48 protein-coding genes and 1 tRNA gene (1 of these 49 running past the window's edge) are annotated in these 57,671 nt (G+C 37.3%); 30 read left to right on the top strand and 19 right to left on the bottom strand.

All coding sequences use genetic code 11. The features are described from left to right. The 4 genes from B8967_RS03440 to B8967_RS03425 form a co-directional block, all read left to right on the top strand. On the top strand, positions 1–29 hold the 3' portion of the coding sequence (locus B8967_RS03440) for a transcriptional regulator (RefSeq protein WP_047495947.1). The gene continues 427 nt to the left of window position 1, outside the view; only the last 29 of its 456 coding nucleotides appear in the window; its start codon lies beyond the left edge, outside the window; its stop codon occupies positions 27–29. 1 nt (position 30) lies between these two features. After that, positions 31–1,215: an efflux RND transporter periplasmic adaptor subunit gene (locus tag B8967_RS03435; protein ID WP_047495945.1), complete on the top strand. Its 1,185-nt coding sequence runs from the start codon at positions 31–33 to the stop codon at positions 1,213–1,215. Beyond that, on the top strand, positions 1,215–4,361 hold the full coding sequence (locus B8967_RS03430; RefSeq protein WP_047495942.1) for an efflux RND transporter permease subunit: 3,147 nt from the start codon (positions 1,215–1,217) through the stop codon (positions 4,359–4,361). Before B8967_RS03435 ends, B8967_RS03430 begins: the two co-directional genes overlap by 1 nt. A gap of 91 nt (positions 4,362–4,452) precedes the next feature. Continuing rightward, positions 4,453–5,868 (top strand): TolC family protein, encoded by a 1,416-nt coding sequence (locus tag B8967_RS03425; RefSeq protein WP_052188800.1) that lies wholly within the window; start codon positions 4,453–4,455, stop codon positions 5,866–5,868. 67 nt (positions 5,869–5,935) lie between these two features. Here the strand turns inward: B8967_RS03425 and B8967_RS03420 are convergent, their stop codons facing one another. Further along, a complete protein-coding gene (locus B8967_RS03420; RefSeq protein ID WP_084084429.1) occupies positions 5,936–6,505 on the bottom strand; it encodes a disulfide bond formation protein B in 570 nt (189 codons plus the stop codon). Positions 6,506–6,516: 11 nt separating this feature from the next. Beyond that, positions 6,517–6,669, bottom strand: a complete 153-nt coding sequence (locus B8967_RS22745; RefSeq protein WP_373866355.1) for a DUF5993 family protein — start codon at positions 6,667–6,669, stop codon at positions 6,517–6,519. A 96-nt stretch (positions 6,670–6,765) separates the two neighbouring features. On the opposite strand from B8967_RS22745, the gene B8967_RS03415 reads away from it, so the two are divergent. Together B8967_RS03415 and B8967_RS03410 are read left to right on the top strand one after the other, a co-directional pair. Then, positions 6,766–7,257: a GNAT family N-acetyltransferase gene (locus tag B8967_RS03415; RefSeq protein WP_084084427.1), complete on the top strand. Its 492-nt coding sequence runs from the start codon at positions 6,766–6,768 to the stop codon at positions 7,255–7,257. Continuing rightward, positions 7,254–7,733 carry a MarR family winged helix-turn-helix transcriptional regulator gene (locus B8967_RS03410; RefSeq protein ID WP_047493004.1) on the top strand — a complete coding sequence of 160 codons (480 nt, stop codon included), beginning with the start codon at positions 7,254–7,256 and terminating at the stop codon, positions 7,731–7,733. Before B8967_RS03415 ends, B8967_RS03410 begins: the two co-directional genes overlap by 4 nt. A gap of 124 nt (positions 7,734–7,857) precedes the next feature. Here B8967_RS03410 and B8967_RS03405 read toward each other — a convergent pair whose 3' ends face one another. Further along, positions 7,858–10,467: a TonB-dependent receptor gene (locus B8967_RS03405; protein WP_084084425.1), complete on the bottom strand. Its 2,610-nt coding sequence runs from the start codon at positions 10,465–10,467 to the stop codon at positions 7,858–7,860. Positions 10,468–10,947: 480 nt separating this feature from the next. Between B8967_RS03405 and B8967_RS03400 the strand changes: the two genes are divergently transcribed. The 7 genes from B8967_RS03400 (at position 10,948) to B8967_RS03370 (ending at position 20,694) form a co-directional block, all read left to right on the top strand. After that, complete coding sequence (locus B8967_RS03400) at positions 10,948–11,943, top strand: alpha/beta hydrolase (protein ID WP_084084423.1); 996 nt, start codon at positions 10,948–10,950, stop codon at positions 11,941–11,943. Positions 11,944–12,128: 185 nt separating this feature from the next. Continuing rightward, a complete protein-coding gene (locus B8967_RS03395) occupies positions 12,129–13,259 on the top strand; it encodes an alpha/beta hydrolase-fold protein (protein ID WP_084084421.1) in 1,131 nt (376 codons plus the stop codon). Between the two features lie 63 nt (positions 13,260–13,322). After that, positions 13,323–14,198 (top strand): helix-turn-helix transcriptional regulator, encoded by an 876-nt coding sequence (locus B8967_RS03390; protein ID WP_179140023.1) that lies wholly within the window; start codon positions 13,323–13,325, stop codon positions 14,196–14,198. A gap of 229 nt (positions 14,199–14,427) precedes the next feature. Then, positions 14,428–15,951 carry a long-chain-fatty-acid--CoA ligase gene (locus B8967_RS03385; RefSeq protein WP_084084938.1) on the top strand — a complete coding sequence of 508 codons (1,524 nt, stop codon included), beginning with the start codon at positions 14,428–14,430 and terminating at the stop codon, positions 15,949–15,951. Between the two features lie 5 nt (positions 15,952–15,956). Then, entirely contained in the window at positions 15,957–16,835 is an 879-nt protein-coding gene (locus tag B8967_RS03380; RefSeq protein ID WP_084084417.1) for an alpha/beta hydrolase, read from the top strand. A gap of 12 nt (positions 16,836–16,847) precedes the next feature. After that, positions 16,848–19,508 (top strand): TonB-dependent receptor domain-containing protein, encoded by a 2,661-nt coding sequence (locus tag B8967_RS03375; RefSeq protein WP_084084415.1) that lies wholly within the window; start codon positions 16,848–16,850, stop codon positions 19,506–19,508. 4 nt (positions 19,509–19,512) lie between these two features. Next, positions 19,513–20,694: an alpha/beta hydrolase gene (locus B8967_RS03370; protein ID WP_084084413.1), complete on the top strand. Its 1,182-nt coding sequence runs from the start codon at positions 19,513–19,515 to the stop codon at positions 20,692–20,694. A 326-nt stretch (positions 20,695–21,020) separates the two neighbouring features. Here B8967_RS03370 and B8967_RS03365 read toward each other — a convergent pair whose 3' ends face one another. The 4 genes from B8967_RS03365 to B8967_RS03350 all read right to left on the bottom strand — a co-directional run bounded on the left by B8967_RS03365 (position 21,021) and on the right by B8967_RS03350 (position 27,117). Then, a complete protein-coding gene (locus B8967_RS03365) occupies positions 21,021–21,947 on the bottom strand; it encodes a hypothetical protein (protein WP_084084411.1) in 927 nt (308 codons plus the stop codon). A gap of 161 nt (positions 21,948–22,108) precedes the next feature. Further along, positions 22,109–23,233 carry a hypothetical protein gene (locus tag B8967_RS03360; protein WP_084084409.1) on the bottom strand — a complete coding sequence of 375 codons (1,125 nt, stop codon included), beginning with the start codon at positions 23,231–23,233 and terminating at the stop codon, positions 22,109–22,111. A 265-nt stretch (positions 23,234–23,498) separates the two neighbouring features. Further along, entirely contained in the window at positions 23,499–24,113 is a 615-nt protein-coding gene (locus B8967_RS03355) for a response regulator transcription factor (protein WP_084084407.1), read from the bottom strand. After that, a complete protein-coding gene (locus tag B8967_RS03350) occupies positions 24,106–27,117 on the bottom strand; it encodes a sensor histidine kinase (RefSeq protein ID WP_084084937.1) in 3,012 nt (1,003 codons plus the stop codon). Before B8967_RS03350 ends, B8967_RS03355 begins: the two co-directional genes overlap by 8 nt. 262 nt (positions 27,118–27,379) lie before the next feature. Between B8967_RS03350 and B8967_RS03340 the strand changes: the two genes are divergently transcribed. From B8967_RS03340 to B8967_RS03325, 4 genes are all read left to right on the top strand, one after another. Then, positions 27,380–27,453 (top strand) — tRNA-Ala (locus B8967_RS03340). Positions 27,454–27,519: 66 nt separating this feature from the next. Then, positions 27,520–28,149, top strand: coding sequence for a hypothetical protein (locus B8967_RS03335; RefSeq protein WP_084084403.1), 630 nt, complete (start codon positions 27,520–27,522; stop codon positions 28,147–28,149). Positions 28,150–28,210: 61 nt separating this feature from the next. Next, positions 28,211–28,447, top strand: coding sequence for a hypothetical protein (locus B8967_RS03330; protein ID WP_084084401.1), 237 nt, complete (start codon positions 28,211–28,213; stop codon positions 28,445–28,447). Positions 28,448–28,516: 69 nt separating this feature from the next. Beyond that, the gene (locus tag B8967_RS03325) at positions 28,517–28,876 is read left to right on the top strand and encodes a hypothetical protein (protein ID WP_084084399.1); all 360 of its coding nucleotides are present in this window, start codon (positions 28,517–28,519) and stop codon (positions 28,874–28,876) included. Between the two features lie 325 nt (positions 28,877–29,201). Here B8967_RS03325 and B8967_RS03320 read toward each other — a convergent pair whose 3' ends face one another. Continuing rightward, positions 29,202–29,600 (bottom strand): hypothetical protein, encoded by a 399-nt coding sequence (locus B8967_RS03320; protein ID WP_084084397.1) that lies wholly within the window; start codon positions 29,598–29,600, stop codon positions 29,202–29,204. Between the two features lie 184 nt (positions 29,601–29,784). On the opposite strand from B8967_RS03320, the gene B8967_RS03315 reads away from it, so the two are divergent. After that, positions 29,785–30,006 (top strand): hypothetical protein, encoded by a 222-nt coding sequence (locus tag B8967_RS03315; protein WP_084084395.1) that lies wholly within the window; start codon positions 29,785–29,787, stop codon positions 30,004–30,006. 378 nt (positions 30,007–30,384) lie between these two features. Further along, the gene (locus tag B8967_RS03310) at positions 30,385–30,528 is read left to right on the top strand and encodes a DUF1737 domain-containing protein (RefSeq protein ID WP_084084393.1); all 144 of its coding nucleotides are present in this window, start codon (positions 30,385–30,387) and stop codon (positions 30,526–30,528) included. Positions 30,529–31,011: 483 nt separating this feature from the next. Here B8967_RS03310 and B8967_RS03305 read toward each other — a convergent pair whose 3' ends face one another. Both B8967_RS03305 and B8967_RS03300 read right to left on the bottom strand, forming a co-directional pair. Further along, on the bottom strand, positions 31,012–31,470 hold the full coding sequence (locus B8967_RS03305; protein ID WP_317043854.1) for a YdeI/OmpD-associated family protein: 459 nt from the start codon (positions 31,468–31,470) through the stop codon (positions 31,012–31,014). 115 nt (positions 31,471–31,585) lie between these two features. Next, positions 31,586–32,551, bottom strand: coding sequence for an alpha/beta fold hydrolase (locus B8967_RS03300; RefSeq protein ID WP_084084390.1), 966 nt, complete (start codon positions 32,549–32,551; stop codon positions 31,586–31,588). Positions 32,552–32,971: 420 nt separating this feature from the next. Between B8967_RS03300 and B8967_RS03295 the strand changes: the two genes are divergently transcribed. From B8967_RS03295 to B8967_RS03265, 7 genes are all read left to right on the top strand, one after another. Further along, positions 32,972–33,862, top strand: coding sequence for a lipocalin-like domain-containing protein (locus B8967_RS03295; protein ID WP_143330452.1), 891 nt, complete (start codon positions 32,972–32,974; stop codon positions 33,860–33,862). A 1,028-nt stretch (positions 33,863–34,890) separates the two neighbouring features. Then, the gene (locus B8967_RS03290) at positions 34,891–37,038 is read left to right on the top strand and encodes a type VI secretion system Vgr family protein (protein ID WP_084084936.1); all 2,148 of its coding nucleotides are present in this window, start codon (positions 34,891–34,893) and stop codon (positions 37,036–37,038) included. A 2-nt stretch (positions 37,039–37,040) separates the two neighbouring features. Beyond that, entirely contained in the window at positions 37,041–37,862 is an 822-nt protein-coding gene (locus B8967_RS03285; RefSeq protein WP_084084380.1) for a hypothetical protein, read from the top strand. Beyond that, entirely contained in the window at positions 37,859–38,140 is a 282-nt protein-coding gene (locus tag B8967_RS03280; RefSeq protein ID WP_084084378.1) for a hypothetical protein, read from the top strand. Before B8967_RS03285 ends, B8967_RS03280 begins: the two co-directional genes overlap by 4 nt. Before the next feature lie 22 nt (positions 38,141–38,162). Beyond that, positions 38,163–39,641, top strand: a complete 1,479-nt coding sequence (locus B8967_RS03275) for a DUF4280 domain-containing protein (RefSeq protein WP_179140022.1) — start codon at positions 38,163–38,165, stop codon at positions 39,639–39,641. A 35-nt stretch (positions 39,642–39,676) separates the two neighbouring features. Further along, positions 39,677–39,946, top strand: a complete 270-nt coding sequence (locus tag B8967_RS03270; RefSeq protein WP_084084374.1) for a hypothetical protein — start codon at positions 39,677–39,679, stop codon at positions 39,944–39,946. Further along, on the top strand, positions 39,928–40,572 hold the full coding sequence (locus B8967_RS03265; RefSeq protein WP_084084372.1) for a hypothetical protein: 645 nt from the start codon (positions 39,928–39,930) through the stop codon (positions 40,570–40,572). Before B8967_RS03270 ends, B8967_RS03265 begins: the two co-directional genes overlap by 19 nt. A 166-nt stretch (positions 40,573–40,738) precedes the next feature. Here the strand turns inward: B8967_RS03265 and B8967_RS03260 are convergent, their stop codons facing one another. After that, the gene (locus B8967_RS03260; RefSeq protein WP_143330451.1) at positions 40,739–41,038 is read right to left on the bottom strand and encodes a hypothetical protein; all 300 of its coding nucleotides are present in this window, start codon (positions 41,036–41,038) and stop codon (positions 40,739–40,741) included. 428 nt (positions 41,039–41,466) lie between these two features. Here B8967_RS03260 and B8967_RS03255 point away from each other — a divergent pair, with 428 nt between their 5' ends. Continuing rightward, positions 41,467–43,827, top strand: a complete 2,361-nt coding sequence (locus B8967_RS03255; RefSeq protein ID WP_084084368.1) for a TonB-dependent receptor — start codon at positions 41,467–41,469, stop codon at positions 43,825–43,827. Positions 43,828–43,833: 6 nt separating this feature from the next. After that, entirely contained in the window at positions 43,834–45,036 is a 1,203-nt protein-coding gene (locus B8967_RS03250) for a hypothetical protein (protein ID WP_084084365.1), read from the top strand. Positions 45,037–45,236: 200 nt separating this feature from the next. Here the strand turns inward: B8967_RS03250 and B8967_RS03245 are convergent, their stop codons facing one another. The 6 genes from B8967_RS03245 to gcvH form a co-directional block, all read right to left on the bottom strand. Further along, positions 45,237–47,360 (bottom strand): outer membrane beta-barrel family protein, encoded by a 2,124-nt coding sequence (locus tag B8967_RS03245; RefSeq protein WP_084084363.1) that lies wholly within the window; start codon positions 47,358–47,360, stop codon positions 45,237–45,239. 10 nt (positions 47,361–47,370) lie between these two features. Further along, a complete protein-coding gene (locus B8967_RS03240; RefSeq protein ID WP_084084361.1) occupies positions 47,371–48,579 on the bottom strand; it encodes a PepSY-associated TM helix domain-containing protein in 1,209 nt (402 codons plus the stop codon). Between the two features lie 496 nt (positions 48,580–49,075). Further along, entirely contained in the window at positions 49,076–49,801 is a 726-nt protein-coding gene (locus B8967_RS03235) for a YoaK family protein (protein WP_084084359.1), read from the bottom strand. 282 nt (positions 49,802–50,083) lie between these two features. After that, on the bottom strand, positions 50,084–50,680 hold the full coding sequence (locus tag B8967_RS03230; protein WP_047492931.1) for a class I SAM-dependent methyltransferase: 597 nt from the start codon (positions 50,678–50,680) through the stop codon (positions 50,084–50,086). After that, positions 50,677–51,048 carry a glycine cleavage system protein H gene (locus tag B8967_RS03225; RefSeq protein ID WP_084084357.1) on the bottom strand — a complete coding sequence of 124 codons (372 nt, stop codon included), beginning with the start codon at positions 51,046–51,048 and terminating at the stop codon, positions 50,677–50,679. Before B8967_RS03225 ends, B8967_RS03230 begins: the two co-directional genes overlap by 4 nt. 53 nt (positions 51,049–51,101) lie before the next feature. Next, entirely contained in the window at positions 51,102–51,482 is a 381-nt protein-coding gene (gene gcvH, locus B8967_RS03220; RefSeq protein WP_084084355.1) for a glycine cleavage system protein GcvH, read from the bottom strand. 231 nt (positions 51,483–51,713) lie between these two features. On the opposite strand from gcvH, the gene B8967_RS03215 reads away from it, so the two are divergent. Both B8967_RS03215 and B8967_RS03210 read left to right on the top strand, forming a co-directional pair. Next, positions 51,714–52,397: a Crp/Fnr family transcriptional regulator gene (locus tag B8967_RS03215; protein ID WP_084084353.1), complete on the top strand. Its 684-nt coding sequence runs from the start codon at positions 51,714–51,716 to the stop codon at positions 52,395–52,397. A gap of 582 nt (positions 52,398–52,979) precedes the next feature. Continuing rightward, positions 52,980–54,464 carry a DUF11 domain-containing protein gene (locus B8967_RS03210; RefSeq protein ID WP_084084351.1) on the top strand — a complete coding sequence of 495 codons (1,485 nt, stop codon included), beginning with the start codon at positions 52,980–52,982 and terminating at the stop codon, positions 54,462–54,464. Positions 54,465–54,598: 134 nt separating this feature from the next. On the opposite strand, the gene B8967_RS03205 is transcribed toward B8967_RS03210, so the two are convergent. Both B8967_RS03205 and B8967_RS03200 read right to left on the bottom strand, forming a co-directional pair. Then, positions 54,599–55,729, bottom strand: coding sequence for a hypothetical protein (locus B8967_RS03205; RefSeq protein ID WP_084084349.1), 1,131 nt, complete (start codon positions 55,727–55,729; stop codon positions 54,599–54,601). Beyond that, entirely contained in the window at positions 55,726–57,366 is a 1,641-nt protein-coding gene (locus tag B8967_RS03200; protein WP_084084347.1) for a helix-turn-helix domain-containing protein, read from the bottom strand. Before B8967_RS03200 ends, B8967_RS03205 begins: the two co-directional genes overlap by 4 nt. Positions 57,367–57,671: the final 305 nt, after the last annotated feature.

Here is a 57,671-nt window from a genome sequence, read left to right as displayed (position 1 = left end):
ATATTCAGGAATCTCTTAATAAACTATAAAATGAATAATAAGCTAGTTATACTTTCCATTGCAGCGTTTTCACTGACTGCCTGCAAAAAAGAAGCTCCGAAACAGGATGGTGCCAAGCCTTATCCTGTTATTTCTGTGGAGGCAAAAAATATAGTAGGTTATCAGACGTTTCCGGCTACCATTCAGGGTAGGGTAAACAATGATGTGCGTGCAAAAATACAGGGTTATATCACCCAGCTATTGGTAGATGAAGGACAATATGTTACTAAGGGACAGCCTTTGTTTCGTCTGGAAACCAATATTCTGACTGAAAATGCAGCAGCATCCAAAGCAGGAATTGGTGCTGCAGAATCTACTATTGCAGCGGCTCAGGCTTCAGTAAATGCAGCTCAGCTTGAAGTCAACAAGCTAAAGCCATTGGTTCAGAAAAATATCATCAGTAACATTCAACTGCAGACAGCTCAGGCCAACCTGGCTCAGGCTCAGGCACAGCTGCAGCAGGCCAATGCGGCAAAAAGACAGGCTGTGGCCAATTACAAAGGGGTAGAGGCTAACATCGACTATTCTATCATCCGTGCGCCTATTTCAGGGGTTATCGGTAAACTTCCATTGAAAGTCGGGAGCTTGGTAGGACCGTCTGATCAGACTCCTCTGACTACTATTTCTGATACCTCTCAGATCTTTGCCTACTTTGCCATGAATGAAAAAGAATATTTTGATTTCCTTGAAAAATCTCCAGGAGCTTCCATGCCTGAGAAAATTAAAAACTTACCCATGGTTGAGCTTCAGCTAGCCAATGGAAGTCTTTATCCTGAAAAAGGAAAAATTGAAGCCATTACCGGTCAGATTGATCCTACAACAGGAACCATTCAGTTCAGGGTTGCTTTTTCTAATGCTCAGAAACTTTTAAGTAATGGTAACAGTGGAACCATCAGATTCCCACAACGATATGATAACGTATTGGTTGTTCCTGAAAGTGCTACCTACGAACAACAAGGTATTGTTTACGTATATAAAGTAGAAAAAGATACCGCTAAAAATGTTGTGATTAATGTGATTGACAGAATCGACAATATGGCTCTTATAAAATCAGGAGTTAATAAAGGAGAAGTCATAGTAGCTGCTGGTATCGGAGGTCTTAAACCGGGAACTGCCGTGAAGCCGAAACCAATCAAAATGGATAGTCTTGTTCAATCAATAAAACCGAAATTCTAATGATAAAAAACTTTATTAACAGACCGGTTTTATCTACCGTAATCTCAATTTTGATTGTGATTCTCGGTATTTTAGGACTTGTCTCGTTACCGGTTACACAGTATCCGGATATTGCACCACCTACGGTGAGTGTTTCCGCCAACTATACGGGAGCCAATGCTGAGACGGTGATGAAAAGTGTAGTGGTACCTTTGGAAGAGCAGATCAACGGGGTGGAAGGTATGGATTATATCACTTCCAGTGCTGGAAACGACGGTTCTGCCCAGATCCAGGTTTTCTTCAAACAAGGAATAGACCCGGATATTGCGGCAGTAAACGTACAGAATCGTGTGGCCAGAGCAACACCTTTATTACCTTCTGAAGTAACACGTTCAGGGGTTGTAACGCAAAAGCAGCAAACCAGTGCCTTGATGTATATGTCTTTCTATTCCGAAAATAAGGATCTGGATGACGTTTACCTTCAGAACTTTTTGAATATTAACATTATTCCAAACCTGAAAAGGGTAAATGGTGTAGGAGATGCCAACGTTTTCGGAGGTAAAAACTACTCGATGAGAATCTGGTTGGATCCTGCAAAAATGGCTGCCTACAGTGTAACACCTACAGATGTTACCAATGCGATCAACGAGCAGAGTAGAGAAGCTGCAGCGGGTTCTATTGGCCAGAACAGCGGAAGCTCTTTCGAGTATATCATCAAGTATGTAGGTAAATTCAACGATAAAGAACAGTATGATAATATCATCATAAAATCTCTTGCAAACGGACAAAACCTAATGTTGAAGGATGTAGCCAAAGTAGAGCTGGCAGGTCAGTCATACACAGGAATCGGGGAGAATGGAAATTCACCTTCCATCAGTATGGGGATCTTCCAGACGCCAGGTTCCAATGCCCAGGAGATTATTAAAAATATCAAAACGTATCTGAAATCAGCTGAGGGAACTTTTCCAAAGGGGGTAAAGTATACTTTTAACTTTGATACCAACGAATTCCTTGAAGCTTCTATTGAAAAGGTAGTACATACCCTGATCGAAGCTTTCATTCTGGTATTTATTGTAGTGTATATTTTCCTTCAGGACTTCAGATCTACACTGATTCCGGCCATCGCGGTTCCGGTATCTATTGTAGGGGCGTTCTTCTTCCTGAATCTTTTCGGATATTCACTAAACCTGTTAACCCTTTTTGCCTTGGTACTGGCTATCGGTATTGTGGTAGATGATGCCATCGTCGTCGTCGAGGCCGTTCATGCCAAGATGGAACATGGTATTTCCGATGCTAAAAAAGCGACGGTAGAAGCAATGGATGAGATTACAGGGGCTATTATTTCTATTACTTTGGTAATGGCAGCGGTATTTATTCCGGTGACGTTTATTACTGGACCTACAGGGGTATTCTACCAACAGTTTGGTATTACGCTGATTATAGCCATTATCATTTCAGCTATTAACGCATTAACCCTGAGTCCGGTTTTATGTTCATTATTCTTAAAACCTCACGCAGAGCATCATGCAGAGTACAAAAACTTAAACCTGTTACAGAAGTTCTTCTATAAGTTTAATATTGCTTTTAAAACAACTACTGAACGTTACGGAAGAGGGTTTGTGTTTCTGTTAAGACATAAATGGGTAACCCTGATTATTTTTGCTGTTACCGGAGGGATCTTATTCTGGGCAAGCAGCAGTATGAAAAAAGGGTTTGTACCTACAGAGGACAGAGGGATTATCTTTACAGATGTTCAGCTTCCTCCGGGAGCTTCTATGGAAAGAACTTATAACGCATTGAAAACACTTCAGGCTAAAGCATTAAAAGTTCCGGGAGTACAAAATGTAACGATTTCTACAGGACGAGGATTCTTATCCGGAAACGGAAGTAACAATGGTCTTGCCTTTGTTAAACTAAAACCATTTGAAGAAAGAAAAAAAGACGGACAGACTTCTGAGGATATTACTAAGAAATTATTTGGAATTGTAGGATCTGTTCCTGATGCCAAAGTTGTATTCTTTCAACCGCCAAGTGTACCAGGATTTGGTAACAGTGCAGGTTTTGAAATGGTATTGCTGGACAAATCAGGTGGAGAATATGCTGATCTGGATGATAAAACCAATGAATTTATCGGTAAGCTGATGCAGAGACCGGAAATTCAATTTGCTCAGACTTCATTCAATACAAAATATCCTCAGTATCAAATGGACATCAATGTTCCGTTAGCAAAACAGCTTGGGGTTTCCGTAAGTGATATCCTGGCTACTATGCAGGGGTATATTGGAGGTGTCTATACTGCTGACTTTACAAAATACGGAAAACAGTTCAGAGTAATGGTTCAGGCTCTTCCGGATAATAGAAAAAGTATTGATAACCTGAACGAGCTGTATGTTAAAACAGGTTCTGGGGTAATGTCTCCGATCTCACAGTTTGTTACGCTTACAAAAGCATACGGACCACAGTCGGTAAGCCGTTATAACCTGTTTACCTCAGTGAAGGTAACGGGGGCAAACTCTGAAGGATATAGTTCCGGAGATGCCATTACCGCTGTACAGCAGGTAGCCAATGAAACCCTGAATCAAAACTACGCAGTAGAATTTACCGGGTTGACCAGAGAAGAATTGAATTCAGGATCTCAGACGCTTCTTATTTTTGGGCTTAGTTTGATCTTCGTTTACTTTATCCTTTCTGCGCAGTATGAAAGCTATATTCTTCCGCTGATTGTTATTATTTCTCTTCCTCTTGGGGTAATGGGAGCTTACTTCGGACAGAAGATTATGGGCTTGGAAAATAATATTTATTTCCAGATTGCCCTGATCATGCTCGTGGGACTACTGGCGAAAAACGCGATTCTTATTGTCGAATTTGCTGTTCAGAGAAGACATCATGGTGAAACGATTGTCATGTCTGCCATCAATGCAGCTAAAGCCAGAGTAAGACCTATTCTAATGACATCTTTTGCCTTTATCTTCGGTTTACTGCCGTTAGTTCTTGCAAGTGGAATCGGGGCAGTGGGTAACAGATCAATTGCAACAGGAGCCGCTATTGGACTATTGATAGGAACTATTTTAGGATTATTTGTAATTCCTGTTCTGTATGTGATCTTTGAAACACTGCAGGAAAAAATTAAACCTCTCAAAAAAGAAGATATCAATTTAGCAGAATAAAAATAATGATTTAGAAAAGAGAAGTTAGACACTGGCTATCCGGCTAAAAACTAACTTCTCATTTCTGGATTCTAACTTCTAATTTTAAATAATGAAGAGTTTATTAAACATCATAAAAGGAATAACTTTTTCAGTTTTCATACTGGGAGCCATTACATCCTGTATGGCCAGAAAAGATTATGAAAGGCCGAAGAACGTTGTGGACGAAAAGCTTTTCCGTACAGATATGCTTCCTGCTGACAGTACCAATATTGCAGATATTTCGTGGAAGGAAATCTTTACAGATCCGGTACTTCAGGGACATATCTCTAAAGCTTTAGAGAATAACCTGGATATCAGGATTGCTTTACAAAGCATCAGTTCTGCGGAAGCTTACCTGAAACAAAGTAAAGCTGCTTATCAGCCTACCGTTTCTATTGGTCCTAACTATACTTTCCAGACTCAGTCTATCAACACGCAGTTTGGACAGATCATTGGAGACCGAAGATATGTTAATCAGTTTGATATTACAGCAAGTATTGGCTGGGAAGCAGATATTTGGGGTAAGCTGAAAGCTCAGGAAAAAGCACAGCTGGCTACTTATTTAGGCACAGTTGCTGCACATAAAGCAGTAAAAAGCAGCCTTGTTGCTTCTATTGCTTCTGCGTACTATCAGCTGTTGACTTTCGATGCTCAGAAAAAGATCATTACAGAAACTATTGACGTACGTGAGAAAAACTTAGAAACAACAAAAGCTTTGAAAATTTCTGGAACTGTTACAGAAGTGGCGGTACAGCAAAGTGAAGCCCTTGTTTTTAATGCAAAATCTCTATTGATTGATATCGATACACAGATCCAATCCCTTGAAAATACAATGAGTCTTCTCATGGGGGAACCTTCTCACGCTATTGCAAGATCTACACTGGAAAACCAGAATCTTCCTATTGACTTAAGATTAGGATATCCGACTCAGCTACTGGCTAACCGCCCGGATGTTATGAGAGCAGAGTATAATCTGATGAATGCTTTTGAATTGACCAATTCAGCTAAAGCTCAGTTTTATCCTACTTTAAAGATCACCGGAAGCGGAGGGCTTCAGTCTGTAGATATCGACCACCTGTTCAGTGTAAACTCATTGTTTGCCAATGTGGTGGCAGGGTTGGCTCAGCCTATTTTAAATAAGAGACAGATCAAGACAAACTATGATGTGAGTCTTGCCAATCAGGAAACGGCTTATTTAAACTTTAGAAAAACTGTGCTTACTGCAGGAAAAGAAGTTTCTGATGCCATCAGGGTATATTCTGTACAGGATTCTTTTATTGAATTAAAACAAAAAGAATTGGATGCCTACAAAAAATCAGTTGATTATTCTCAGGAATTGGTAAACTACGGTATGGCAAACTATCTTGAAGTTTTAAATGCAAGTGTGAATTCACTGAATGCGGAGCTTAATATCTCCAATGCACGATACAATAAAATGAAAGCTGGCGTAGAGCTTTATCAGGCTTTAGGCGGAGGCTGGAAATAATTTATATATCCTTTGAAAAAAAAGAGTTGTAGTTTTCCTGCAACTCTTTTTTTTGTTCACATCCCGATTACCACCATTCTCCGTTAAAGAGCATGTAGGAATCCGGATCATCCGGGCAAAAGCCGATACCACATTCAAAAAAAGTAGCCAGGCCGTTCGTTAAGGCCAGTAAAAAACAGATTCCAAAAGCCAGATTAGCTAATACCTTGAAACCAGGAGTAAGCTGATGATTTTCTTTTTTTTCAAATTGACCTGAAGACAGAAGCAAAAGCGCAATAGCCAGTATGCCGGAGAGAAAGGCAACAAGCGCCCAGCTATAAAGATGCATCCCCAATACAGGAGTTCCAAAACCATGGTCAGTGGGGCTTGGGCATACGTGAAGTAATATCTGTCGATAAGAAATTCCAGCTCCCAGCAATGCACTCAGGATAGACAACCCATAGTGTGCTGAACTAAATCCAAATCTGAGGTTTAAAAAGAGCCCAAACATAAGTCCAAAGAAACATAGCCGTTGTAATAAACATAAAGGACATGGATATTCATGCATTACAAACTGAAAATAATAAGCACCTGATAAAATAGCGGAAACGATTATTATTCCCAGGAAATTGATGTAGGCAATATTTTGATTATTCATAATAGTGTTTTTTAAAATTGAAGATTCAGTTCATTTGTTATATGATACTTTGCTGCTACAATAACAAGTAAAATACTTACTACGAATAAAATTATTGCCGGTTTTCTGCGATTTTTCCAGCCTAACCAGAATGCTAGCGCGAATGTTAAAAAAGGTAATGTCATCATAATGTGAATTTTTATTTGTTAAATATAAAAGAAAAATTTAATTTGCATATATGTATTTAACTACGTAGTTTTGTACTTTAAAATTCAAACACTATGAAATTGCAAATACATCCTATAGGAAATTCTTATTCGGAACAGGCTATTGATCTCATTCTTACGATTCAGCAAAAAGAATTTAATGTTCCGCTTACAATCCATGACCAGCCGGATCTTTTTGAGATTGAAAGTTTTTACACCGAAGCCGGAGGAAACTTCTGGGGAGCTTTTATAGACGGAGAGCTGGTAGGAACTATTGCTTTGGTCAAATTTGATGAAAGGGCAGGAGCGATCAGAAAAATGTTTGTGAAAAAAGAATTCCGGGGAAAAGAACTGAATATCGCACAGGAATTGCTGGAAATTTTAATTTCTTTCTGCCGAGAAAACGGAATAGATGATTTATATTTGGGAACCATCACAGTATTGAAAGCCGCTCAGCGGTTTTACGAACGGAACGATTTTGAAAAGATTGAGAAAGAAAAACTTCCGGCTCAATTTCCATTGATGGGTTCCGACGATATTTTTTATCATTTAAATACCACCTTATGAATGTCATTAATGAAGCAGGGATACTTGCTATTTCAACCAGACTGCACCGTCTGAGTGAACAATTAAGAAAAGATGGGGCTATGATCTATAAAGCATTTGGGATAGATTTTGAACTCAAATGGTTTCCGGTCATTTTTACCATATACAAGAAAGAAACAGCAAGTGTGGTTGAAATTGCTAATGAAATTGGGTATACCCATCCTTCCACTATAACTCTGCTTAAAGAACTTGAAAAGCTCAAAATTTTGGAATGGAAAAAAGATATCAGTGATGAGCGTAAAAGGCTCTTTCTGTTAACGGCTAAAGGTATTGAGCTGGTTGAAAAAATGAAACCTGTATGGGAATTGGTCGCCATAGTATTGAGTGAAATCGCAGATAATGAAAATAATCTCCTAAAAGCCATTGATGAAGCTGAAGAAAAAATTGCCAATCAGTCTTTTTACCAGAGAGCAATGCAGATTAAGAATTCAAAATAAAAAACTGACCGGCTGTAGGGGGTATGATTTTATTACTACAGTCATTTTTTCAAGGTCGAGCAAATATTATAAAACCCGCCAGAATTGGCGGGTTTTATTGATGTATAATTCGGATAATTCTGTATTAGAATCTGAAAGTGGCTGCAACAGACCAGGTTCTTCCAAATCCAAGGAATCCTGTATTGCCGTCAGCTACGCCCTGATAAACTCTTCCAGCTTCCTGGTATGTTTTCCCGGCATCCGGACCATTGGCAATTTTATCACCTGCAAAAATATTGGAGCTTAGCTCAGAAATATAATACTTATTGAATAAGTTATACACATTAGCTCTTAATGTCAAAGATTTTTTCTGATCGATAATGAATTTATAAGTAGCCCCTACATCAAATAAATGATAGCTTGGTAATTTTACAATCCCTTTTTCTCTTGCTGCTTCAGTAAGGAAGTTGATAGGGTTGAATTGCGCATAAAGCTTGTCATAATATTCCCAGTTAGCATCAATGCTGAAAGCTTTGGTGATATTATAATCAGCCCCGATGCTTGCTGTTGTTTGTGCAGCATCTCCTACCTTCAGATCTTTGATGTTGATGATTCCTGTTGCTCCGGATACTTCCTGGTTGCTCTGAACATCCATGATGTTGAAATTTGCATTTCCTTTGTACTTCCAGTTTCCTAATGATAACATCCCTCTAAGTCTAAGGTTAGAAAGCGGTCTTGCCTTCGCTTCCAATTCAACTCCCTGGTGTACTTGTCCAACATTCAGGGCGTTGTAGAAATAAGCATTTCCAAGTTTTAATTGAGAGAAATTGGCAACATCTGCAGCACCAGCATTGAATGTTCTTGAAATGAATCTGTCATCCCACTGTGTTCTGTAAGCGTTGATATTAACATCTACATAACGGGATTTGAACCCATATCCTAACTCTACAGAGAAGATTCTTTCATTCTTCGCATCATTGTAAATATTCTGGTTTGATGGGAATAAAGCATTAAATAAAGGCTGTCTTGAAATCACTCCTGTATTGAAAAATACGTTATGATGCTGGTCGATATTATAATTGGCACCTCCTTTTACAATATATCCCGTTTTGTGATACCATTTGGTTTCCTGATTTCCGGGAGTGTACAGCATATAGTCTATTCTCTTGTAATACTGTTCGGAAACTGATGCCTGCACAGAGGCGCTTAGCTTTTCTGAACTGTATTCAACCATTCCATACATACCCGCCCATTTTACCAAACCTTCATTGTATATAGATACTTTCTGAGCATTATTCAGCTTGGTAAGAGGTTCCGGTTTTACAGTTTGGTCTACATAAGATCCCTTTGGAGCATTTACCGTATTGGGAATATACAATGCATCAGAACCCAACATATCAGTCACAATATCATAAAGTGCTCCTTTATACGTCTTAAGGTCGATCCCTCCGTTAAAAGTCCAGTTGTTCTTTTTGTAATTAAGATCCGCGATTGCTCCATACCAGTCATGAGAATTAATACTTTGCTTTCTCACAATACCGCTGGTTCCGTTTAAAGTCGATACATACTGTCCGTTATGATCAGCCGGAGAACCTGCAGGAGCCGTAAAGGTTGATTTCTGGAATGAATTTCCATTATAATCGGTTACCAGACCTCCTCTGTTGTAACGGTAAATCATATCCCAGTTGATAGTACCGTCTCCGCCTTGTCCGTAATTCATGAAATTCATGGTTTGTCCGTTAGCGTTTTTGATAGAACCATTAAGTCCGGTACCACCGCCACCACGTCCCCAGGAGCCATAAACAACTGTGGAAAGCTTCAGGGCATCATTAATATTCCAGTCCCAGTTAAGTGACGCAATAGGTTTGTGATAGAAATTAGGAGCTAAATTGAAGGAAGAACCATTTAGCATTCCTGTTTGTGGGTTGTATCTTCTTCCGTAAGTTTCAAACTGTTGTAGAGTGGCTACATTCGCCCCGGTGGCAGAAGATCTTCTTGTGTCGTGTACCTGTGGTGCACCCGTCGCAATCAAATTGAATGCATGTTTTTCATTGGGCTTAAATCCTGTAGAGAAAAACCATGAATATCCTTCTCCTTTGGTTCCGTTGATATAACCGTCACCTTGCCAACGGGAAAGCAATACTGTAGTTCCCCATTTATTTTTTAATCCGGAAGAATACATAGCTGATACTCTGGAGTAGTTATCGTTACCCGCTTCCGCCTTTATCATTGCTTTTTGCTCAGAATCGGTAGCTTTGGTTACAATATTTATTGTTCCTCCTACAGATGGCACTACAAATTTAGAAGCTCCAAGCCCTCTCTGAATCTGAATATTGCTCGCAATATCTGCTAGCCCCGTCCAGTTAGACCAATATACAGTACCTCCCTGCATATCGTTAACAGGCTGTCCGTTGATGATAACCGCAATGTTGGCACCATCAAAACCCCTCATGTTAATTCTGCTGTCTCCAAATCCACCACCTACTTTGGTGACGTACACGGATGGAGTAGACTTCATAATTTCGGGAAATTCTCTGTTCCCTAATTTTTCCTGAATTTCAGCTGCCTTAATGGTGGAAACTGCAACAGGTGTTTTTCTTTCTTTGGCTGTTTGGGAAAGGTTCCTTCCCACTAACATCACCTCATCAATAGATTTAGATTTTTCTAAAGAATCCTTCGTACTCTGTGCATAATATATGCCGGCCGTTGGTAGTACAAGCGCTATAAGTAGTCGCTTTTTAAAAATAATGCTCATGAAATAAACTAGCGTTTTTGAGTTTAAGGCTGCAAATATGGATATTTATTTTTTAATAGAGTATTAAATCTTTATTACGTGATTTCATAAAGAAGGGAATATGGGGATAACGGCTATTTTTTGCGAGTCAATACAAGTGCTTCACTGGTTTCATTTACAGGCTATTAGGGTGTGGGTACGCAATTTGTTAAGTGTGATTGTATTTGTTGTTAAAAATTTTAATCATATGATCTTTAATTTGTGAAAATGATCTTTTGGTAAATAATCTGTGATAAAGCGCTTATCTTTATCCATAAGATAGATCATTTTTAGAAAAATCAGCTTTCATGCAGGCTGTTTATCCATCTTTTGTATTAGGATTTTATGGTTGATCTTTGTCATGAAAAATTTCTTTTCCGTATCATAAAATTTCCTTTTCGTATCATCCGATGGTAAGCATAATACTATTTTTGAAAGAATATAATCTGTATTACTATTATTATGAAAAACTCGCTGTTATTCTTACTGCCTTTCCTGATCCCGGGTTTATCATTGGCTCAACAATATCATCCGCTAACTGCCCAGGAAGGAGAAAAAAGACTGTTGCCTCAGTTTCAGGTTACGGGTCATATTCCGATTCAGTATATGACATTTGAAGAAGTAAAAAAAGATCGTAAAATTCAGAAAGAAATGGCCTGGCCGGAACTGAAAAACAAAGACAGTATTGAAGTAACACGCTCTAAAATTCCTGGACTGAATGCAAAAGATCCAGAAATTCCGGTAACGATTTACAAACCCAAAAATTCAAAAAAACTGCCCATATTTCTTTGGTTTCATGGTGGTGGTTTTGTATATGGAACCGCAAAATGGGATCATCAGCGATGTGCAGATTATGCATTGAAAGGAAATGCTGTAGTTATCAATATAGAGTACCGTTTCGCCCCGGAAAACCCTTTTCCGGCAGCCCTTCATGATGCGTATGCTTCATTATTATGGGCCTATAAAAATGCTGAAAGTATAGGTGGGAATCCAAACCTGATTGCTGTGGGAGGTTCCAGTGCGGGAGCTGGTATTTCCGGAGGCCTGGCCCAATATACCAGGGATCAGAAAGGTCCTAAAATCAGTTTACAGGTTCTGGAAATTCCGCCGGGGGATTTCAATATGGATTATCCGTCGGTCATTGAATTTAAAAGAATTCGGGGGCTTAAAGGTGACGACTTTCCGGTTTTAAAAGACTTTTACATAGGAAAAAATGGGAATCCACAAGAGAAATATGTGCTGCCCGGAAATACTAAAGATCTTTCCAATCTTCCAGCAACGGTTATTTTTGTTGCAGGAACAGATCCTTTGCGGGATAGTGGATTGGTGTACGCTGACCGGCTGATAAAAGCAGGTATTTTTACAGAATTACACCTCTTTGCAGGTTATGCCCACGGAATGCCACTCCCGGAAAGTATGGAGATCACGCTGAGAATGATGAAGCAGTTTCTTAAATAATCAGGGTAGAAATGAGGAAAGGAAATCTGAATTCAGGACAGTCAGAAAAAAACAATATTCCACAGATTGAGATAAAGAAGAAATATTTTCCTTACTATTGATGTAAATAACGCAGTATCATCAGAAATATTGAAGGCTATTATATTATCTGACTGCGATTTCCTTAATATGTTAAAATTAAAATAATGCAGTACCCACACAAAATATCTTTAATTGCCATTTTATTTTCTTCCATTGCGTTTTCCCAGACGTATAAAACTTCTTCAACAGTTTTATCCGGAAAAGAATTTCCGAAAATAGACGCAGAGAGAAAAGCTGAATTTCAGGTGTATTTTCCTGATGCCAAATCTGTAATTTTAGATGGAGGTGATGGAATGAAAAGTATAAAATCCTCTGCTTCCAAAGGTGAAAATGGCTTTTGGAACATTTCTACCAGCCCTATGGAAATAGGTTTTCATTATTACTGGTTTAATGTGGATGGTCAACGTACAAATGATCCCAATACCCAGCTGTATTTTGGATACAGCCAACCGACCAGCGGAATTGAAGTTCCTTCGGGAGAAGATTTTTTTCTGGAGAAAAATGTAAAGCACGGAAAAATTGTTAACGACAGTCTGAGGTCAGAAATAACCCATGGCACACGGAAATTTAAAGTATACCTTCCTCCCAATTACGGATCCGAAAAACTTCCCGTTTTATATCTTTACCATGGTACCGGAGAAGATATTACCGGCTGGGAAAAACAAGGCTACATCCTTCACATCCTTGATAACCTTTTTGCAGAAAATAAGGCTAAGAAAATGATAGTGGTTATGGATTATGGCGTAGCCCTGAATCCTGAACAGGAAAAAATGCCGGACAACTATCCCAGAACTGTTCTTTCTTCTAAAAATCTAGACAAAATTGTTATCCAAGAACTGGTTCCCTATATTGAAAAAAAATATAAAACCTCTGGCAAGAAAGCTATTGCGGGACTTTCCCGTGGCAGTTACCAGGCCATGCTGATTGGGGTTTCCCACCCGGAGGTATTCTCGGCCATTGGGGCATTTAGCCCGGTAATTTATGAAGGGACCGAGGCAGAGCCTTTTAAAGAACTCCCGATCGGAAACTTATTAAAGTCTAAGAAAAGACCTTATTTCTTTATAGGAATTGGGGAAAAAGAAGATGTGTTATTTTTTAAATTTAATGAGGTGCTAACGACTTTTCTACATCAGAATAATTACCCTTATTTCCAATATAAATCTCCCGAAACCCGTCATGAATGGCTGACCTGGAGAAGATCACTTTATCAGTTCTCACAACATATTTTCAAGTGATAAAACATGATATTTGTCATGTTTTATAATTTTATTAACTTGCATTCAATAAATTACCGTTTTATGGAATTACTCCTTCCTTACCTGGAGCCGGATGGTTTTAAACAGGGTCTGATTCAGGATTACAGATTTTGTGACAAAGATTTCCTGAACTCTACTGTTCTGGAGATGCCTGAGGATTTGGGAAGCGGGAAGCTGATTCTTTTCAGCAAAAGAAATTTTCACTTTTTCCGGGGGAAATGGAACTTTCATGAAGAAACTATTTTCCATTCTCCACATAAAGTAGGAGATAATGGAATGATGGATTTCCGGATCAATAAAGAAGGAAAAATCAGCAGCAATTTCATTAATGATGAAAAAAAGTTCGAGCATAATACTACTGATATTGATGGGGTAAGAATTTTTGTTCCTAAAAATCTTTTTTCAAAAGATAACGGACTGCTGAAGGAGAAGCTGGAAAATGCACAACGCAATTACCTGAGCCAGGAAAAACTGAAAACTATTTTCGATACTCCGTTTGATGATGCGTCCTGCAGTATTATCCTCGAAAGCAGAATTCTGGAGTTCTTAAGCTATTGGATTCATTATCTTCTTTCTGATGAGAAGACTTTTGAACACAAAAAGGCATTTGAAGACAAAATAAAACTGGCAAAAGATTTTGTGGACACCAATGCATTCCAAACTTTGGCGATCAGGGAAATCAGCAGATATTGTGGACTCAACAGCAGTGATCTTAAAAAAGGATTTAAAGATTACACCCGATTGCCTATTCATCAATACATCATTAAAACCAGGATGGAAAAAGCCCGATCCATGCTTCTGGAAACCGAAAAATCAGTAGGGGAGATCAGTGACTGTATTGGATATAATAATCGTGGGCATTTTTCTCAGCTTTATCTCCGTCATTTCGGAAAACTTCCTTCCGAAGAACGCCAGTAAAACTTAAACACTTTTCTATGGAATGTTGTGAATGTTGTCTATTTCAACGTTTGCAAGAGGTTGTATTTTTATACGCTTTAAAAAAATTTCTTTTTCGTATCACGGAATTTCCTTTTCGTGTCAGCATCTGTTCAGCATATCATTAATTTGGAGTTAAGATTAGTTCATATGAAATATCCTTTAATCAAGGCTCTTTTCATATCAACATTAACTCAATATGAACAAAACTATGCTGAACTTATCAATTTTAGTGGAAGAAAGCGCAAGAAGGAACCCTGAAAAACCTGCCTTAAGCCTTGGAGAAACTACGATCAATTATAGAATTTTCCATGAAAAAGTCTGTCAGGCGGCCAATGCGTTTACAAAAAAGGGAATCGGTTACGGGGACAAAGTTGCTTTGCTCTGTCCTAATATTCCTCAATTCCCGATTATTTTTTTCGCTATATTAAAAACAGGAGCAACAGTTGTACCCTTTAGTATTTTTCTTAAACCTGAAGAGATTGCTTATCAACTTTCCGACTCAGACAGCACCCTGTTTTTGTGTTTTGCAGGAACTCCGGAAATGCCTGTGGGACAATTCGGAAAGGAAGGCTTTGCTCAAAGCGGATCATGCAGAGATTTTATCAGCATAGGTCATCTGGCCGAAGATATCCTGAATTTTGATGATTTAATTAAAGATGAAAAAACCGATTTTGAATCATATATGACCTCATCGGAAGACACAGCGGTCATTATTTATACTTCAGGGACTACAGGGAGACCCAAAGGAGCAGAACTTTCGCATATTAACCTTTTTACCAATGCAGAAGCCAGTACCACCATAGTTGGGGCGGCTGAATTTGAGGCTCAGCTTGTTGTTTTACCATTATTTCACATCTTTGGCTTGACGGTGATGTTGCTTGCAGGAATCCGGAAATCGCTTCATCTTATCCTGCTTCCAAAATTTTCTGCCCAATCAGTGTATCAGCTGATTACCCGTTTTGATATCAGAATTTTTGCCGGCGTTCCCTCTATGTATTGGGTGCTTCTGAATGAAGAAGATACCAAGGAAAATACCCATAGTATTAAAAAACTGAGAATCTGTATTTCCGGAGGAGCTTCTCTTCCTGTAAAAATCATTGACGAATTTGAAACCCGTTTCGAGGTTCCTATTATTGAAGGGTATGGAATGTCTGAAGGTTCTCCTGTGGTGACATTCAATCAGATGGCAGTGGGGAGAAAGGCTGGCTCGATTGGAACTCCGATTTGGGGTGTTGAGGTAAAGATCGTGGATGATCAGGGCAATGAACTTCCGGTTGGGGAAAAAGGAGAGTTGATCTACCGTGGTCCCAATGTGATGAAAGCCTATTACAAAAGAAATCAGGAAACTGAAGAAGTTCTGAAAAACGGATGGATGTTTTCCGGAGATATTGCCATAAAGGATGAAGATGGTTTTTTTTTCATTGTTGACCGTAAAAAGGAGGTGATTATCAGAGGCGGCATGAATGTTTATCCCCGTGAAGTGGAGGAAGTGATGATGAGGAATCCTGATATTTCTATGGTTGCCATTATCGGCATCGATGATGAAAAACTGGGTGAAGAAATTAAAGCTTTCGTGGTGAGAACAAAAGAAAGCAAAGCTTCCGAAGAAGATATCAAACTGTGGATAAAAGAAAGAATTGCCAAGTATAAATATCCGAGAATCATAGAATTTATTGATGAACTGCCTTTAAATGCCACAGGAAAAATACTTAAAAAGAATTTAAAAAACTAACTGAAATGAATTATTTTAAAATTGCAGTGCTGTCCATTGTTTTAATGGCCACAAGCTGCGCAACACAAAATACAGGGAGCACCAAAACAGCCTCTGTAAGCCAAAAGCAAGAAAAGCTTACCGATATAAAATACGGCACACATGAAAGGAATGTGATGGATGTTTATCTTCCTGCCGACAGAAACCCTAACACAGCATTTCTTATTAGCATTCACGGTGGAGCCTGGACACAAGGTGACAGAAAAGACGATGTTAAATTGGCCGAATACCTTCTCTCACAGGGAATTGCTGTTGCCAGTGTCAATTATCGGTATGCTAATCTTACAGACACGCATCTTCCGGAACTTCTGGATGACATCGACCATGTTGCCAAATACCTTTCTTCCCATGCCGGGGAATGGAATACCAGGAAAAACGGGTTCTCCATTTCCGGAGGAAGCTCCGGAGCCCATGTTTCTCTGATGTATGCTTACACAAAAAATCCTCAGATCAAAACCATCATAGAGATGTGTGGCCCTGTAGACTTTACAGATATTCAGACGTTACAGCATGTGAAAGCGGCCAATCTTTTGAGCGTTCTGGATAAAATGTCTGGAAATAATGTAGTCTGGAATCCCGGTGATGCTATCCCGGAAGCTTATGCTAAAACCAGTCCTGTACAATTTGTGAATCAGATTCCCACCATGATTATTCATGGGGATAATGATGAGGTGGTTCCCATCCAGCAAGCTTACATCCTGGAAAAAGCCCTGAAAGCAAAAGGAGTTCAGCATAAATTGGTTATCGTTCCCGGAGCTGGACATCTTATTACAAAATTACCGAAGGATGAACAGATTGTTTTCACCAACGCGGCGGAATGGCTTAAAAAATATGGTACAAACTAACGATTAAAGTATATGAAGACTCAATTTTCACATAGAAAAATGACGGTAGCTATACTTTTTCTGACGGCCTCTTCTCATATGATAGGGCAGAAAAAAGAAGCTGATACCGCAAAAACAAAAGATATTGATGAAGTGATCATGACCGGGGTTTTTGACAAAAGGACAAGAATGAATGCACCCATTGCGATCTCCGTTCTGAAAAGCGATGTCATTGAGAAGCAGGTTCCCGTGAGTGCTGCAGATCTATTGAAAAACGTTCCCGGAGTATATGTCAATTCGTCATTGGGGGAGATCAGGAATAATGTAAGCTCAAGAGGGATCAGTGCGGGATCTTCAGATGGTACGTTTGCTTATGAATATATATCTATGCAGGAAGATGGCCTGCCGGTAACCAATACTACTTATTATAATTATGGACCAGACTTTTTTCTCAGAGCAGATGCCACGATTTCTCAGATTGATGCCGTAAGGGGAGGTCCCGCTTCTATTACTGCGGCCAATGCACCAGGGGGAATTTTCAATTATATCTCTAAGACGGGGGGAAATAAATTTGGAGGAGAAATCCGGGCTAAGTATGGGGTTCAGGGAGCCGATAATTCCGGGTATCACAGACTTGATGTCAACTTTGGAGGTCCTTTGGGTGATAACTGGTTTTTTAATATTGGTGGATTTTACCGGTATGATTTAGGGGCCAGATATGCAGGATATCCGTTTAATAATGGAGGCCAGGTAAAAGCAAATATTGTAAAAAAATACAGCAAAGGAAGTCTGAAGGTATTTGTAAAGTATCTTGATGATAGAAATGGCTATGCCCAATTGGTACCTACACGAAATTATACAAGTCCCGAACCGGCAGAAGGATTCAGCAGCAGCTCATCCCTGTTGATTCCGAAATTACAGTATAATTCTCCGGATTTTATTCATGGTGGGAATATAGATTATAATTCAGGCCGCCTGGTGAGTAACAAATACCGGTCTGTAGGTTTAAACTGGGACCACAACCTGGGAAATAACTGGAAGTTGTTTTTAGCCAGTAAGTATTCTGATAATGAGGTAGCACAAAACAGTGTAGGAAATTCTTTTCTTACATCGCTGGATGATATGACCTCTTATTTTTTGGTTGGCGGACTGGGAGTGGGGACCTATTCCTTTAAGGATGCCCTCACAGGACAGGAACTTGCCAGTGTGAATTCTACACTGGGGGCCGGAGGATTACCTGTTTATCAGATCACGAAGAATCAATTGCCGGGTCAGTCTATTCAGAATAATTCATTTGTCATGTCAGCGCTTAATTTTTATGAAAATAAAGTAAAGGAATCCATGAACCAGCTGACCATCAATAAAAAATGGAATACTATGAATTTTTCATTTGGCGGTTATTATGGGTACTCGGATGTATGGCGTTTCTCCGGAATCAATGGGATAGGACTTACCACCTTAGAGAACCGGCCAAGAATGATGACTTTAAGTTTAACGGGAGTTACTACTTTAGATTTTACAAAACCCGGTGTTTATCAGCTGACGAATAATGACGGTTTTGCGCAGGCGGCCGGCAGTACAGGAGATTTATTGGAGTTTAAAGCTAAACAGCAGCAGGGAGCCGTATTTTTCGGACATACCTGGGATATTACAGATCACCTGACATTGGATTGGGGAGTCCGCTACGAAAAGGTATGGATCAAGGGAGATAATACCCGAACCTATCTATTTTCAGATAAAAACGGAGGTACGGATGGCAATATTTATACCTTATACAATAACAATGCTCTTTCAAAACTTACCAACGTTGCCTACAGCAGACAGCTGGAAAACTTTTCCTATTCTGCAGCGCTGAACTATAAATTCAATAATAATGTTGCCGTATATGCCAGATATTCTAAAGGCAGTAAGTCTCCGGATCTCGACATGTTTTTTGCGGCCAACAGACCGGAAACCATAGGTTTACTTGATCCGCAATCGAGAAAAACACAACAAGTGGAAATGGGATTTAAAACTAAAACAGCCTATTTTGATGCTTTTGTAACTCCATTTTACAGTTTACTGAGTAATGTACCTTACAGCTTTATGGCAGATGACGGAAAAGGTGGGTTCTACACAACGCCTTCCTTATATAATAAAAATGAAACCTATGGAATAGAGCTGGAAACCAATATCAGACCGTCCGATAATTTCAGTATCAGGGCTGTGCTTACCTTACAGGATCCAAAAGTGAAAGAAGGATATCTATGGAATTTAGGAAGCGCACCCGGCCCATCAGATGATACTGTAATTTCATATTCGGGAACTACTATTGCGTATACTCCAAAAATTATGGCCAATATAACTCCTAATTTGAAAATTGGTAAAGCATTTGGATTTGTAACCTGGAGTTATATGGGGAAAAGAGAGGGGAGTAATACCAATGTCTATAAATTGCCGGGGTTTTCACAATTTGATATGGGAATAGGATATAATTTAAATGAGCATCTCAGTATGCTGGTCAATGTGAACAATGTATTTAATAAATATGGTGTGATGAGTTACCAGCGACCGGGAACTCTTCAGCAGCAGCTTGCCGGGTTTGAAAATTTCACTCAGGCAGAGTATGCTTCTGCAGTCACCAACGATACGCCTTATTTCACGATTGCAATTCCTCCGACTTCCGGATATCTTACTGTAACGTATAAATTTTAATATAATGAAAAAGTCTTTAAATATATTTTTTGCGATTTTGTTCTTCATCATTTTGGTGGTGTTGGTGATCCCTATGATTTCGGTGTATCTGAAAGCTCCCATGCTTTTGAGCGGGTATAGCAGTATGTTCACGATGCAGTTCAACTCACAGTTTGTTATTTTGAGCCTGGTACTCCTATGCATCTGTTTTCTTTTTTATAGATATGGAAAATACTGGCGTAACTTATTGAAGGTTAATTTAATTCTTTCGGTATTGTTTTGTATTGCCCAGATCTACTTTACTGTAGTTATGTTTTCTACGGCTAAAAAATACAATACCCAGGTTTCATTTTCTCAGGGATTGAAAAGTTCTGAAGAGCCGGTAAAACCTACGGAAACGTATTCTTATCTTACTATTTATAACGAAGAACAGCATATAGATGTTTTCCGCCCGGAAACAAAATCTTCAGGACCTACCATCCCGGTTATTCTTGTTCATGGCGGTGCTTTTATCGAGGGGAACAGAACTCAGGTCGGGTATGCTGCCAATTGGTTTAAAGATCATGGATATACCGTTTTCTCTATCGATTATCCTTTAGGAAAGGAAGATCGGCACAATTGGCAATCTGCTGTTAATTCAGTCGTGACTTCAATGGGATTTGTTGTGAAAAATTCAAAAAAATTCAATATTGATCCAAACAAAATAGTTTTGGTAGGCGGTTCTGCAGGAGCAGCACTGGTAATGCAGGCAGATTTAGGGCAAAGGAAAGGTTTTGCCCAATCTTATGACTCGCCCCAGCCTCCGGTTCCGGCTGCCGTTATTGCTATTTATCCACCTGTCAGCCTGTCCGAACTATGGCAAAAAATAGATGAGAAAAAGAATATCGACCTGAAACATGCCGCCAGAAAATATCTGGGAGGATCTCCCACCGAATTCCCACAGCGTTATGCCCAGCTGAATTTAATAGACCAGCTTTCTGAAGGGATTTCCCCAACATTTATTATTGCCGGTGAGATCGATCATGTCGTCAATGTAGAAGCGACCAGGAAATTTGTAAAAAAAGCGGAAGAACTGAAACTTCCCGTTTCTTATGTGGAAATTCCTTATGGTGAACACGTTTTTGACGCAAACTCCAATGCTATTGCCGGACAGATTGAATGGAATAAAATAGGGGAGTTTTTAAAGAAAAATCATCTGGAAAACTGATGATGTCAGGTTGTTTTATTCCTTTTTTCTAGAATTTTCTTAGGATGTCAGAAAATGATAGACATTTAAAAATGGCTGATTTTTATATAATGAAAAAAAATCCTGTAATTATTGAAAATTACAGGATTTTATAGTTTTAAAAGTATTGTTGATGAGGTTTTAATCATCTCCTTAGTGGAGAATAGGGGATTCGAACATGCGACCTTTTGACTGCCAGTCAAACACGCCAATCTGATTATTTTGTTTGGGAACAATTTTTTTTCTCTCTCATCATCTGTGATACTATGATGGATTGGCAAGATTGACTCAATTAAAATATGATGCAGTTAGTTGGCAATTTTATAACCATACAGTGAGCTGACTACTACCTGATATACGGTTCCGCTGCTTACTGCTGCTGCAGAAGCTAAACTTACTGTTTCTCCTGCATTTAAATAGGTGATGCATGACACATTGGTACCTACGAGTGTGCCGGGGCTGGGCTGGTAGGACTGTACCAATATATTATTGGGAGTCGTATTGTAATTTTTTATCAGGTATAAAATTGCCCAGGCAAAAGTGGAATTCCCCGGAAGGGAGCCATTATCAAATTGAGTTGAACCATAGAACATGTAGTATCCCTTTGTAGGAGCGGTGAATCTGCCGTTTGATGTGTTTAATACACCTGCTGTGTTAATTACAGTACCCTGTGGATAATTAAGTTCTGAAACAATATAAGGCCCGGTACTGGCAGGTAATGATTGCCGCGTGGTGGTACTTATCGTGGAGAAAGGGTAGGTAGTTTCTGCCGCAGGCAAACTATCCGAACTTGATAGCAAAATAAGTTCCCAGGTTGTTCCCGCGGTTGTTCCCTTGCTTATGAAAAATGCATAATAACCAAGGGGAATATTAATAGAAGAAACTCCTGCACCACTTTGATTATCGATTAATTCTGATCCGTCTGCCGTTACAGAGAGCTGTGCTGTTCCCGTATTTTTGAAGTGATATACTCTTCCTTTAAAATTACCTGATCCGGTTGCAGCAGCAGGCAGAGTTAAAGTACCGTTGCTGTTACCGCTGTAAGCTATATAATAATCATTGGCGTCAACAGGACCGCTTGTTGCTGTGGTTTTGTAGGCTGCGGCAAATGAACCATTGACGGTTAGTTTGCTGCCTGGACTAATAGTATTTATACCTATATTTCCTGTTTGAGAATGCATAAAAGCACCGTTTAAAACTACCAATAATGGCAGGAATAACATTTTTTTTCTCATATTTAATAAGATTGATGAACTAGGGTAAAAAAATTACTTGTTTTTAATAGTCTGCATGAGGATGCAGAGAGGGCTGTTTAATGAACTGTCGGAGGAATGAGGGATTTGGAGCAGTTCTGTTTTCAAATTTATGTATTTAGAATCATGTTGTATGGTTTTCCTTAATTTTGAAATTTCACAAAATCAAGGTAAAAAACCGGATTACCTGCATTAAAACTACTTGGAATTACACCGTTGGTTTTAACCGCTAAAACAGTATAGGCGCCGGGAGTGGAAAAATATAATACACGGTTTTGATCTCTTGGAGCCATAAAAACGGGCGTATTGGAAGTACAGTAACTTTTCCAGACATCCCCGATCCCGTTGATGTAGAATGTATAGTCATTACAGTCAGAATTTATTGCAATACCACTACGGAAAAAGTACCATCCTCTGGCTGGGATGACCACTGAAATTCCTGTTGTCAAGTTTCCTCCACCCGTAGATCCTGTAAAAGGATTAACCAATGTTCCCGTATAAGATGTCCAGTTATTGGCAAATGCAGTAGTAACCGTAGATGACCAGGTGGCTAAACCATTGGCATCACTGGTTAGTACATAACCCAGCTGCTGGGTGCCGTCTTTAATCTGCAATGCACCGTTAGTAGTACCGTTGTCTATGACGATTTTAGAATTGGCTGCTCCTGTAGGAACAGTATTGGTTCCTATCAAAACCTTTCCTGTTCCGTTGATACTCAGGTTGTTTCCTGCAGTAGCAATATCTGTTGGCTGGGATAAACTACCTCCTAATTTAACATCAGTACCTGACATGGTGAGACCGTTACTGGCGGTGTAATTATTTGTTGAAGAGCTCATGGATACAATTTCCCAGGTAGAATTAGCACCAGTAATTCCTGTATTGATCAACTGTGCACTTTGGTTTGCAGGGACTAAAATGCTGGTATTCCCATTGATTGTTTCCGGTACTGCAGGGTTTACTGTGATGGTGAAATTTGTATTATTCTTAATGGTGTACATTCGTCCCTTGAAATTTCCCGGTCCGCTGATAGCAGCCGGAAGATTGAATACTGCATTAGCGGTACCATTATAGGAAACATGAAAATCGGCTGAATTCAAGTTGTATGATGTTGTATTTATTGCGGTATAATTAGCCGCTACAGATCCATTAATATCTATTGTAGATCCTGGGTTTGGGGTATTTATTCCTACATTTCCTGCCTGCGAAAAAACAATAGAGGAGGTTAATAGCCCTAATAATTGTCCTAGTCTGGTAATTTTTTTTAGCATTTTATTTTAATTTTAGAATCCTAACTTTCTGAATATAAATTATGCAAAACATAGTATATCAACAGTGTTTCACTCTGATATATTAACTTTAGATTAAATGTTGATTATGATATTATGAATTTCGCTATTTTTTGAGCTAATTTTTAAATTAATTTCATTGATAATGTAAAAATATAGAAATAATTCTACGAAAAATAATGCATTTCGTAGAAAAAAATAAAGAATATTGTAGAAAATTTTCTACGTATTATGATTTATAGGTAAATCATGCTATATAGGTTTGGTACAGCTTAATGAGGTCTGCTAAATTTTTCGTTTTAAGTTTGATATGAATCCTTTTTTTATAGGTACTGATGGTAGGCATCTGGATATTCATTTTATTCGAGATTTCTAAATTGCCGTTACCCTGTACCATTAAAATAAAAATTTCATATTCCCTCACAGATAAATTTTTTATAGAATCTAAGGGAGACTGTTGAAGCAATTGCTGTACAATAGACGGGGGATAGTAAAACCCTTCTGAAAATATTTTATTGACAGCATCCGAGATTTCCTCAGATTTGCTTAGCTTACTGATGTATCCGTTGGCGCCCGCTTTTATATACTGTACCGCTACCTCTTCTTCATAAGCAGAGAATATCAGTATTTTTATGGTGGGGTCCAGGGCTTTAATTTCAGAGATCATTTTTTTGTTTTTGCTTTCCGGCATGTTGATATCCAAAATAACAAGATCATATTTTTTTCCGGAGATTTTTTCCAGAGCTTCCGGATAATCTTCAGCCTGGTCTATTACGACACCCTGGATTCTTGATTCTAAAATCATGCTTGTTCCTACCAGAACAATGTCGTGATCATCAGCAATAAGAATATTCTTAATCATCTTTTTTATTTGTTAAAATCAGTTTAAATGAAGTTCCTTTTAATTTATTTTTTTTGAATACAATTTTTCCTTCGATCATTTGAAGGAGCTGCAGGACAAGGTGAAGGCCCATTCCATATTTTTGAAGTAATAATTTTTCGTTTTCAATATTATCCTGAAGTTTTGTATAATATTCTATTTTCTTTTCATCCATTCCGATGCCCGTATCTGTTATCAATAGGATGATGGTATCGCCTTCCACACTGCTATCTATGGTGATGGTACCATTCTTAGTGAATTTTACAGAATTATCCAGAAGGTTGTGGATAATTGCAGACAGTATATTCTTACTGATCCATACCCGTATCGCCTTGTCTACATTGTTGATAATTACAGTATGATGGTTTTCTGCTATGGCATTAAAAAGCACCCTTTTTTCATCTATCAGATGATATAAGGAATAGAGTTCTGTTTTGTTGGATCGGTGGTGTGTATAAATATCCGCATATTCTTTTAAGGTAATGGTGAAATTGTATAACTGATCTGAGGACTTGTAAATAGAATTCAGGATTTTTTCACTTTGCTGCCCGCTTAATTCATTCTGATTCAGGGCCTCTTTTGCTGTAAGTGCAATAAATTTCACGGGGGTTGTAATATCGTGGGTAATAGTTCCGATAAGTTTTTTTTGCTGTTCAATTTCTTTATGAAGCTTTATTTTTGTAATCTTTAGCTTTTCAACAGTATCGGAAAGACTTTTCGTACGGGAATTGACTATTTCTTCCAATTCATGATTTTTCTTTTTCAGAAAACGTATTCTCCATCTTACCACTATGTATAATAAGAGCAGTATGATGGACGAAATTAATAATTTAAACCATAGCGTCTGGTAAAAATAGGGAGGGATGATAATTTTGATTTTTTTATAAATATATTTTCCATCATCGGAAACCAGAATTCTTACTACAAAAGAATGATTTCCATAGGAAAGATTTGAAATGGAAAATTTTCCGTCCTTTCCTATAGATTCCCATCGGGAATTAGGTATTCCGCTAAGCTTTGCTTCTACAACTAGATTGTCAGGGTTTGAATAATAGGGTATATCAATGAAAATATCAATACGATTGCATTCCGGTTTTAGATTCAACACTTTATCGAAATACTGTTCTTTGTTATCAATAATAGCTCTTTCTATGTAAATGTTTTCCGGATAATAGCTTTTTATTTTCGTCGGATCGAAGAAAACCAAGCCATCTAAAGAAGGAAGTACAAATTCCCCATTTTGCAGCCTGGTACCACAGCCATTACTACCCCCATTGAATTCGTTGGTTTTAAAGCCTGAATCTTTTGAAAATCGATAATAATTAACTTTGAATTGTCTGTTCTGAACATACTGAAGCAGCTGGCTTTCCTGAACCCTGTAAAGCCCATTGTTGGTAGGAATCCAGAAGAATCCGTGTGAATCTTCCAAAATGGTGTGAGAAGAAGAAATAGTGTTATTGGCATCATAAGGCATTTTGATCAGACGATTATTTTTCAGTAGATAGAGCCCTTTTCCTAAAGTGGTTATCCAGAAATTACCGTCTTTTGATTTTATAATACTGCGGATGGATAATTCATTACCGGGATTTAAATTGAGTATTTTATTTGTTTTCAACGATACTTTATATAATCCCTTTATAGTTCCTACCAGGATGTGATCCTCATCAAACTTCAGGAATTTAGAAGGCTCATTATTAAAAAAAAATCTTTTTTGTACAGATTTGAAAGACAGGTCTTTATAAATCAATAGGTTTCCACTGTATTCGGTAGTTCCATCCTTTTTTTGATGTAGTTCCAAGGCATAATACCTGTTGGCATCAAAAAAAAAGTCTATCAAAATGAAATTTTTCTTTGAAATAATTTCCTTATAAGATGTTTTCTTTTGATATATGACCAAGTCATTTGCCTTGCGGGCAATAAGATTTTTCTTCTCGTCATAAGCCATGAAGAACGGAGTGATGCTTTCAAAACTTTTATTCTCAACGAGCCCGTTATGATCATAGCTCTCTCCAAAAGTCGTAATGACTGAAGATTTAGTGTAGGGAAGGGTGGCGTAAAAAACTGACTCTGGCTTTGATAAATGTCTCTGAAGTGTAGTGAAATCCGGAAAGCTGATCACCTGCAGACCATTGGTGCTGCTTCCGAGATAAAGTTTATGGTAAGATTTGTCATAATATACACTTATTATATTTTCTGCAATATGGTCTAGCTGCGCCAGTTTTGATATGTTGAATTTATTTTGTTCATAGAGGCACCTGTAAATGCTGTTCCTGTTGACTATAAAAACCTGATTATTAATTCTGCTCCAGTAGATTTTACTATGTATATCAGTCAGTAAAGGTTCATCATAATAATCGACAACTTTTCCCTTTTCTATTTTCTGGATATTTTTTGCCTGATTGTCAATAAAGAATACTGAAGAATTGATTACAAATATTCTGGCAGCGTTCTTATAGAATGTTTTAATAGCTAGATTCTCTTCTTTTTGAGAAACAGTATCAATGTATTTCAGGGAATTTTCTTTTATAAAATAAGTGCCATCTGTAAGCTGAAAATAAAGACTCAGGCCTGGGGATGTAGTATAGCTGTAATTGGACCCATATAAAAAGTAATTGGTATGGTCTTTAAATATAAAATTTGATTTTTTTTTAAATGAGTTGATGACCTTAGGGGACTTCCGGTGTATAAGTACTGTTCTTCCGTAATCTGCTGTAGTATAAATGCTGTCTTTTTCGGGATGCCCGTAGAAGTACATAAATCGCTGACTGTTTAATGGAAGATTCTTGTAAACCAAAAATTTCATTCCATCATACCTCACAATTCCGTTTTCAGTGGTCAGCCATATAAAGCCGTATTTGTCTTTTATAATATCTTTTACGCTGTTCTGTGGAAGACCATTGTCTGTATTATATAACTGTATACTATAGTGTTGAGTGTAAATAATAGAAAAAATAAAGAGTAGAAGAACGGAAGTATATTTTTTCACAAACTTTTGTTTAATTTTTTTCACAAAGTTATTACCAAATATGTAATAATAACAAAAATAAAAGGTTTTTTATCCATCATTGATAAAAATGCATGAATAATAACATTGCCTTTACTTAACATTATCATGGTAACGCGATGATGGTTTAAATTGTAGATCATATACAGAAGCGTAATTTGGATAAAACATAAGTTTGTAAAAATATTCCAAAAATTATTTGCAGGTATCATTTAAATACTTACTTTTGTACCGCTTCAAAAAAGGGGGATTGGCGCAGTTGGCTAGCGCGTTTGACTGGCAGTCAAAAGGTCACGGGTTCGAATCCCGTATTCTCCACTTGGAAATTAAAGAGTTGTAATGTAACACATTACAACTCTTTTTTATTTACTATATTTATTAAGTATGGACAAAGAAACGATCAGTTACATTATAAAGTATTTTAGCAATCTCATGGCTGATGATGAAAAGTTAGCATTAAAATACCATATGTATACCTATAAAACCTCTGATCATCCTAAATTGAGAAGTATGATGATAGAAGAAGCTTGGTTGCCTTCTGAGTCTGAACTCGCTCTTTTTCTCAAAACCAGCTATGAGGAGTTTAAGCTAAATGTAGCACAAAGAATAATGACTGAAGCCTCAACAAAAATATTTTTTAATATATGTCCTACATGTAATAAACTGGCACGTACCCCTTACGCAAAACAATGCAGACATTGTGGATATGATTGGCACGACTTGGCTGTTGCTCAATTTAAAATGACCAGTTCTTTCCAACTTACAGGAAGGTCTTTTTTCTTACTCGGCCAAATTGTAAAAGGAGAGATTAAAAAAGGACAACGGATGGATTTAAGAATACTAGGAGTCAATAAAAAACCTGTCATCGAAGCCATTGAGTTTGCCCGTAAAAGTAAAGACGGAAAGGTATGGGAAGAAATAGGGCTTGGAACGGACGACTTGACAGAGGACGAAAAACAGTATTTAAAAAATACAGGATCTTTTTCAATGCCAATTGATATTCTTTGTGAATAGTTCTTTTTGTCTACTGCTAAGATGGGAGAGCTTAAGTATATACTAATAGAATATTACATCAATGGTTGCAGGGAAAAAAATAAGCAGTCTAGGAGAAGAATTAAGCAAGAGCCTTAGTAAAATGTTACAACCCTATGAAAATCTAAAAATTAGCGTACCTGAAATATGTAAAATAGACATGTCTGGTATTTCTACAAAAACAGGAGCTGATTATACGGGTGTTAATATCGGATTTCCTGAAGATCTGGACTTGACCCCGACATGGAAGGTTAGATTAGAAAGAGATTGGGAACATTAATCTTAAAGCATTTTAATAGCTTTCTCTTTGAGAGGGCTTTTTGTTATTTTTGCTAAAAATTGAAAAATTATGGAAACAGTCAACAAGACATTTGAATTAGAGCTGGAAGGAACACCTGTGAAAGGAATTATTACATCATTATCTGACGATGAACTAGATAATATACAAAATTTAGAGAGTGAAGAGTATTCAGGGGCAGTGTTTAAAATACAAGTATTAACAGCTCCGGAACTAGGCGCCACATATTTTGAATCTGAAACTCTAAAAATTTTTATTGTAGGGTACAAAGGAAAAGATGGGCAACTGGGATCTATAGAAAATGCAGAATTCAAACCGTTTCACAGTGAAGATATGACTATTAGAAAAATTTCATTGAATATCCTAGAAGTATTACTAATAAACGGCAATAGTGGTCATTATAAATGCTAAGAAAAACGAGACTATCTCACTTTTGAGACAGCCTCTTGTTTTATGCTTGTAAATCTTTTAATATCATCAAAAGATCTGCTGATATTATTTCTGGAATATCATCAATTACTTTATTAATAATTTCAACAATTCTTCTTTTTGTTTTTTTACTTTTCTTAAGGTCATCAAAAGCTTTTATATATGCATCTTCAAGCTTATGCCCTTGGTGATCAAATTAAAAGAAAAACACAGATAATTCAGTGGTTTTTCTTTTGTAAAATATTAGAAGTTGCTGTTGCATCAATTACTGATTTACCTAAGTTTTCCACGTGGTACAGATACAATGTTAAGCTGTTATTCTGACCTCTCCCTTACGTGTTTCTCTATTTATATTAACAATAATATCATGATTTGGGGTAACATCTACAGATCCAAGGATACTAGATAGATTTCCATCTATATAAGCATACAATACTGCTTTAGGGTTTTCTATTCCATGCTTTTTAAATGGAATTATGATCTGAAATTTATTATCAGGCAGCGGGGTCCATGAAGAGTGTTCAATTTTGAATACATGATTAGTTTTTGTATAGTTCGGTAGAATACCTGCAATAATAGGTAGCAGAACGGTTACAATTAATGACAAATAATTTAGCTCGTGAGTTTTGTATAGGGTGTATAGAGTATAAACTGCTGGGATGATAGCTAAAAATAACAGTGAATTCTTAATGGTTTTGTTTCTCATAGGTTAAAGTTTTAACCAAATATACTATTTAGTTATAAAATAAATTTACAAGATTACCATTGTGACAAGAATAAATAATTATGTTATTTCACTATTTATAAATTCCTTTAAAAGTTTCATTTTGTTGGTTGGGTTGTGGCTTTCCGTAAAATTTATTAAATTCACAACTTAATGATATAATAATATGAAAACAATTAAACAATTATCAAGATTTGCATTAGATGCGAACAAAAAGATTGCTATTAAAGGCGGTGGTGTGAGAATTCATTCTACAATCAATGGGGACGGTACAGTGACTGAAACAAGATATGACGACGTTAATGGAAATGGCCAGTTTGATGGTGGCGACAAGATTATTAGCGTTAGAACATATCCTTTGACAGACAGCCAGCCTCCAATAGGATAAATTAAAAGCCATCAGTTATAGAGTGCACCCAAAAGTTTAGAGCTAAACACAATTCAGTCATGCTTTCCTAAATTTTTAATTGATTACTTTCCAAGTCCATTTGTATAACTTTTTTAGAGAGTTTGTGTTTTTTAGTTTAATGATCTAAGCCCAATGGTTTGTATGAAAAATAGAATCCATGTGATTGCTTTATTTTCCCATTACAGACTCTTGCAATATTATTTGAATGTATGTTTGTTTTTTCAGAAGTAACTAACAGACTAGTATAAACATCAATTAATTTTAGATTAATATCGTAATGTAACAAAGTAATACTGAACCCATCTATCGAAAGGACGAAAAAGGAAATGAAATAATAATAGGATACCTTAAGAAATCATGAAATATAGAATTGTTATAGCCCCAAGTGCTAGTGAATTAGAAAATGCCGTTAATGTTTTACTAGATTTAGGTTGGGTGCTGCAAGGAGGATTATTCTCAAACGAAAAAGGCTTTATGCAAGCTATGATAAAATCAAAATAATAATAAATAAAAAGGGTCTATTGAAGTCACTTTTGTTGATTTAATAAAGTAAATTTCCGTAACAAAAAGTAACAAAATCACTAACAATCTACGATTTTTACACCAGTAATAATATTAACAGACAACCTTTGCACGCTGTTATTATGCTTGATTTAGCTAAATTTTAGAGGCAGTCAAAAGGTCACGGGTTCGAATCCCGTATTCTCCACTTCGTGTAATTGAAGAAGTCTTCAAAATACGCTAAAAACTGATTAATCCTGCAAAATTCATTTTTGCAGGATTTTTTTATGTTAGCAATCGTATAATTTTCAAATAAGCTCATAAAGTTTGTGGTAAAATCGTGGTAATTAATAAATTTTGAAAAACAAAATTTAATCCGATTTAATTAATTTATTATCAATAGTTTATTTGCTTTGATGATTGGGTTCAAAGGATCTTTAGTTCGACTTTTATAAACTTTATAGTTACCTGTTTGAGCCTTTTTTATCGTAAATGTTTCGGTTTAAGATTCAGTGCTGCACTTTCTACAACTTCCTCTATGCGCTTTTGTCTGGTTTCCTGTTTTCTGACGAGGATAATCCAGCCCAATATTATTTTTTTTGTTGATTTGCTCAAACTTAGAAAATAATCTTTCGAACCATTGTGTTTTTCGAATGCCATTTCTAAGTCGTTCGGAATTATCACTTCTTCTATTTCATCCAAGATTGTCCAATATCCGTTCTGTTTCGCAATCTCAACACTTTCGTAGCCCTGTTTTGTCATTCTTTTGCTGTCAATAAGCTGCTGAACTTTTTCTTTGTTGATTTTTGACCAGTTGCTTTTAGGTTTACGTTTGGCAAAAAACTGCATAAACGAGATGTCGTTAATCTTTTTCCTTGTACTGTCAATCCAACCGAAGCAAAGAGCTTCGTCAACGGCTTCACTCCAACTTAATGATGGCACATTCGACTTTTTTGTATAACAAACAAGCCAAACAGATTGGCTGGATTGATGGTTTTTTTCTAACCATTGTCTCCAATCTGCTTGACTTTGCGGACAATATGTATCTATTTCTTTGTTATGCATTCTGCTGTACTAACCATTTTAAAATTGATCCGTTTGTCTCCTCCGGTTTTTCCTGCTGAATCCAGTGACCACAATCCAGACTGACAACGTCCAGATTAGGAACGATACTTCTCAGGTTTTCAGACTTTGGAATTGTATCCTGTTCTCCATATATCATCAGAGTCGGCTGATGAATGATTGGCTTTACGTTCGCCATAAGGTGCCAGTTTCTATCAAGGTTTCTGTACCAATTTATAGCTCCGGTAAACCCGGATGATTCAAAGGCAGACACGAATACAGACAGTTCACTGTCTTCCATTAGGGGCTTCCCAAAAGGTTTTTCTGCTCTTGCAAGATTGAGCATTAGCATTCCCGGAGCAGGTGGAGCGGGAGGTATATCTTTGCGGAATATGTTACGCAGGAACCGGGATGTGTTTTCATTCATTATAGCATCTGCAATTCCCATGTGCTTATTGAAATGAACAAAATAAAAGTCTTCTCCAAATAGGGTTTCCATAAATTCAATCCATGGTTGCTCTCCGCGCTCCTGATAAGGTAGGGCTAAGTTTATTATCTTATTGACCCGTTCAGGATACAGTAGTGCCAGATTCCACACAACATTAGCCCCCCAGTCATGACCGACAAAGATGGCATTCTTGTATCCGTAATAATCGAGCAGCGCAATAAGGTCACCAGTCAGGTGCTCTATATCATAATCAGTTACTTCGGTTGGGCAAGATGAGTTACCATAGCCACGTTGATTTGGGACAATGACATGATAACCTGCTGCGGCAAGAGCTGGTATCTGATAACGCCAGGAAAATGCATGTTCCGGAAAACCATGACAGAGAACGATCGGTTTCCCTGAATTTTGTTTTCCTGCTTCAAATACTTCTAATACAACACTGTTAATTGAAATCAGGGTAGGTTTTGGAAATTCGATTTGATTGGATGTTGTACTGGATGATATGTTTCTCATGTTTTTATTGCTTAATAAATTATTATGAGGCAAATTTAAATCTGATTAGTGACAGCAGCATGTCAGTAGCCAGAAGTACTTTAGTGATAATGATCAAAATATTCCTATAAGCTTATTTTGTAATCTTTAAAGGCTTATCTGATTGACCGCTAAAATTGCTTTGTATCGTATCTGAAATAAATTTAAAGATGGCTTTATGACCAGGGTTCTAAATACTAATACTCTTGTCGACATATTTTAATCTGATTTTATTTGTTAACAGTTGTAATTTTAACTGATTTCTACATTTATGAGCAGACTATATTGGATAAGCTTTACTTGTAAATCACCAAATAGGGTGACTTCTATAAATCACTAGAAGTAGTTATGTTTTAGTGTTGTATTTCTTCCTAAATTTATTAGTGTTAATATTATTATGCCATGAAAAAATTACTTACGTTTTTAATGATAGCATATGTCGCCATAAGCTCACCATGTTACAGTCAAACAGATTATTTGAGTAAGGATGGACTAGTTTTACAATATAAAAAGTTGGATAAGATGGGTAGCCGTTATGATGAATATTGTAAAGTAACTTTTGATATTTATCCAGTTGAAGGAATTGTGATCAATAACAATGTCGATAAGGCAGCGATGGTTAACGCAATCCTGGGTTTTGAAGGTCAGGAATGCAATAAAATATATAGTAATGATGGCCCCACAGGCGGGGAAGTGATTAATAAAAAGTTTATTCTTGATATCGCCGGCCAAACCGATCATAAAACTCAATATTGGGTAAACAGATTTGTTCATCTCCTTCCCAATGATAGAATGATGGCAAAGGGGATTGTTGAGGTAAAACAGGACGGGCAGGTCCCGGATCCACAACCATATTTTACCTATGAGCTTATTCCGCAACAAGGTAATGGTTCGGGTAGCCAATCAGCAGAGGAAAGTACAGAAAACAAACCCGTCATGGAAAGACCTGTTTCTACCGATGATTCCGGAAGTAAGTCTCTTATTTTGGGAGAATGGCAAATAATTCGGGAAGTAGTTGTCTATACTGATGGAACAGAAAGGGAGCGGGGGGAACTATTTCAAACTTATCTATTCAAATCTGATGGAAGCGGAACTGATTTTGGAAATGGTGAACAGTTTGATTTTAAATATACCATATCCGGAGATAAAATTAACTGGTTGTACAGTGATGGTGGATCAAGTTCTGATATAGTCAAGCTGGATAATTCAATATTAGTGATTAAATTTTCTGTGGATGATGATAAGTATGGAATAAATTACTGGGTTTCTACCTATAAAAAGGTGGAGAAATAAAAAAATTACTCAAGTCAGCAGTTATCCACATGATAAAAAAACAAAAGTAATATCATCCGAATTTTTTTATTGAACTCCTAAGCAAAAAACTGAAACAGCTACTGGTTTCTGTGTTTAATTATAGCAGCTGTTCAGTTATCTCTAAAAACAACTTTTACGTATAAAAATTGATTCAAGACAAAGTTAGATGTAATAACCTAACCTCAGTAAACCCTTTTATTCCATTGCTATTGTATTTTATAACTAAAATTATTTCAAAAGGACTGACTTCTTTAAGGAGAATACTGTACCAATTATTGTTTTTAATTATAGTTGCTGTTCAGCATTTTATTCATACGTAGGTTCAGCTCCTCTCTTGCCCCAAATTCGCTTTGAAGATAAGAAATGAAGGTTTTTAAAAAATTGTAGCAAACAGAGATTCAACTGCATAAAAACCCGATATATACACAAAATAAACGGGGAAATTCGAATCCCGTATTCTCCACTTCGTGTAATTGAAAAAGCCTTCAAAATATGCTAAAAGCCGATTAATCCTGCAAAATTCATTTTTGCAGGATTTTTTTATGCTAGCAATCGCATAATTTTCAAATAAACTCATAAAGTTTGTGCCAAAATCGTGGTAATTTGAAAAGTAATAGACGAGTTCTTGCCCTAGAAATTAGTGGGGCTTAGTAAGATTTAATACATCTGTTCTAATTATCTATATAATTAATTGAATCGTAGAACTACTACACTTTTTTAAATTTAGTGTAATTCCTTTTGCTGTGAATTTCGAAGGTGTTATATTGCGGGAAATAAATCACAAAAAAAAATTATGGAAGAATATGAAAATCAATCCGATAAAATAATTCGGTTACATTTTTAAAAAGGAATTTTCTCTAATAAAAATTCCTCCCGTATTAACTCAGGCCAGTCTTAATGTACTTTTGCAAGAGGCCAGCAAATTACCTGATTGTCCTTCTGATTTAAAAGGTCTCACCTTTAAAAAGGTTAATATCGAAGTAATCACAACTGAAAAAAAACATATCATGTTTCAAGAAGGAAAGAATCTTCCCAAGCCGGGAGTAGATTCAGTCAAGACAGATTTTGCGAGCAAAGTCCAAGAAAAGGCGAATATCCAAGAGGTAAAAAAAATTGCTTCCAAGGTTAAGAATTCTGTAAATACAGGAAAGCAGTTCCTGAACCAACCCTTAGTACCAACCCAACCAAGTATAGTTCAGGAAAAAGTCTGGGCAAAACAACCTACCTCAAAGATTTTTAATGCTCAGGCAATACCCGAAAGTGATATTGTCGGAATCAATAGAGTAGTACGGCTAGACATACATGTCGAGGGAAAACCAGTTAAGTATTTCAAACATTTTAAGCTTTCACAGAGTGCAGTAAAGCATCATGAATTTGATCTTATACTTGCCCATGATACCTTAGGTGATGCAGAAAACCATAATCTTGAAGAGGCTCAGAATTTTTTAGGAAAAAGAATTACTGTTGTCTTTAAATACAAAGATGTAGACAGTGGACCGGAACGAAATTTCGTCGGGGTTATTACTGAGGTGGGTTTCAGTCAGGAAAAAGGAAGTCTTGGCAATCTGGTATTATCTGGTTACAGTCCAACGATCTTGTTGGATGCTGCGCCCCACATTCAAAGTTTCGGAGGAGCACAGCCGATCAGTTTAAATTCAATTGCTAATGACATTATAAAGGAGGGACTTGGGCTAGGTAAATATGATTTCAGGGTAGATGCCCGCCACGGCAATGTACCTTATAGCTCACAATATGAAGAAACGCACTATAATTATCTTGCACGAATAGCAGAAGCTTATGGTGAGCAGTTTTTCTACGATGGTGAGGTTTTGCATTTTGGGCAGTTACCTCCACAGGAGAAACCGGTAAAGCTTACCTATGGCAGTAATTTAAGTGATGTCAAAATCAAAATGAAAGCGCAGCATGTCAATCCCTCTTTCTATGGTTATAATAGCAGCAAGAATGAAAAATTCAAAGGCGGCGATGCTAAAATTAATCATACTTCTGACATTGCGAAACGCGCTTATGAAATTTCAGAGAGAACATTTCAAACCCCATCACTAAGAGTGGCTCCAATAAAAGCATCATCATTTATGGATATTGATGCCTCTCAAAAAGGAACGGCTGGAAGCAAAGCAGCAGAAGTATTTATCACTTCTGGAAATACAACAGTACCTTTTCTGTATCCGGGTTGTATTGCTGATATTGAAATGCGGAAAACTGATAGTAATGAAACATCTTACTTTACAAAATTAATGTTGATAGAAGTAACTCATGAAGTTGATGCCCGAGGGTATTACGATGGATCATTTCAGGCCATAGCATCTGATACCGGATTTATTCCCAGACCAGAATTTAATACACCAGTGGCTGAACCACAGTTTGGTAAGATTATCTCTAACACAGACCCGCAGAACCAAGGACGTGTCCAGGTTCAATTAGACTGGCAGGGTGGACAGGATACTACAGAATTTATCCGTGTCATGTCTCCTGATGCAGGAAGCAGTGACAAAGTTGGTAAGAACCGGGGATTTATGTCTATTCCAGAAGTGGGGGATCAGGTCATCGTAAACTTTGTTCATAACCATCCAGATCGACCATTTGTTATGGGAGGGATGTATCATGGCGGTATTGGAGCAGGAGGTGGCACAGGTAATAATATTATGTCATTTAGCGGTAGAAGTGGTGCTGAACTGAAATATGACAATGGAGCAGGTTCTATGAATTTGAAAGATCAAGGTGGCGCCAATATGCATTTTGACGGAGCAGGAAATGCAACAACGAGTGCAAATACAAATCATACTGTGAATGCAGGGAGCACGAATATTATCAATGTTGGCGGAAAAAAAGATGCTCCACCACAATCACTGCTAAAAATGGATGCTGGCGGAAACATTATACTGGATGGCAAGACAAGTATTACTTTTCAGGTAGGTGGAAATAAAATTGTGATAGATGGAAAAGGAATTACAGGGACAGTGTCTAAAGGAAATATGAGTTTTGATGCTACAGCAGGAACTTTTACCATCCATAGTAAAGGAATCATGGATATTAAGACAGATGCAGACTTAACTATTGATAGCAAAACATCAAAGATTAATTCCAGTGGTCCGACCAATATCACAGGCGCAGACGTTGAAATTAATAAAGGATAATTATGGAGTTTGGTATTCAGGATATTGGAAAGAAAAGGAGGTATTCATTTTTAAGGGAGGAGCGATATCGTTTCCAGGGTTTGGCCAATGAAAACCATGTTGAAATGGGAATCGAAGTTAATCTTTTATCAGTTAGCAATGGGATTCCAACTTTCAAAATAAATATCTTTCGATATAAGCAAAGTAACTCTGAAGGCGCGTATAGATGGGTAGGTGACATTCATGAAATTAGAAATGAATTAATCTGTACCCTCAATGAAAATGGACAACTAGGTTCAATCCTAAATATTGATGACATACGCAGCAAGTGGCAAACAATTAAGCCTGAATTGATGAAAAGTCATAAGAGGGAAGAGCATAAAAACATATTTATTACTGGGATCTCAGAACTTTTGGATGATCAGGAAAAGTTTTCCACTTCAATGCGATTTGCTCAACCTTATCTTCTTTTGTTTCCTGGTATTCACAATAAGATGTTCAAGAAAGATGAGCCATTTAAAGGATATCGTGAACTTCCAAATTTTCTGGCAGCAGAAAATGTACCCATTATTACAAAAGAGACTCTGTCAGAATTGAGTGATGGTAAATATCAGATTGAAGTTAAGGGCGAAATTGATGAGGAGCATTTTGAGCAGGATAAAGTTACAGCAATGATCAGGATACTTAAAAACCGCCCACGGGTTCCGACAAAGTTGGAATTAGGATATATAGAACGCTATCGTCTAGATGAGTGGCCGTGGTCTGAACAAAGCATGTGTATGAGTATTGCAGAAATTCCAGGTACACTATATCGTGAAGAAAGAAACATACTGAAAGCCATATGATTTTTAAAATTGAGGATATTGTATTTCAGAATGACCGGTATTTTATATTGTTGAATGATAAAGATGCTGAAAAGCTGGCTCTTATATCTTGTCTGGATATCTATGCAGATAATACTAAGATCAAACGCTTGCAGGGCTGTATTGTTTCAGAAATATTAAAGATTCCAGATTTTACTGTCTTGGAATCTAAGGAAGACCTAAGTGAATTGGAGCGGATTTTTAGAAAGATAAGACTTGTAGAAATCAGCACCTGCGTTAAGAACGTTAATAAAAAATAAGTGGATCATGGCCAAAAAATATGTGCCGGAGGGGGCATTTCTTGCCTGCGATAAGGGTACAAGCCCATCGACACTCAGAGTAAGCTTTAATAAGAATACGACGATTTACGATGTACCGATGGCTACAGAAGCAGATAAATTTCCATTCTTTCACCTGAAGCCAATGGGACTTTGCACCTGCCCAGCAAAATGGGCCACAGGAGTAACCTGTTTACCGACCACGCTGCAATGGGACAATCCTAAAGATGGTGTGAAAATCAATGGCAATCGAATGCTTTTGGAAGATTCAACCTGTAATTGCATATTTGGTGGGAAGATCAGTATTTTTTTTGATAGAGCCACAGCGGTAGCTTATGGTGTAGGTGAAGGAAAAATGCCCAGTGATTATATCAAAGAGGGGTTCGATTGGCTTGAACAGAAGACAAAAGAGAACCGAGCCGACAGAAATAAGATGATTCCTGATTGGATGAAACCTATAGCTGGGGCAAAGGATTGGTTTGATGATTTGGGAACAGGATTGGTTGAAGGGGCAGTAAATGGTGTTGTAGGACTTGGAGAAGTAATCTATCAAGTTGGGCAAGATCCTGTAGGAACTGCTGAAGCTATTGGCGGAATGGTCAAAGATGGATATAAAGGAGTCAAAGATGCATACAATTGGACAACAAAACCGGGAAACTTGGAAAAAGCCGCCAATGATTCTTGGGAATGGGCAAATAAAGAAGAGAATTGGGATAAACTAGGCGATGATATCGTTAAAGGTGCTCAAAAAACAGGGGACTGGATTGCCAATAACCCACGGAAAATTGGAAACACAGTAGGGGAATTTATTCCTGATGCTGTAGCTGCAGTCTATACCGCAGGAGGTTCTGTTGCCGCTACTGCTGGAAAAACTGTCTTAAAAGAAGGTGCTGAGGTTGTGGTGGAAAAAACAGTCAAAGAAGTTGCTGAAGCTGGCGCCGAGAAAGTGGGTAAGGAAGCTTTGGAAGCCGGTGCTAAAAAAGGAATAAAGGAAACTTTGGAGCAGTTAGCCAAAAAAGAAAGTGATGATATTGCTGCAGTGGTAACAAAAGAGGCAGATGAATTAGCAGCTGATGCTTTAAAACAGGCCGATGACCTTGGGGATGATGTACTTAAAAAATCAGATGATGTTGCTAATAAAGGTGACGATGCTGTAAAGGCGATTCCACCGTGGAAAGGGCCGACAGATTATTCTGGAATTAATACAGACAGGTTCAAAATTAAACCAAATGCTGATTTTACCTCAGCTCAGAAAAAAGCAATTTATGATGCGAATATGAAACATAATGATGGTATCTTACGTAGCGATTTAGATGGAACTGTATTGGAAATGCCGCAAAAAAGTGTTAAAGGTGTCACGCCATCACAAACTGAGGCACAAGTTGACCATATTAAGGCAAAATCAAAAGGAGGAAGAAATGATCCAAGTAATAATGCTCAGGTTTTGAGTAGAGAACAAAATAGAGCTAAATGGGATAGCTGACGTTTTTTTTGTAAATTCGAATAAATAATTAAATTATGAATATTAATGAAATACCAGGGAATACACCTGTAATAACGACAAAGTATGTAGTTGAAAAAACTTCAGATATTGTTTATGTATCGTTTGATGAAGAGGGTGATTTCCAAGTTTTTAGTGATGAGGGTGCAGATATGGATAATGTAAAAGTAGTGTCACTAAGTGAAATTATCGAATTAGACAAAAGTGTAACGCAATTAGTTGATATAAATAAAGGAGAGAAATTCTATAGAGAAAATATAAATAGTATATGGCAAAAAATACAGTAAGCAACGAGGCGATAAAAGAATTACTTGGTTCTGAAAAGAAAAGTGATTTAAGAAAAGGTGTAAAATTAGCTGTAAATAATGAACTAGTCGACTTTGCAGATGATCTCTTTATCATCATGAAAACTTCTATCTCAGATGCTAAAATGTGGGAGGTAAATTATGATATCATCAGACTTTTAGGAAAAGCAAAATATAATCAGACAATCCCTATTCTTGAAGATATTTGCCGAAAAAATGAAGATCATGATATGGTAACCAGCGCTGCTGCTACTGCATTAAGTAGAATTAGGAGAGCGAGCATAAATGATGTTCAGGAAGTTCAAAGGTTATTAACTTTTGGGAAGTTTGCTGTTATTGATGGAGCATTAAGGTCGATGGGAATTGATAAGGTGATACCTACCGAGAACGAAATAAGTGAAATAATTGGTTTTATCAATGCATTTGAGCCAAAGATCGAAAGAGGATATGCAGATATCAGAGAAGGACTTGCAGTTGCAAGTGCAGGTTGGACAAAAAATGAAACTGTCAATAAATTTTTAGATGATTGTTTGCAATCTGGGGATAGTGCGTTATCAAAGCTGGCTAAAAGTTCAATGAATGGCAAATATGCTGATATAGACTACTAGATCTTTGGATATTATATTTTTTTGATATACCTCTTGCGTTTTAATAGGGTTATGGAGAATATATTACTATGAATTTATATGAAGACTATAAAAACTCTGACAATATCCTAAGCTAATATGGTGTTTTTTTTACAGCATAGGTGAAATGTACAATTCTTAAGTATCTTCATGGTCTTGAATTGTATATTTCGTTTGCTTTTTCAATTGCTGAAATAGTGGCTAATTGTCCTGTTGCAAAACCTTGGTCACTTCTTAGAGGTTTAGCCATATTTAGTTCCCAGTAAAAATGAAAAGCATCATAATAGGTGTTGTTGATCGTCAGTACAATGAATACTGAATCCAGCCATTCAATAATTAAAGTGGTCTGGAATTTATCAGCAAGGCTATTAAAGCCAGTATCCGGATGAAATATTATCTCGTCTTTCATCCATTTGTCGAAGTCTGTTTTTGCTTTTCCTGTTAACATAATTCTATTTTCATAACCTCCTGTAATCAATTTTTCAGGTAAATATAAATGATAATAATGGTCTATAGACATAACAGCTGACAAAAATCAACATCTTAGCAAAGTAGGACTTAATCAGGTAATGCCATTTCTAAAAAATCAGCATTAATCTAAGGGTAAGAAACTAATTTATCTTTGTTTTTTTATCAAAATCCTATAAAAACCGGGGCAATTGATGGAATTCTGTTTTGTTATGGAGATGACTTATTTCATATGGACAACACTTCATACTCTTGTTTTTCAATGGTTGTGTTTGAATCTAAGCTATTTACAAATTTTGTTTAATATTACCTGTTAATGCTAATTAGAATAATTAAAAATAAATAAGTCTTTTCCTTTGGGAATCCATAGGGAACCTTTAATTTTGCTGTTTATAATAATTATAAATAATGAAATTATATCAGCGTATTTTTATCTTTCTCATTTTTATTCTTTCAATTTCTCTTATCCGGGCACAGGATACTGGTTTTTCGGTTCAGGGAGTTGTACAAGATCACACAAAACAGGGGCTAAGCGGTGTGAACATTTTTGTTGAAAACACAAAAATTAAAACACAAACCGATCAAAACGGAAATTTCAGGATTAGCTACAAAAAAGGAGAAGCTGCATTGATCTTCAGTCTGGATGGGTACAAAAAGCTCAGAAGGAAAATGAACTTCAGCGGCGAAATATCTCCGGTCAGTATTCAGCTGGTTGCGGACCAGGCGGCTGTAGAAGAGGTCATAGTACACGGAAAAGGTAAAGTGAAAGCACTGCAGGACGGTGCTTTTACTGTAAATGCTATAGATGTGGCTAAATTGGCCAATACCACAGCCGATCTTAATCAGGTTCTGAACAGAACCACAGGGATTAAAGTTCGCCAGCAGGGTGGTATAGGTTCCGACTATAACTTCTCTATCAACGGAATGTCTGGTAAAGCCGTGAAATTCTTTATAGATGGTGTTCCTTTGGAAATGCTTGGAAAAGGGGTAGACTTGAGTACACTGCCAGTCAACATGGCAGATCGTGTAGAGATTTATAAAGGCGTGGTTCCTATTCATCTAAGTACTGATGCAATGGGGGGAGCAGTTAATATTATTACTCCTGGAAGCAGCAGGAATTACCTGGATGCTGGTATAAGTGTAGGATCTTTTAATACACAGCGTATCAATCTGAACGGACAATTTAAAGATGATAAAACCGGGGTTATCCTACGCATCAACAGTTTTTATAACCACTCGGATAACAACTATCTGATGAAGGATATGAAAATCTGGAATGCTGCCAAAAATGAATATGAGTTTAGAAATCTAAAACGCTTCAACGACAGATATCAATCTGTTTTTGGGATGGCTGAAGTGGGAGTTGAAAACAAAAGCTGGGCAGATTCTTTCTTTGTAGGAATGTCACAATCACTTTTCGATAAACAGATACAGACGGGCTCTAACCAGGAAGTAGTATATGGTGGGGTAAAGCAAAACGGAGAAGCTTATAATTACTTTATGAAGTATAAGAAAGCCAACCTCTTTAATGACCGTCTGGATGTGAATGTGTATGCCGGTTTTTCTAAAAGCGTCCAGAAAGCAACCGATACCCTTATGCGTAAATATAGCTGGGATGGTAGTTTCGAGCCTTCTGCTACCAGTGAAAAAGGGGGAAGAAGTATAATAATGCAGCATGAAGACCGCCTTTATTCACAGGTAGGGGCTACTTACAGAATAACTGAGCATCATAAGCTTATCTTCAACTATGTACTCGATTATCTTAAGAATACCACATTCAATCAGCTTGAAGAAAGGAAAGAAGATGTACCTCCGGCGAAGATGACCAAGCAGATTTTGTCTATGGCTTATCAACAGGATTTTTTTAATAAGCACTGGACGAATATTTTCTTTGGTAAATATTACAGTGTAGGACTGCAGAAAATGGTTTTCGATCCGGTAACCAGAACTGATTATCCGGCAAAAGATAATTTTAGCAACTGGGGATACGGTTTTGCAACCACTGTAAAGATTACGAGAGAACTGGGGATAAAAGGATCATTTGAACGTTCTTACCGTTTGGTAGAGCCACAGGAAATCTTCGGAGATGGGGTTGCTGTAACCAGTAACATGAATCTGAAGCCTGAAACCAGTAATAATGTAAACGTTGGTTTGTATTATAATCATCATTGGGGGCAACATGCCTTCCGTATAGAAGGTGCCGGATATATACGGGATACAAAGGATTTTATCTACACGGTTCCTAATTTGTACAACAGTACTTTCAAATATGAAAACCTTTCCAATATCTTTACCCGAGGACTGGAAGGAGAGGTGAGTTACCAATACAAAAGACTCCTGAATGTGCTGATGAACGTGAGCTATAATAAAGCTTATGACAATACAAAATTTGCCAACAACAGTGAAGATGTAGTTTCAGCAACTTACAAAAAAGATGTTCCCAACCAGCCCTGGTTATTTGGAAATATGAATGTAAGCATTGGTAAGGACGACTGGCTGCAGAAAGACAGCCGTGTAGAGCTTTACTACGGACTACAGATGACCGAGTGGTTTTACAAAAACTGGAAATCCTATGGGAATCCACAAAATATTCCGGTGATTCCCAGACAAACTTTGCACAATATAGGGATCAGCTACTCCATGAAGAACGGAAGGTATAATTTGGCCTTCGATGTAACCAACCTCAGTGATGCGCTGGCTTATGACAACTTCAAACTTCAGAAGCAGGGACGTGCTTTCTACATAAAATTCAGATATCTACTTAAGTAAAAAACGATGACACAATATTTTAAAAACAGTATATTTTTACTGCTCGCATGTTTATCCATCATTAGTTGTGAACGCGAACCAGGCTCCGGAGGCTCCGAAAGTGGTGAAAAAGACTATCAATATTTTCTGCTTTCCGCATTAGGAAGCTGGCCGAATACCGTACATTATATGACGGCTACCAACGACCTTACCAAAGGCGAAATGGATATTACCAAAGAAGGAGACGAGATCAACTCCAAAGGAACCTATTCTTATATTGTTAAAAACGGGTTTATCTATAACTACAAAACAGATCAGGGAATCTTCAAAAAATTTAAATATACTCAGGATCGGCTGACGACTGTAAAAGAAGTTCCTTTTACCTATATCAGTGATATATCCAGCTATGTATGGATAGATGCTAATACGTTGGTTATTGTAGGAGAAACAGGCGATGGTCAGCATATACGTTATACTGTTTTCAATACTTCAGACCTTAGTATTATCCGTCAGGGGGAGATTGAAGGATTTCAGCCTTTCCCAACGGCTTATAATTTCTATTCGCTGGGAGCTATGACCTATATAGATGGACATATCTATTTGCAGTATAGCTTCCGCAATGGTAAATGGATCACTCCGGATTATTATAATTTTGCGGTAATCGATTATAAAAACTTCAAAGTAATCAATTCGGTAACTGACAGCCGAAGCTCTGGCGTGGCTAATGGATCACCTTATTTCAAAACTACTTTTACGAAGGATAATGAAGCCTTTTATTATACCTGCTTTCCACGTGTAGGAGCCGGATCAAATAAAATTTACCTTTTCAGGGCTCTTAAAGGGGCAACTTCGCCAGACCCAGGGTATCAGATTAATCTTACCGACCTGGTAGGAGGTAAATCTCTGGAAACAGTGATCGAGTATATGGGAGACAATAAGATGGTGGTTCTCTACCGTGATCCCGCATTAGGGAATGTCTATAATGGCCGCTATGCTATTATAGATATCGAAACCAAACAAGTAGTCCGGGTATTGGATGAACTGCCGGGTGATGAACCGTATGAACAGGGGATGTTTGTTCGGAATAAAAAGTTATACATTGCTGTCAATGCCAATAAAGGGGGGAACTATGTATGGATCTATGATCTGCAAACTGACAAAATAAGTAAGGGAATGAAGCTTCCGGATAAGATTTCTGGATTTGCCCGTTTCGATAAGTTTTATGACTGATCATAGCCTATCAATTTCGTGGAAAATATAGCCTATCGATTTGATTAAAAAGCTGTTCTCAAAATTATTGAGAACAGCTTTTTTTGTTTCTGCTTAAACCACCACAGCTCGGTTAGAATAACGACAAGTAATGTAAACTTTTTGATACTACTAAGAGCCAAGCCTTGTCAAGGTTACTAACCTTGACAAGGCTTTATGTTCTAAAGCTTGTAATTGAATGACAGTGTTACCACTCGGCTGTCCAGATTGTATTTCTGTCGGATAGTAGAGCTGAAGTTATCTCCTGTTACACGGTAATTATTGGTTTTTAATAAGTCTGTCACTGCTAGTTTTAATGTTGCTTTATCCTTCCATAATGTTTTTGAAACTCCCAATGTCAGGTCAAAGTAAGCATCGCGGATAAACAAACCAATATTTGATTTCGAGAAATATTGGGCGTTAGCCTCTGCTTTTATACCTTTTGCAATGCTGAAACTGTTTTGTGCATTGAGTGTAAAGGCAAGTTGTGAACTGTTTACCGCGTAATTCTGATAATTGCCTTTGTATTCAGTATTGAATACATTAAGCATGGAGGTAAGCGACCAAAAGTTGAAAAGTTTTGTAGTAGCCGTTATATTGGCACCATAGACATAAGACTTGTTCAGATTGTCCTGAGTTTTCACCAGGATTCCCGTATCCGGCTGGTAGTTGTATACTTCCGTCATTACGTCGTTTGTGACACTGAAGTAAGCTGATGCTATAATGTATTTCCCCCAGGTATACCCCAATTCTGTGGCGTGTGTAAATTCAGGATTTAAATTTGGATTTCCTTGCCAATAGTTGAACGGATCATCATAAAAACGGAACGGATTAAGGTCAAAGTGGCTCGGCCTGTTAATCCTTTTACTGTACGAAGCATAGAATCCATGCTGATCATTGACCTGGTATTTGATGGATGCACTTGGGAACAGGTTCGTATAATTTCTTTTTTGCTGTTCCTGGGATGTTTTCTGGTTGATATCCGTGTCGGTCATTTCCGTTCTCAATCCCAGTTGAAAAGTCCACTTCGTCAGATTGAGCTTATAATTGGCATACAATGCGTGGATCTGTTCTTTGTAAACATATTCGTTACTTGCCTGATTATCATGTATCCATTCTTCACCTTGCTGTATAAAATACTCTGAAGGGTTATTATTAGACTTTATAGTGGATTTCAGTCCTGTTTCCAGACTGTGTCTTTCACTAAAAGGGAGGGTAAAGTCTACCTTAGCATTGAAGACTTTCAGGCGGGAAGCGATATTGCCTCTTCTGTTGTTAAACTGCTCTGTTCCCTCATTTACCAGTGCCTCTGAAAACTGATTCTGAAGGGAAGTGAAACGCGAAGTTTCGTATTCCAGATCTACATCTACCTTATACTCTTTATCATTAAAAATGTGTGTTCCCTTTAGATTATAGGTGTAATCGTACCAGTTTTCTTTGCTTTTATTATCTGAGACTACCTGAGCAAACAGATGGTCTGCAGGTTGAAATATACTGTTTTCACCTTTCGAAAAATCTTCATATCGTCCTATTTTAGCATCGAATAAAGCACCGATACTTGTTTTGTCACTGAAAGCATAATCTGCTCCGAATTTAAAGTTATTGGAGGTTAAAGGCTCATTGGTTATAGAATGCTGATCTGTTTTCCGCGTCATTTGCTGAGGTTGTTTCTCATCGTAGAAAACCTGGCTAAAGTCCCGTCTTTCTTCCTCCCCACGGAAAGTATAACTATAGTCTCCATGCAGAGAGAGTTTCTTATGGGTATAATTAAGGCTTAACCCGGTATTAAGTCTGTTTTTTCGGCCTCTTCCGCCGTTCAGATAATAGGTGCCGCTAATTCCTTCCAGGGAGCTCTTTTTCAGGACAATATTAATGATGCCTGCATTTCCTGCAGCATCATATTTGGAAGAAGGGTTGGCAATAATTTCAATATTTTTAACCAAAGTAGAATTGGTAGAGCGCAGCAGGTTAGCAAGCTCCTTAGTCGACAGCGAGCTCAGTTTACCATTAATCATGACACTGACTCCTCTCTTACCGCGTAACGATAATTCGCCTTCCTGCGAAACCACTACACCTGGTGTTTTACCCAACAATTCCAATACAGTAGTTCCATCGGATAGGACACTGTTTTCTACATTAAAAATCATCTTATCGGCTTTCTGCTGAAAGACCGCTTTGTTTCCTTTGATAACGATGCCGCTAATTTCTGAAGTTTTTTCTGTCTGCAAAGAATCGTTCTGGCTTTCCGTTTGTCCGTAGGCATTCAGGCTCGCCATTAAAGGTAGCCATATATAGTGTTTCTTCATGATAATGGATTTAGGTTGTTGTTTTCTTTTTATTTCTTCGGCCCCACCAGATCATAAATCCAGTTACCGGCAATGAAGCGCAGAATAGACTCATGATAAAAGCCAGTATTTTGCCGGGCATTCCGAAGAAGGCTCCCACATGCAAGTCATAGGTAGCATCTGTAGCCCTTTCAGCCATAGGTTTGTCTTCGTGAGGACGGCTAAAGAGAATCTTCCCTGAATGTTCATCGAAAATCATCATGGAAGATTCGGCATAGGTGAATTCTTTTTCCTTGATCCAGATGCTTAGGTTATCGTGTTGATGATCTGCCTCAGCATGATCTTCCAGATCAATTCCAAAGGAATAGGCTTTCGGGTAATGGGTTTTTACCTGTTCTATGATGCGGTCTATCGTTGTTGTAGTTTCCACAGATTCCGGAGCGGTAGTTTTGTAGTGGCTATAATCCGGAGTCGCAGAGGAAAAGCCGTTCAGTAATGCATATAACCACAGTTGGGTAATACGGAACGAATACATAATCCCGGTAATGGCTACAACAATGGCCAGAAAGGAAGAATAAAAACCAAGGATGTTGTGTACATCATAGTTTTTGCGTCGCCAGCCTTTTACCTTCTCCCAACGGAACCATAGGCGCTGTTTGCTCATCTTTTTATTCTTCGGCCACCACAGGATAATCCCGGTAATCAGCATGATCACAAAAATAATCGTGGAGACCCCCACAATAGTACCTCCAACTTTATTGCTCAGCAAGAGTGAACGGTGCAGGATCATGCAGATAAAGAAAGGATTGTTTTTTACATCGTATATCTCGAGGACTTTTCCGGTATATTGGTTTACATAAACGTTTTTATAGATAATAAAAGTATTGAAGTGGTTCCAGCCATCCCGGTTAACTTTGAGCAGACTGAATTGGTAGGAGCGGGCAGGGTCTATAGGAATGGTAACCTCTTCTGTTTTTACGATCTCATTTTTCAACTGGGCGTTGACCAGGTCTTTTAGCTCTCGGATTGGGATAGGCTTCTTATGCTGAATATCTTTTTCCCCATGAAAGGTATGTTCTTTACGCAATGCAGCCGTAATATCTTCATTGAAAACAAAAAAAGCCCCTGACAGAGAAACAATCAGCACAATAATGCCGGAAAGCAGGCCAAGCCATAGATGAGCTTTCAGAATATATTTTTTGAAGGTTCCCTTTGACTTCTTTTTACCGGTCTGCTGCATTTTTATTGTTATTTAGTCTTATTAAAAATAAATGAACTGCAAATATAGCTTTATTTGTATAATTCCAAACATTGGGAAAGCGTTATTTCACCTGAAAAACCTGATTTTTATTAGGATTTAAGGGGTTTGATCATACAACAGGGATGATTAATTTCTAAAAGGAGAGATTAAAGCAGGACAATGTGTGTATCTAATGTAAGTGCGAAAAAGAAGTTTTTGTAATTCGTAGACATATTGTATTATTCCCCTACTACAGAAAGTCTGTAACTTTTAAATTATTTATTTAGAAGTTAGGGTTTTTGCCTGTTAATAGATTGATAAAAACTGAAGCAGCTGCTACTCAATTTGAAGGACTGTGAACATTTTGTAACAGCTGCCCAGTCATTACATACATTACATTTGATATACAAACTTAACAAAGACTTAGAGACTTGGGAGTATACAAATCATTCAGGAACTTGCTGGTTTTGTTACCACGGAAATTTTATCATACGACTTATCTTAATTTTCTTTTCAGATAATAATAACGGTATAAAATACTGTCACTCCAGACTATAAAAAGAAGAAATCCGGAGGTAAATAATAAAGTCTTTATATAGAATACTTTGTATAATAGTCCGCCTATAATACATCCACAGAAAAAGCATAAGATAATGGCAAGTTTCAAAAAAATGCTTTTTTTAATCTGCCGATGTCTTATACCTACGTTCTTAAAAAACAGTTGTGATAGGTCAATTCCCAGATCAGTAAATAAACCTGTAAGATGAGTTGTTCGCACTACCGACAGAGATACTCTGGTAACCAAAGAGTTTTGGATTCCCATTGCAAAAAGAAGTATGTAAGCAATACTATCCTGTGAACTGATAAGCTTCATTTCTTTAAAACCCGATAATCCTACAAAGGTGAGAAGTCCGGTTTCTATGAGAATAGGAACCAGATGCGGGCGCTTTGTTTTATGAGCTGATAAAAATTCAACAATAAAGCTGGAGATAAAAGAGCCCATTAGGAAAAAGAATATGAAAAGCAGATATATAAAAGCCGGGAGGTGTTTCTTAAATAATATTTCCTCGGAAAAAAAAGCAAAGTGTCCCGTTATATTGGTAGTGAGGATCTTTACAGATAATACCCCTACAATATTTACTGTACCCGCTACAAAAGAAAGAGCTGATGCAAGTTTTAAATTATGGAAATAGGTTCTTCTTTTCCCTTTATGCCGAAACATCTGTTCTGTATTATTTAAAAATAAAAGCCTTCAATTTTGGAAAGAAGCATCATTATATTTAAGCTCATTTCTCTAAGAAAAAAGTATTACTACAAAAAAGATTGTAGTAATACTCCCAAAAAAATATATAATATCCAGACCGCATATCATGGGCAATACTGCCTTAATTGCTGATTTGTCAGTTGTGTAATCAGAAGGTCTATAGAATCTTAGTGATCTATCTGCTTTCTGAATTGGGGTAACCTGCTGTCATTAGACAGGTACCATTCATTTCGGATTTGATTATACTGTTTTCTTCCAGAAGTTCAGTAATCCATTACAGTCAGTACCAACGATATCAAAACTGCTAGGAATCTCATCCCATTTACTCCAATACGTAACCAGGCGGGTTCCTACAGGAGTTTTATCAAGTTGTTCTTTTACATAGTCGGAATAAGCATAATATAGATCTTTCTCCGGCATTACCGTATTGTCGATTAAACATGTGGTATCTATATTTTCATAAAAAGAATTAAAAAAGTAGAAGGCATCATAATCCAAAAAGGAAATTTCATTGATATTGGCATGGATAAACTCTACGTTATTGATTTTATTACGGGAAGCTATTTTTTTTGAGATCTTCGTGAGGGAAGCTCTTTGTTCAACACCGAAAAACATCCCTTTGGTAGAGGCTGCTCCCACCAGGCAAAACTTTCCGACACCGGCACCAATATCCAAGATTTTAGTATCAGGCTTCTGAGCGAGATATTCGGCGGCCAGTCTGGCAACAGCAATGGGGGTCCAATGACGGCTTGCCAGCTCTTTTATATGACTAGGGTAAAGTTCATTAAAAGTGCTGTCTTTAACATCAAGATTTAATTTGAGATCATTAAAAATCATTTGATAAGTTGAATATATTCTTTATTAGTCAAAAACTCACTGGTGCAAATATCGGCTGAAATACTTAAAAACCAATAGCTATAAGGAGCTATATTGATATGTGAAGGATTTTCGTTCAGCATGATATTGACATCCGTAATGGTAAATTCATTGGGTAAAATAAGGGGGAACGTTTTGTGCATTCCATAAACAAAGCCCCATGTTTTTTTTTCTTCTATGGTATTTTCCTCCAGATTGAATTCAATGAGATTGATCTCACCTATTTCCTTCTGGGCAAAATCGGTAATGCCTATGCAAAAATCATACAATCCTATTTTTCTAAGCCATAAGTGATTTTCAGTATAATAAAGATTTTTAGGAATAAGCATAGGAATCAAATCTGTTTTTTATGAATGCTATTTCTTTGTGATCAGGTTTTCCATTATTGACCAATCAAGGAGGCATAGGATTTGGCTCTCAATAATCCCTCTGTATCAAAAATATTTTCGATTCTGATTTTGATCATCCAGCCTTCTCCATAGGGATCCGTATTCACAAGTTCCGGGTTGGCTTCCAGTTTGGGATTAATCTCCAGTATTTCTCCGGGAACAGGCAGGAAAAGGTCTGATACGGTTTTTACGGCTTCCACACTTCCAAATACCTCATGCTGTTTTAAATTTTCCCCCAGGGTCTCGATTTCAATATAAACAATATCACCTAATTCATGTTGTGCAAAATCGGTAATTCCAATATAGGCTGTATTATTTTCTAATCTTACCCATTCATGGTCCTCCGTATACAAGAGGTTTTCAGGAATCTTCATTTTTTTATAATTCTTTATTTAATTGATGTATTCAGCAGGACTGGCCCTCTGTCTAAATTTCATAGCCTGCAAAAGACTTTATTTGTGCTCTTAGTAGGATATGTTAAAGTCAATTTAATTGCTTCTGTAAAAGTAGATCGTTTAGCTGAGACTTACGATGATCTAGATCGTCATAAAATTTGATTTAAGTCAAATTGCATAGCTGAAAATTGCTTAATTTTGTTGTAACCTATGATTTCAAAATTTATCTTTAATAATCAATACCTTTTTGACGAACTGCCGGACAGTGATAAAGAACTGCTTCAGGGCGTAATGCAGAATAGGAATTATCGCAAAAATGATGCGATATTTACTGATGGAACTATACCCAGTGGTATTTTTTATTTAAAAGCAGGAAAAGTAAAAAAGTATAAAGTAGATAATGAGGGGAGGGAGCAGATCATTTATATTTACAATTCAGGGGAGTTTTTCGGATATTCAGCTATTTTAAGCAATGAATGCTATGGAGATACCACACAGGCTCTTGAGAATTCGATGATCTCATTTATTTCAAAAGAAGACTTTCTCAAGTTACTTGATACTTCCGTAGTATTTTCAAGATTGCTTTTAAGAAGCCTAAGCCATGAGTTCAGTGTGATGGCAAACTTGATGACGGTATTGTCACAACGTACGGTCAGGGAAAGGGTAGCCCTCAGCCTCCTTATTTTGCATAATAAATATACAGGGAGCGGAACAGAGGACCCTGTATTCATTACCCTGTCCCGTGCAGACTTAGCCAATATGGCTGGTACGGCAAATGAAACATTGGCCCGCATACTTCATGATTTTAAAAAAGATCAGCTTATCTTAATGGAAGGCCGGAAAATACAGGTGCTCAATTTTAAAATGCTGACACAGATAGCCAATTTCATGTAAATGATTTCAAAAATTAATTACAGGCTTTTATTTTGTCTTCCCTAATGTAAATAAAACTGAAACAGCTGCCAAGAGTGGTGCATAATAAAATTTTCCTTGACAGTTGCTCAGCTTTTAAGAAAACTCAATTAACAAATGTAATTAAGATTAGCTTGGTTAGAGATTCATATATTATCTAATCGCTTGCCTGTTTTATTTGGAGAATCAGGCTTATTAAAAATGATGAAAAGGCAATTTACTCCGGATTCTAAAACCAAGAAGCAAAAGAAGTCCAGCTACCCAATCCCTTCATTTCTCCTTTTGCTCTTGAACCCTAGTTTGTAATAATGTATAAATAGTATAGAAAAACTATAGGATAAAGGTAAGCGATTACTGGCTGCTGGAGTAGATGTATTTTATCGCTTTGCTTGCCATTTTTATAAAGCCTGAAATTTTTTATGTGATCTTGTTTTAGAATTTGGTAGAAGAAGATGTTGTAAATATTGGATTATAAATGATTTATATAACAGGATGAATAATTTGGCGTATGTATTACCCTGTGACATATGATATTTTTGCATCCTTTATAGTAAAGCACTTTTTATGAAAATTTATACTTTTAAAAGCATGCTAATGCTTAGTCTTGGTACTTCCTTTATTTCGCTTCAAGCCCAGACATCCCCCAATTTAGAATTTGCTGTCCATTCCGGTGTTCAGAATCCCCAAGGTAATGGCCCGGTGTATACTGCTTCTGTGAATTTTGTTAAAAATGTGGATAATCCTTCAGGTACTTCTTATGCTATATATCACCCTGATCTTAAGGTTGATTTCGTTTTATCAAATCAACAGTACAACTCAGCGGTAATAATGGGGTACAATATTAACAATACCAGTATTCCTGTTTTCCCCAAGATCAATTATATTGGCAGTCCGAATAATAGTGATTTTACTTCTTCGGGGGCACCTACGGGAAAAGGGATCAATGTAAAAACTAATAATGGGGTCTCTCTTTTTTACAATACTTCTGTTTTAGGAGGAAAATCAACTTTTGGTGTGTATCAAATGGCTGATCTTACTATTAATTTTAACCGCCCGGTTGATAATCCTGTTCTGCATATCGGAGCTATGGGTGCATTTCAGGATCAGATGGGAATGGCGGGTGGTTTTGATTTTGTAGACGCTAATGTACCTGTCTCATTCACACGACTATCTGGTAACAACGCTAATTTTTCCGTGACAGCAACAAGTATGAAAAATTCATCAGCTCATCCAAATGATGTTGGATATGAGTCTGCTTCCGGCTCTGTTCTTATAAAGGGCAAAGGAATTACTTATATAAAATTGAGAATGTCAGTAAGAGGAGATGGGGGTGAAGCTTCATGGAAGGTGGGATCCGGAGATTTGATTACCATGGGAATTTCTGTTTTGGAAAGTGACCTTGCCATTACCAATGCGATAGATAACAGTTCCCCCCACATTAATGATATAGTAACATTGACCATAAAGGCTAAAAATAACGGAGTATCAAACAACACAGGAGTTGTTGTCAGCAGCCTGCTTCCTGATGGATATTTAGTAATCAACGCTTCTGCGGGATCAGGAAGTTATGATACAAATACCGGGCTTTGGAATATAGGGGTTCTCAATGATAATGAAGAAAAAGTTCTTGTTATCCATGCTAAGGTTAAAAATGTAGGGTCTTATACGGTAAATTCTTCTATTTCAGGAGAACTCCGAGATCCTCAGGAAGGAAATAATACAGCATCAATTACTCCCATGATATCTGGAAAAGGAGTTTGTTATAATGATCCCAATATAAACAGTGTGGGTACAGATTCCAAATTTGGAATAACGCTGTTAAAGAGAGCAGGAATAACAGGGGATAACTGGCCTATGATCAGGAAGTCAGCTCATATGGTTCTTGAGTCTGATACCAAAGGTTTTGTGATTACACGTATGGCAAAATCAGATTTAAATAAAATCGTTGTACCCGTTGAAGGGATGATGGTATATGACACAACAGATAAATGCCTGAAAATATACTCAGATGACCTATGGAGTTGTTTCTCGACACCGACTTGTCCGTGATAATACTCATACATTCTATATTTTTAGAGGCTGCAATACAGGAATAGAGTAGATATAGGGGTTGAAAAAACAAAATGAGCGACAGGTATTTTTAAAATATGAATTTTGCAGTTAGGTCATGTTCATCGATAGATTTAAGATCTGAGAAGCTTTTGGATTTCTTTCTGGTAGTTTGTATTGCGTTTTCTTATTTTCAAAGACATTAGAGTAAGCAGGGTGAGAACAATTAACCCTGCTATCACTGAAGTGGCAATCAGATAATTGTAGCGAGAGATTATTTCCCGGTTTTTTCTCTGAGTTTCTATGATATGTGCATCAATGGCATGGTCAATAGAACTGAGTTCACGCTGTTCTCTTTTATAACGGGTTTCAATATACTTTCTGCTGAATTGTTGATACTGATCCTGTTCTCCCATAGCCAGATAATTATCGGCCATATCTTTATAAATACCTTCATTGAGGGTAAGGTCTCCTGATTCTTTTCCCAGCTCCTGTGCCTTGATCAGCAGTTCCAGTGCGGCTTGATTCTGGTGTTTCTGTTTATGTACTTCGGCCATACCTTTTAAAGCAAAAGATTCCAGACTTTTAGCTTTAATCAAACCAGCAAAATCCATTGATTTTATGAATGCCTGTTCTGCTTTTTCGTGCTGGTTGAGACTGAGATAACAGTATCCGATATTATAGTACATAATACTCTGATTAAAGTAAGTCGTCTTTTTTTGTTTTACCTTTTCAAAATTTTTTACAGCAATTATAAACTCTTGAAGTGCAATTTCAGGATTGGATTGGCTTTTATAAATCATTCCCCGTAAAGCATAGCTTCTGGCCGTTTCAAAATATTTAAAAGAAAGGCCTTCAGGAAGTTGAGCCAGATATTCGTCTGCTTCATCCAAAGTCTCAAGGCTTTTACTGTAGAGTTCCATCTGCTGGAATTGAATGGCCGCCAAAATAAAGAAGCTGGTTTGTACCTTAAGATCGCTGGTCTTCCGTACCAGTTCCCTTGCCTTTAGAATATGTCGCAGCGATTCATCAAAATTTCTTTTGGCTATTTCTGCAGTAGACAGAAGCAGATAGATTTTGATGGATTTATTGATGTCCTTTTCTTTTTGAAGTAGCTTTTTTCCTATACCGATTGCATTATCGGGATTATTGTAAATCTCCTGATTGGCTTTTTTGAGCAGGGAATCATCAGAAATCTTCTGTCCAAAGGCAGGAACCTGGCAGAGCAGTATGATAAGCAGCAGAATTCGGGTACTTAATTTCATGATCTTTTATTTTTAATGATTTCCTGGATATAAGTATTGGGAGACATTCCTGTTACAGATTTAAAAACATTGGTAAATGCACCATGTGAAGAGAATCCTGAATGTTCTGCAAGGTAACTTACCTTGTAATTTAGATAGGCAGGATCAGTCTTTAGGAGATGGGCAACGTGATTAATTCGCAGTTCATTAATATAGGCATTGAAATTTTTCTCTTTATGGGTGTTAATGACCTCTGAAAGGTACTTTGTATTGATCCCAATCTGGGCAGAAAGAACTGAAATTGACATGTTTCTGTTCAGGTAACTATCTGTCTGTTCCCATTCTTTCAATTTTTGAAGAATTTCATCTTCCTTTTCTTTAGAAATCTTTGAAGAATCTTTTTCCTGATTTTTATTTACCTTTTGAATTTCGGTTTTTGGAGCCTGTATTGCATTTTCTCTTTCCTTGAGATTCTCGAAAAATCCAAGTTGCTTTTTCAGATCTTTATTTTTTCCTGATTCATATACAAAGTAAACTGCGGTCGCTAAAATAAGAAACAGAATAAGGGTGACCGTAAGTCTGAGCTGGCTGAGTTTTCTTTGCCTCTGAAATTCAATGTTCTTACGATGATAGGTTTCAACCAGTTTTACAATAGACTGAATTCCTTCTTTCTTGCTGGAATCTATCTTTGTTTTCTGATCTGTATACAGGTTATTGTAATAATAGTACTTTTCATCATTATTGAGGGCCAGATAATTTTTGGAATACAGTTCATAAAAAATGACTTTAATATCATGGTAAGGGAGTTTTTCAATTTTTGAAAACCCTTGATCAAGGTATTTCACAGCTGTAGCATACTCTTCTTTTATGAAAAAATAGCGGGACATACTTTCATGGGCAAATGCTGAAAGGAAAGCATTATCTCCATGGTTTTCTATATCCTGTATGACGGTATCCAACAGTTTTTTTGACTCTTCCAGTTTGTTTAGCTTCATCAGAAAAGTAGCGCGAAAGATGATGTTTTCCTGTCCTAAAATCCGTTTTTCCTCATTATGGCCATCGAAATGCAAATACTGGTTGCTTTTATCAAGATACTGCAGAGCTACTTCATAATTCCGGGTAACTCCAGCATTGATAGCTTGTAGCTGAAAAAGCTTTGCAAGAGTCATTCTTTCCTTCAGATGACTGCTTTTTAAAAGCTCACGATCGGCCAGTATCCGGGCAATGATTTTTTTTGACTGATCATATAACCCTAAATTCTGATACTGATCAGCCAGGTTGTAATCCCCGAACAGCTGAATGAAATGAGAGGCTTTTTCTTTTTGGCCGCCCTCTTCCTTTTGGTTGGATATATTAACTGCCTGAACATAATTTCCCTGAAGGGCGTAAGCCTGAGAAATGATCTTCCTGAGGATTATTTTATGTTCCGGATTTTTATCACTAATCAAAAGACTTTGTGAATAGCTGATGCACTCATCCGGATTTTGATATAATTTCTGAAAAGCTTTATCTGTTGAAATACTAAAATCGGGACCGGACTGTCCGGGTATAAAAATTGAAAACAACAATATGAAAAATAATATCCAGGTATTACTTTTCAGTATTTTTTGTGGCAGATCGTTTCTGTTGTATTGATTTTCCTTTGGTATCCCCGGCATCTGCCTGTTTTAAATGTCATTTTTTAATAGCTTGATTGTTAGCTGAATACATTTTTAATTCTTGTAAAATGTATGAATTATGCAAGCTAATTTCTTTATCCGGGGCAAATATAACGCTAATATTGTTTAAACCTTTAAGTTGATTAAAAATATTAGACTTATTTGAAGATTTTAGTGAAATTATGATACTTATTAAGTGTTATAGCTAAAAAAAATAATGATGCTTCTATAATGTTTTGATAAATACATAAACTATAGAATGGAAAGGATCCTGGTTCTTTATGTAGGCATAACCGGGATACAAT

Origin of the sequence: Chryseobacterium sp. YR221, from assembly GCF_900176315.1 — a bacterium.
GTDB classification, from domain to species: domain Bacteria; phylum Bacteroidota; class Bacteroidia; order Flavobacteriales; family Weeksellaceae; genus Chryseobacterium; species Chryseobacterium rhizosphaerae.
Note: the sequence above shows the minus strand (reverse complement) of the source record. Positions and strands in the feature narration are given on the sequence as shown.

Excerpts from the sequence above, each read along its gene's own strand:
- B8967_RS03360 (WP_084084409.1), bottom strand. The coding sequence starts at position 23,233 with ATGCTAAAAAAAATTACCAGACTAGGACAATTATTAGGGCTATTAACC.
- B8967_RS03385 (WP_084084938.1), top strand. The coding sequence starts at position 14,428 with ATGCTGAACTTATCAATTTTAGTGGAAGAAAGCGCAAGAAGGAACCCT.
- B8967_RS03250 (WP_084084365.1), top strand. The coding sequence starts at position 43,834 with ATGACACAATATTTTAAAAACAGTATATTTTTACTGCTCGCATGTTTA.
- B8967_RS03285 (WP_084084380.1), top strand. The coding sequence starts at position 37,041 with ATGGAGTTTGGTATTCAGGATATTGGAAAGAAAAGGAGGTATTCATTT.
- B8967_RS03380 (WP_084084417.1), top strand. The coding sequence starts at position 15,957 with ATGAATTATTTTAAAATTGCAGTGCTGTCCATTGTTTTAATGGCCACA.
- B8967_RS03235 (WP_084084359.1), bottom strand. The coding sequence starts at position 49,801 with ATGTTTCGGCATAAAGGGAAAAGAAGAACCTATTTCCATAATTTAAAA.
- B8967_RS03315 (WP_084084395.1), top strand. The coding sequence starts at position 29,785 with ATGAAAACAATTAAACAATTATCAAGATTTGCATTAGATGCGAACAAA.
- B8967_RS03230 (WP_047492931.1), bottom strand. The coding sequence starts at position 50,680 with ATGATTTTTAATGATCTCAAATTAAATCTTGATGTTAAAGACAGCACT.
- B8967_RS03410 (WP_047493004.1), top strand. The coding sequence starts at position 7,254 with ATGAATGTCATTAATGAAGCAGGGATACTTGCTATTTCAACCAGACTG.
- B8967_RS03395 (WP_084084421.1), top strand. The coding sequence starts at position 12,129 with ATGCAGTACCCACACAAAATATCTTTAATTGCCATTTTATTTTCTTCC.
- B8967_RS03330 (WP_084084401.1), top strand. The coding sequence starts at position 28,211 with ATGGTTGCAGGGAAAAAAATAAGCAGTCTAGGAGAAGAATTAAGCAAG.
- B8967_RS03365 (WP_084084411.1), bottom strand. The coding sequence starts at position 21,947 with ATGAGAAAAAAAATGTTATTCCTGCCATTATTGGTAGTTTTAAACGGT.
- B8967_RS03300 (WP_084084390.1), bottom strand. The coding sequence starts at position 32,551 with ATGAGAAACATATCATCCAGTACAACATCCAATCAAATCGAATTTCCA.
- B8967_RS03205 (WP_084084349.1), bottom strand. The coding sequence starts at position 55,729 with ATGAAATTAAGTACCCGAATTCTGCTGCTTATCATACTGCTCTGCCAG.
- B8967_RS03320 (WP_084084397.1), bottom strand. The coding sequence starts at position 29,600 with ATGAGAAACAAAACCATTAAGAATTCACTGTTATTTTTAGCTATCATC.
- B8967_RS03420 (WP_084084429.1), bottom strand. The coding sequence starts at position 6,505 with ATGAATAATCAAAATATTGCCTACATCAATTTCCTGGGAATAATAATC.
- B8967_RS03400 (WP_084084423.1), top strand. The coding sequence starts at position 10,948 with ATGAAAAACTCGCTGTTATTCTTACTGCCTTTCCTGATCCCGGGTTTA.
- B8967_RS03270 (WP_084084374.1), top strand. The coding sequence starts at position 39,677 with ATGAATATTAATGAAATACCAGGGAATACACCTGTAATAACGACAAAG.
- B8967_RS03225 (WP_084084357.1), bottom strand. The coding sequence starts at position 51,048 with ATGCTTATTCCTAAAAATCTTTATTATACTGAAAATCACTTATGGCTT.
- B8967_RS03325 (WP_084084399.1), top strand. The coding sequence starts at position 28,517 with ATGGAAACAGTCAACAAGACATTTGAATTAGAGCTGGAAGGAACACCT.
- B8967_RS03260 (WP_143330451.1), bottom strand. The coding sequence starts at position 41,038 with ATGTTAACAGGAAAAGCAAAAACAGACTTCGACAAATGGATGAAAGAC.
- B8967_RS03245 (WP_084084363.1), bottom strand. The coding sequence starts at position 47,360 with ATGAAGAAACACTATATATGGCTACCTTTAATGGCGAGCCTGAATGCC.
- B8967_RS03415 (WP_084084427.1), top strand. The coding sequence starts at position 6,766 with ATGAAATTGCAAATACATCCTATAGGAAATTCTTATTCGGAACAGGCT.
- B8967_RS03405 (WP_084084425.1), bottom strand. The coding sequence starts at position 10,467 with ATGAGCATTATTTTTAAAAAGCGACTACTTATAGCGCTTGTACTACCA.
- B8967_RS03375 (WP_084084415.1), top strand. The coding sequence starts at position 16,848 with ATGAAGACTCAATTTTCACATAGAAAAATGACGGTAGCTATACTTTTT.
- B8967_RS03295 (WP_143330452.1), top strand. The coding sequence starts at position 32,972 with ATGAAAAAATTACTTACGTTTTTAATGATAGCATATGTCGCCATAAGC.
- B8967_RS03240 (WP_084084361.1), bottom strand. The coding sequence starts at position 48,579 with ATGCAGCAGACCGGTAAAAAGAAGTCAAAGGGAACCTTCAAAAAATAT.
- B8967_RS03355 (WP_084084407.1), bottom strand. The coding sequence starts at position 24,113 with ATGATTAAGAATATTCTTATTGCTGATGATCACGACATTGTTCTGGTA.
- B8967_RS03430 (WP_047495942.1), top strand. The coding sequence starts at position 1,215 with ATGATAAAAAACTTTATTAACAGACCGGTTTTATCTACCGTAATCTCA.
- B8967_RS03265 (WP_084084372.1), top strand. The coding sequence starts at position 39,928 with ATGGCAAAAAATACAGTAAGCAACGAGGCGATAAAAGAATTACTTGGT.
- B8967_RS03335 (WP_084084403.1), top strand. The coding sequence starts at position 27,520 with ATGGACAAAGAAACGATCAGTTACATTATAAAGTATTTTAGCAATCTC.
- B8967_RS03390 (WP_179140023.1), top strand. The coding sequence starts at position 13,323 with ATGGAATTACTCCTTCCTTACCTGGAGCCGGATGGTTTTAAACAGGGT.
- B8967_RS03370 (WP_084084413.1), top strand. The coding sequence starts at position 19,513 with ATGAAAAAGTCTTTAAATATATTTTTTGCGATTTTGTTCTTCATCATT.
- B8967_RS03290 (WP_084084936.1), top strand. The coding sequence starts at position 34,891 with ATGTTTCAAGAAGGAAAGAATCTTCCCAAGCCGGGAGTAGATTCAGTC.
- B8967_RS03200 (WP_084084347.1), bottom strand. The coding sequence starts at position 57,366 with ATGCCGGGGATACCAAAGGAAAATCAATACAACAGAAACGATCTGCCA.
- B8967_RS03215 (WP_084084353.1), top strand. The coding sequence starts at position 51,714 with ATGATTTCAAAATTTATCTTTAATAATCAATACCTTTTTGACGAACTG.
- B8967_RS03210 (WP_084084351.1), top strand. The coding sequence starts at position 52,980 with ATGAAAATTTATACTTTTAAAAGCATGCTAATGCTTAGTCTTGGTACT.
- B8967_RS22745 (WP_373866355.1), bottom strand. The coding sequence starts at position 6,669 with ATGACATTACCTTTTTTAACATTCGCGCTAGCATTCTGGTTAGGCTGG.
- gcvH (WP_084084355.1), bottom strand. The coding sequence starts at position 51,482 with ATGAAGATTCCTGAAAACCTCTTGTATACGGAGGACCATGAATGGGTA.
- B8967_RS03255 (WP_084084368.1), top strand. The coding sequence starts at position 41,467 with ATGAAATTATATCAGCGTATTTTTATCTTTCTCATTTTTATTCTTTCA.
- B8967_RS03425 (WP_052188800.1), top strand. The coding sequence starts at position 4,453 with ATGAAGAGTTTATTAAACATCATAAAAGGAATAACTTTTTCAGTTTTC.
- B8967_RS03435 (WP_047495945.1), top strand. The coding sequence starts at position 31 with ATGAATAATAAGCTAGTTATACTTTCCATTGCAGCGTTTTCACTGACT.
- B8967_RS03310 (WP_084084393.1), top strand. The coding sequence starts at position 30,385 with ATGAAATATAGAATTGTTATAGCCCCAAGTGCTAGTGAATTAGAAAAT.
- B8967_RS03280 (WP_084084378.1), top strand. The coding sequence starts at position 37,859 with ATGATTTTTAAAATTGAGGATATTGTATTTCAGAATGACCGGTATTTT.